General features: G+C 60.7%; 53 protein-coding genes (1 of these 53 only partly in view). 22 read left to right on the top strand and 31 right to left on the bottom strand.

Features of this window, described 5'->3' with window-relative positions; all coding sequences use genetic code 11:
- The 6 genes from OC71_RS15205 to OC71_RS15180 all read right to left on the bottom strand — a co-directional run.
- Nucleotides 1-593: the 5' portion of an ABC transporter permease gene (locus OC71_RS15205; RefSeq protein ID WP_041070638.1), read on the bottom strand. The gene continues 118 nt to the left of window position 1, outside the view; 593 of the gene's 711 nt are visible here — the first part of the coding sequence; its start codon is at nt 591-593; its stop codon lies off the left edge, out of view.
- On the bottom strand, nt 590-1318 hold the full coding sequence (locus OC71_RS15200; protein ID WP_003222319.1) for an ABC transporter permease: 729 nt from the start codon (nt 1316-1318) through the stop codon (nt 590-592). Before OC71_RS15200 ends, OC71_RS15205 begins: the two co-directional genes overlap by 4 nt.
- 57 nt (nt 1319-1375) lie before the next feature.
- A complete protein-coding gene (locus OC71_RS15195) occupies nt 1376-2158 on the bottom strand; it encodes a transporter substrate-binding domain-containing protein (RefSeq protein WP_041070636.1) in 783 nt (260 codons plus the stop codon).
- Nucleotides 2159-2546: 388 nt separating this feature from the next.
- On the bottom strand, nt 2547-4235 hold the full coding sequence (locus OC71_RS15190; protein ID WP_041070634.1) for an ATP-dependent DNA ligase: 1689 nt from the start codon (nt 4233-4235) through the stop codon (nt 2547-2549).
- Entirely contained in the window at nt 4232-5266 is a 1035-nt protein-coding gene (locus tag OC71_RS15185) for a ligase-associated DNA damage response exonuclease (RefSeq protein WP_041070633.1), read from the bottom strand. The genes OC71_RS15190 and OC71_RS15185 overlap by 4 nt, the downstream gene beginning before the upstream one ends.
- Before the next feature lie 179 nt (nt 5267-5445).
- Entirely contained in the window at nt 5446-7896 is a 2451-nt protein-coding gene (locus OC71_RS15180) for a penicillin acylase family protein (protein ID WP_041070631.1), read from the bottom strand.
- Nucleotides 7897-8338: 442 nt separating this feature from the next.
- Here OC71_RS15180 and OC71_RS15175 point away from each other — a divergent pair, with 442 nt between their 5' ends.
- The gene (locus OC71_RS15175; protein WP_041070629.1) at nt 8339-8896 is read left to right on the top strand and encodes a cysteine hydrolase family protein; all 558 of its coding nucleotides are present in this window, start codon (nt 8339-8341) and stop codon (nt 8894-8896) included.
- A 193-nt stretch (nt 8897-9089) separates the two neighbouring features.
- On the opposite strand, the gene OC71_RS15170 is transcribed toward OC71_RS15175, so the two are convergent.
- The 4 genes from OC71_RS15170 to OC71_RS15155 form a co-directional block, all read right to left on the bottom strand.
- Nucleotides 9090-9293 (bottom strand): SEC-C metal-binding domain-containing protein, encoded by a 204-nt coding sequence (locus tag OC71_RS15170; protein WP_003198420.1) that lies wholly within the window; start codon nt 9291-9293, stop codon nt 9090-9092.
- A complete protein-coding gene (locus OC71_RS15165) occupies nt 9290-9784 on the bottom strand; it encodes an LEA type 2 family protein (protein ID WP_041070625.1) in 495 nt (164 codons plus the stop codon). The genes OC71_RS15170 and OC71_RS15165 overlap by 4 nt, the downstream gene beginning before the upstream one ends.
- A gap of 111 nt (nt 9785-9895) precedes the next feature.
- Nucleotides 9896-10372, bottom strand: coding sequence for a YchJ family protein (locus OC71_RS15160; protein WP_041070623.1), 477 nt, complete (start codon nt 10370-10372; stop codon nt 9896-9898).
- Between the two features lie 4 nt (nt 10373-10376).
- The gene (locus OC71_RS15155) at nt 10377-10874 is read right to left on the bottom strand and encodes a DUF6231 family protein (RefSeq protein WP_041070621.1); all 498 of its coding nucleotides are present in this window, start codon (nt 10872-10874) and stop codon (nt 10377-10379) included.
- 197 nt (nt 10875-11071) lie between these two features.
- On the opposite strand from OC71_RS15155, the gene OC71_RS15150 reads away from it, so the two are divergent.
- The 4 genes from OC71_RS15150 (at nt 11072) to OC71_RS15135 (ending at nt 13769) form a co-directional block, all read left to right on the top strand.
- Complete coding sequence (locus OC71_RS15150; protein ID WP_041070618.1) at nt 11072-11767, top strand: OmpA family protein; 696 nt, start codon at nt 11072-11074, stop codon at nt 11765-11767.
- Between the two features lie 90 nt (nt 11768-11857).
- On the top strand, nt 11858-12580 hold the full coding sequence (locus OC71_RS15145; protein ID WP_041070617.1) for an OmpA family protein: 723 nt from the start codon (nt 11858-11860) through the stop codon (nt 12578-12580).
- A gap of 162 nt (nt 12581-12742) precedes the next feature.
- On the top strand, nt 12743-13018 hold the full coding sequence (locus OC71_RS15140; protein ID WP_041070615.1) for a DUF1145 domain-containing protein: 276 nt from the start codon (nt 12743-12745) through the stop codon (nt 13016-13018).
- Nucleotides 13011-13769 carry a collagen-like triple helix repeat-containing protein gene (locus OC71_RS15135; protein WP_041070613.1) on the top strand — a complete coding sequence of 253 codons (759 nt, stop codon included), beginning with the start codon at nt 13011-13013 and terminating at the stop codon, nt 13767-13769. Before OC71_RS15140 ends, OC71_RS15135 begins: the two co-directional genes overlap by 8 nt.
- 172 nt (nt 13770-13941) lie before the next feature.
- Here OC71_RS15135 and OC71_RS15130 read toward each other — a convergent pair whose 3' ends face one another.
- Nucleotides 13942-14406: a CopD family protein gene (locus OC71_RS15130; RefSeq protein WP_041070611.1), complete on the bottom strand. Its 465-nt coding sequence runs from the start codon at nt 14404-14406 to the stop codon at nt 13942-13944.
- A gap of 98 nt (nt 14407-14504) precedes the next feature.
- Between OC71_RS15130 and dinG the strand changes: the two genes are divergently transcribed.
- The 5 genes from dinG to pdxH all read left to right on the top strand — a co-directional run bounded on the left by dinG (nt 14505) and on the right by pdxH (nt 22336).
- A complete protein-coding gene (dinG, locus tag OC71_RS15125) occupies nt 14505-16649 on the top strand; it encodes an ATP-dependent DNA helicase DinG (protein WP_041070609.1) in 2145 nt (714 codons plus the stop codon).
- Between the two features lie 92 nt (nt 16650-16741).
- Entirely contained in the window at nt 16742-19078 is a 2337-nt protein-coding gene (locus OC71_RS15120) for a beta-galactosidase (protein ID WP_041070607.1), read from the top strand.
- A gap of 190 nt (nt 19079-19268) precedes the next feature.
- Nucleotides 19269-20414 (top strand): EstA family serine hydrolase, encoded by a 1146-nt coding sequence (locus OC71_RS15115; RefSeq protein ID WP_041070605.1) that lies wholly within the window; start codon nt 19269-19271, stop codon nt 20412-20414.
- A 113-nt stretch (nt 20415-20527) separates the two neighbouring features.
- Nucleotides 20528-21664 carry an OmpA family protein gene (locus OC71_RS15110; RefSeq protein WP_041070603.1) on the top strand — a complete coding sequence of 379 codons (1137 nt, stop codon included), beginning with the start codon at nt 20528-20530 and terminating at the stop codon, nt 21662-21664.
- Nucleotides 21665-21688: 24 nt separating this feature from the next.
- The gene (pdxH, locus tag OC71_RS15105; RefSeq protein ID WP_041070601.1) at nt 21689-22336 is read left to right on the top strand and encodes a pyridoxamine 5'-phosphate oxidase; all 648 of its coding nucleotides are present in this window, start codon (nt 21689-21691) and stop codon (nt 22334-22336) included.
- Nucleotides 22337-22341: 5 nt separating this feature from the next.
- On the opposite strand, the gene OC71_RS15100 is transcribed toward pdxH, so the two are convergent.
- Entirely contained in the window at nt 22342-22578 is a 237-nt protein-coding gene (locus OC71_RS15100; protein WP_041070599.1) for a hypothetical protein, read from the bottom strand.
- 167 nt (nt 22579-22745) lie between these two features.
- Between OC71_RS15100 and OC71_RS15095 the strand changes: the two genes are divergently transcribed.
- Nucleotides 22746-23210: a glycine zipper 2TM domain-containing protein gene (locus OC71_RS15095; RefSeq protein WP_007969461.1), complete on the top strand. Its 465-nt coding sequence runs from the start codon at nt 22746-22748 to the stop codon at nt 23208-23210.
- Nucleotides 23211-23284: 74 nt separating this feature from the next.
- Here the strand turns inward: OC71_RS15095 and OC71_RS15090 are convergent, their stop codons facing one another.
- The 3 genes from OC71_RS15090 to OC71_RS15080 are packed head-to-tail and all read right to left on the bottom strand — an operon-like array spanning nt 23285 to nt 25040.
- On the bottom strand, nt 23285-23536 hold the full coding sequence (locus OC71_RS15090; RefSeq protein ID WP_041070597.1) for a pyocin S6 family toxin immunity protein: 252 nt from the start codon (nt 23534-23536) through the stop codon (nt 23285-23287).
- A gap of 27 nt (nt 23537-23563) precedes the next feature.
- On the bottom strand, nt 23564-23809 hold the full coding sequence (locus OC71_RS15085) for a colicin E3-like toxin immunity protein (RefSeq protein WP_041070595.1): 246 nt from the start codon (nt 23807-23809) through the stop codon (nt 23564-23566).
- 7 nt (nt 23810-23816) lie between these two features.
- Nucleotides 23817-25040 (bottom strand): colicin E3/pyocin S6 family cytotoxin, encoded by a 1224-nt coding sequence (locus OC71_RS15080; protein ID WP_041070593.1) that lies wholly within the window; start codon nt 25038-25040, stop codon nt 23817-23819.
- A 336-nt stretch (nt 25041-25376) separates the two neighbouring features.
- Between OC71_RS15080 and OC71_RS15075 the strand changes: the two genes are divergently transcribed.
- A complete protein-coding gene (locus OC71_RS15075; RefSeq protein ID WP_041070591.1) occupies nt 25377-26471 on the top strand; it encodes a PLP-dependent cysteine synthase family protein in 1095 nt (364 codons plus the stop codon).
- Nucleotides 26472-26604: 133 nt separating this feature from the next.
- On the opposite strand, the gene OC71_RS15070 is transcribed toward OC71_RS15075, so the two are convergent.
- A complete protein-coding gene (locus OC71_RS15070) occupies nt 26605-28218 on the bottom strand; it encodes an NAD(P)/FAD-dependent oxidoreductase (RefSeq protein WP_041070589.1) in 1614 nt (537 codons plus the stop codon).
- Between the two features lie 97 nt (nt 28219-28315).
- On the bottom strand, nt 28316-28969 hold the full coding sequence (locus tag OC71_RS15065) for a COG3650 family protein (RefSeq protein ID WP_041070587.1): 654 nt from the start codon (nt 28967-28969) through the stop codon (nt 28316-28318).
- A 144-nt stretch (nt 28970-29113) separates the two neighbouring features.
- On the opposite strand from OC71_RS15065, the gene OC71_RS15060 reads away from it, so the two are divergent.
- Nucleotides 29114-30220 (top strand): acyltransferase, encoded by a 1107-nt coding sequence (locus OC71_RS15060; protein ID WP_041070585.1) that lies wholly within the window; start codon nt 29114-29116, stop codon nt 30218-30220.
- Nucleotides 30221-30242: 22 nt separating this feature from the next.
- Here OC71_RS15060 and OC71_RS15055 read toward each other — a convergent pair whose 3' ends face one another.
- Nucleotides 30243-30842 carry a short chain dehydrogenase gene (locus OC71_RS15055; RefSeq protein ID WP_041070583.1) on the bottom strand — a complete coding sequence of 200 codons (600 nt, stop codon included), beginning with the start codon at nt 30840-30842 and terminating at the stop codon, nt 30243-30245.
- A 104-nt stretch (nt 30843-30946) separates the two neighbouring features.
- Between OC71_RS15055 and OC71_RS15050 the strand changes: the two genes are divergently transcribed.
- Nucleotides 30947-31861, top strand: coding sequence for a LysR family transcriptional regulator (locus tag OC71_RS15050; RefSeq protein WP_041070581.1), 915 nt, complete (start codon nt 30947-30949; stop codon nt 31859-31861).
- Between the two features lie 141 nt (nt 31862-32002).
- On the opposite strand, the gene OC71_RS15045 is transcribed toward OC71_RS15050, so the two are convergent.
- Genes OC71_RS15045 through OC71_RS15030 form a run of 4 tightly spaced genes read right to left on the bottom strand, consistent with a single transcriptional unit; the run spans nt 32003 to nt 34452 of the window.
- Nucleotides 32003-32479 (bottom strand): DoxX family protein, encoded by a 477-nt coding sequence (locus OC71_RS15045; RefSeq protein WP_041070579.1) that lies wholly within the window; start codon nt 32477-32479, stop codon nt 32003-32005.
- A complete protein-coding gene (locus tag OC71_RS15040; RefSeq protein WP_041070577.1) occupies nt 32476-33234 on the bottom strand; it encodes a DUF2063 domain-containing protein in 759 nt (252 codons plus the stop codon). The genes OC71_RS15045 and OC71_RS15040 overlap by 4 nt, the downstream gene beginning before the upstream one ends.
- A complete protein-coding gene (locus OC71_RS15035) occupies nt 33231-34118 on the bottom strand; it encodes a DUF692 domain-containing protein (protein WP_041070575.1) in 888 nt (295 codons plus the stop codon). The genes OC71_RS15040 and OC71_RS15035 overlap by 4 nt, the downstream gene beginning before the upstream one ends.
- Nucleotides 34119-34143: 25 nt before the next feature.
- Nucleotides 34144-34452 (bottom strand): DUF2282 domain-containing protein, encoded by a 309-nt coding sequence (locus OC71_RS15030; RefSeq protein WP_007969475.1) that lies wholly within the window; start codon nt 34450-34452, stop codon nt 34144-34146.
- A 303-nt stretch (nt 34453-34755) separates the two neighbouring features.
- Here OC71_RS15030 and OC71_RS15025 point away from each other — a divergent pair, with 303 nt between their 5' ends.
- Complete coding sequence (locus tag OC71_RS15025; RefSeq protein WP_041070572.1) at nt 34756-36129, top strand: DUF2599 domain-containing protein; 1374 nt, start codon at nt 34756-34758, stop codon at nt 36127-36129.
- A gap of 30 nt (nt 36130-36159) precedes the next feature.
- Nucleotides 36160-37398 carry a DUF2599 domain-containing protein gene (locus OC71_RS15020; protein WP_041070570.1) on the top strand — a complete coding sequence of 413 codons (1239 nt, stop codon included), beginning with the start codon at nt 36160-36162 and terminating at the stop codon, nt 37396-37398.
- A 154-nt stretch (nt 37399-37552) separates the two neighbouring features.
- Here the strand turns inward: OC71_RS15020 and OC71_RS15015 are convergent, their stop codons facing one another.
- The 5 genes from OC71_RS15015 to OC71_RS14995 all read right to left on the bottom strand — a co-directional run bounded on the left by OC71_RS15015 (nt 37553) and on the right by OC71_RS14995 (nt 42553).
- The gene (locus OC71_RS15015) at nt 37553-38254 is read right to left on the bottom strand and encodes an ABC transporter ATP-binding protein (protein WP_003222380.1); all 702 of its coding nucleotides are present in this window, start codon (nt 38252-38254) and stop codon (nt 37553-37555) included.
- A complete protein-coding gene (gene livG / locus OC71_RS15010) occupies nt 38255-39022 on the bottom strand; it encodes a high-affinity branched-chain amino acid ABC transporter ATP-binding protein LivG (RefSeq protein ID WP_007969480.1) in 768 nt (255 codons plus the stop codon).
- Nucleotides 39019-40275 (bottom strand): high-affinity branched-chain amino acid ABC transporter permease LivM, encoded by a 1257-nt coding sequence (locus OC71_RS15005; RefSeq protein ID WP_041070567.1) that lies wholly within the window; start codon nt 40273-40275, stop codon nt 39019-39021. Before OC71_RS15005 ends, livG begins: the two co-directional genes overlap by 4 nt.
- Nucleotides 40272-41195, bottom strand: coding sequence for a high-affinity branched-chain amino acid ABC transporter permease LivH (gene livH / locus OC71_RS15000; RefSeq protein ID WP_027614381.1), 924 nt, complete (start codon nt 41193-41195; stop codon nt 40272-40274). Before livH ends, OC71_RS15005 begins: the two co-directional genes overlap by 4 nt.
- A gap of 230 nt (nt 41196-41425) precedes the next feature.
- Nucleotides 41426-42553, bottom strand: a complete 1128-nt coding sequence (locus tag OC71_RS14995) for a branched-chain amino acid ABC transporter substrate-binding protein (protein ID WP_041070565.1) — start codon at nt 42551-42553, stop codon at nt 41426-41428.
- Between the two features lie 352 nt (nt 42554-42905).
- Between OC71_RS14995 and OC71_RS14990 the strand changes: the two genes are divergently transcribed.
- Nucleotides 42906-43211: a DUF2288 domain-containing protein gene (locus tag OC71_RS14990; protein ID WP_041070563.1), complete on the top strand. Its 306-nt coding sequence runs from the start codon at nt 42906-42908 to the stop codon at nt 43209-43211.
- A gap of 319 nt (nt 43212-43530) precedes the next feature.
- Here the strand turns inward: OC71_RS14990 and OC71_RS14985 are convergent, their stop codons facing one another.
- Nucleotides 43531-45729 (bottom strand): hypothetical protein, encoded by a 2199-nt coding sequence (locus tag OC71_RS14985; RefSeq protein WP_041070561.1) that lies wholly within the window; start codon nt 45727-45729, stop codon nt 43531-43533.
- A 197-nt stretch (nt 45730-45926) separates the two neighbouring features.
- Between OC71_RS14985 and OC71_RS27075 the strand changes: the two genes are divergently transcribed.
- Nucleotides 45927-46823 (top strand): NAD(P)-dependent oxidoreductase, encoded by an 897-nt coding sequence (locus OC71_RS27075; RefSeq protein WP_161794905.1) that lies wholly within the window; start codon nt 45927-45929, stop codon nt 46821-46823.
- Here OC71_RS27075 and OC71_RS14975 read toward each other — a convergent pair.
- Both OC71_RS14975 and OC71_RS14970 read right to left on the bottom strand, forming a co-directional pair.
- Complete coding sequence (locus OC71_RS14975) at nt 46714-48996, bottom strand: bifunctional diguanylate cyclase/phosphodiesterase (protein WP_041070559.1); 2283 nt, start codon at nt 48994-48996, stop codon at nt 46714-46716. The two genes, OC71_RS27075 and OC71_RS14975, sit on opposite strands and share 110 nt — an antisense overlap.
- Before the next feature lie 147 nt (nt 48997-49143).
- Nucleotides 49144-49512 (bottom strand): YkgJ family cysteine cluster protein, encoded by a 369-nt coding sequence (locus OC71_RS14970; RefSeq protein ID WP_041070557.1) that lies wholly within the window; start codon nt 49510-49512, stop codon nt 49144-49146.
- A 302-nt stretch (nt 49513-49814) separates the two neighbouring features.
- Here OC71_RS14970 and OC71_RS14965 point away from each other — a divergent pair, with 302 nt between their 5' ends.
- Nucleotides 49815-51164 carry an MFS transporter gene (locus tag OC71_RS14965; protein WP_041070555.1) on the top strand — a complete coding sequence of 450 codons (1350 nt, stop codon included), beginning with the start codon at nt 49815-49817 and terminating at the stop codon, nt 51162-51164.
- 185 nt (nt 51165-51349) lie between these two features.
- On the opposite strand, the gene rapA is transcribed toward OC71_RS14965, so the two are convergent.
- On the bottom strand, nt 51350-54196 hold the full coding sequence (gene rapA, locus OC71_RS14960) for an RNA polymerase-associated protein RapA (RefSeq protein WP_041070553.1): 2847 nt from the start codon (nt 54194-54196) through the stop codon (nt 51350-51352).
- 253 nt (nt 54197-54449) lie between these two features.
- On the opposite strand from rapA, the gene OC71_RS14955 reads away from it, so the two are divergent.
- From OC71_RS14955 to ccoM, 3 genes are all read left to right on the top strand, one after another.
- Nucleotides 54450-54791, top strand: a complete 342-nt coding sequence (locus tag OC71_RS14955; protein WP_003222394.1) for a hypothetical protein — start codon at nt 54450-54452, stop codon at nt 54789-54791.
- A 19-nt stretch (nt 54792-54810) separates the two neighbouring features.
- Entirely contained in the window at nt 54811-55065 is a 255-nt protein-coding gene (locus OC71_RS28320) for a hypothetical protein (RefSeq protein ID WP_152620447.1), read from the top strand.
- Nucleotides 55066-55212: 147 nt separating this feature from the next.
- Complete coding sequence (gene ccoM, locus OC71_RS28625; protein WP_041070550.1) at nt 55213-55326, top strand: cytochrome c oxidase subunit CcoM; 114 nt, start codon at nt 55213-55215, stop codon at nt 55324-55326.
- The last annotated feature ends 261 nt before the right edge of the window (nt 55327-55587 follow it).

The following is a 55587-nucleotide window of genomic DNA, read 5'->3' as shown; positions in this document are numbered from 1 at the left end:
AGGTAGGTCGCCGAGTTGGCGTCCCGTGCCACTTTCAGGATGTCGGGGATGGTCGCGGTGAAGGCCACGGTGGTCGAGTGCAGCATCAGGATCACTTCGTTGCTGTAATACGGCAACGAACGGCGCAGCGCCGAGGGCATGATCACGTAGGCATACAGCTTCCAGCCGGTCAGACCGTAGGCCTTGGCCGCTTCGACTTCACCGTGGTTCATGCTGCGGATCGCCCCGGCGAAAATCTCCGTGGTGTAGGCGCAGGTGTTCAAGGCAAACGCGAGGATCGTGCAGTTCATCGCATCGCGAAAGAAACTGTCGAGCAACGGCTGCGCGCGCACGGCGGCCAGGCTGTAGATCCCGGTGTAGCAGATCAGCAACTGGATGTAGAGCGGCGTGCCACGGAACAGGTAGGTGTAGAACTGCACCGGCCAGCGCACATAGAAGTGCGAGGACACCCGGGCAATCGACAGCGGGATCGACACCAGGAACCCGATGAAGATCGAGGCGCTGAGCAGCCACATCGTCATCGCCAGTCCGGTGATGTTGGTGCCGTCGGTATAAAGGAAGGGTTTCCAGTATTCCTGCAGGAGTTCGATCATCGTACGGCCTCCCGGGCACCGGCGGCGTAACGACGCTCAAGCCAGCGCAGGATGACGTTCGAAGCACTGGTGATCAGCAGATAGATCAAGGCGGCGAGTACCAGGAAGTAGAACAGTTGATAGGTGCTTTTACCGGCGTCCTGCGCGGCTTTGACCAGATCCGCCAGACCGATTATCGACACCAGTGCGGTGGCCTTGAGCATCACCATCCAGTTGTTGCCGATGCCTGGCAGGGCGAAGCGCATCATTTGCGGGAACACCACGAAGCGAAAACGCTGGCCACGTTTGAGGCCATAAGCGGTGGCCGCTTCAACCTGACCGCGTGGTACGGCGAGGATCGCCCCACGGAAGGTTTCGGTGAAATACGCACCATAGATGAAGCCCAGCGTGATCACCCCGGCGGTGAAAGAGTCGATTTCGATGTAGTCCCACTCCATGACGTCGGTCAGGGCGGTCAGCCAGGTTTGCAGGCTGTAGAAAATCAGCAGCATCAGCACCAGATCCGGCACGCCGCGAATCAGCGTGGTGTAGAGCTGGGCAGGCAGGCGCAGCAGTTTGGATTTCGACAGTTTGGCACTGGCGCCCAAGAGACCGAGCAACACGGCCACCAGCAGCGACAACGCCGACAATTTGATGGTCATCCAGGTGCCTTCCAACAGCAACGGACCGAAGCCCTTGAGGCTGAAGGCGGAGAGCCCCAGATTTTGTAAGAGGTTTTCGAACATAAATCAGCAACCTGAGCGGATGGAAAAGGCGCCCATCGAGTGATGGGCGCCAGGGCATTATTTACCGCTGTACAGATTCAGATCGCCAAAGTGTTTCTTTTGAATCTCGGCGTATTTGCCGTCATCGTGTAACGCTTTGATACCTTTATCTAAAAGCGCCTTCAGCTCTTTGTTACCTTTCTTAATACCGACAGCGGTTTTGGCTGGCAGCAATTCGCTGTCGACCGGCTTGCTGACTTCGTAGTTGGCGCCATCCGGCGACTTCAAAAAGCCCAGTTCGGCTTGCAGCATGTCCTGGATCGAGGCGTCGAGACGGCCGTTTTTCAGGTCGGCGTAGACCTGATCCTGGTTGGCGTAAGCCTGGATTTTCACCCCTGCCTTCTCCAGTACGGCCTTGGCGTAGGCTTCCTGGATGGTGCCTTGCTCGTAACCGACGGATTTGCCCTTGAGAGAGGCGACGTCATCGCTCAGGCCGGAACCCTTCTTGAACACGTAGGAAGTCGGGCCGGAAAACAGCTCGCTGGAGAAGTCGATCGCCTTTTCACGGGCCGGGGTCACGGTCATCGACGAAATCACACCGTCGAATTTGTTGGCGTTGAGGCCCGGAATCATGCCGTCGAAGTCGCTTTCAACCCATTTGCACTTGACCTTCAGCTCGGCGCAGATCGCGTTGCCCAGGTCGATGTCGAAGCCCACCAGGCTGCCGTCGGACGCTTTCGACTCGAACGGTGCGTAGGAAGGATCAACGCCAAAACGCAGCTCTTTGTATTCCTTGGCCAGCGCGGAGCCGGCAGCCATGCACAACGCCAGTGCAGAAAGGGTCAGCAATGCTTTTTTCATTATTCAATCCCTAAGAACCAATATGAGCGCTTGTGGCGCAGAATTATTGTTACTGGAACGCGTACGACCTATAGAAAGTAGCAATTTCCGAACCAGAGTCCCGAACAAGTGTTTTAAAAGGTTGGGGGAGGGGAGAGGGAAAGGGATTGGTGCACGGAACCGGGCGTCGGTTGAAGGCTGCACCAAGTTGGGTCGAGGTATGCATTTTTAAGTGATGGGATGAGCCATTGTGGCGAGGGAGCTTGCTCCCGCTGGAGGGCGAAGCACTCCCCAGGATTTTTCAGACTGACCGTCTTTTTTGCGACTGCTACGCAGCCGAGCGGGAGCAAGCTCCCTCGCCACAGGGAGTTCATTCAGTTGGATGTGATCAGTGTCCCCGGAAACCGGGTCAGGCCAACAAATCCTGCAACGTCGCCAGGCTGTCGGCCTCATCCACCGTCTTGTCCTGCCGCCAGCGCAGCATGCGCGGAAAACGCACGGCAATGCCGCTCTTGTGCCGTCGCGACAGGGCGATCCCTTCGAACCCCAGTTCGAACACCATACTCGGTTTGACGCTGCTCACCGGGCCGAATTTTTCTACGGTGGTCTTGCGTACGATGCTGTCGACCTGACGCATCTCTTCGTCGGTCAGCCCCGAATAGGCCTTGGCAAACGGCACCAGCGCCCGTTGGCTGGATTCGGGGGGGCCGTCCCACACGGCGAAGGTGTAATCGCTGTACAGACTGGCGCGCCGGCCATGGCCGCGTTGGGCGTAGATCAATACCGCATCGACGCTGAACGGGTCGACCTTCCACTTCCACCACACGCCCATGTCCTTGGTCCGGCCCACGCCATACAGGGCGTCGCGGGCCTTGAGCATCATGCCCTCGACCCCCAGTCGCCGTGAGGCTTCACGCTGCCGGGCGAGATCCAACCAGTCACTGCCGGTGAGAATCGGCGAGGCCAGTAACACCGGGTTGTTACCGTGGGCGATGACCTGCTCCAGTTGCGCACGTCGTTCGGCCTGCGGACGGTTGCGCCAGTCTTCGCCCTGCCACTCCAGCAAGTCGTAGGCGAGCACTACCACCGGCACTTCTTCGAGGATCTTCTTGTCGAGGGTTTTGCGGCCGATGCGTTGCTGCAGCAGGGCGAAAGGTTGCACCGCTGGTGGCGCGCTCGATTGCGGATCGAAGGCGTCTTCGGTGCTCGGATGGGTACTTTTCCAGACCACGATTTCGCCGTCGATCACCGTGCCGTCGGGTAACGCGTGGATCAACGTATCGAATTCGGGAAAGCGTTCGGTCACCAGTTCTTCACCGCGCGACCAGACCCACAACCGCCCCTCACGTTTGACCACCTGCGCGCGGATCCCATCCCACTTCCATTCCACCTGCCAGTCGCTCGCCGGGCCCAGCAATGTTTCGAACTCCTCCACCGATTGCGACAAGGCATGGGCGAGGAAAAACGGGTAGGGCTGACCGCCACGCTGAGCGTGTTCGTCGGCGGATTCCGGGGCGATCAGTTTCAGGTAGCTGGCCGCATTCGGCCGGTTCGACAGGTCGGTGTAACCCACCAGTCGCTGCGCCACGCGTTTGCTGTCGAGGCCGGCCATCGATGCCAACGCGCGAGTGACCAACAGTTTCGACACGCCGACGCGGAAGCTGCCAGTGATCAATTTGATGCACAGCATCAGGCTCGGCCGGTCCAGCTGCGCCCACAGTGCGGGCAGTTGGCGGGCGAGATACTCCGGGGTCTCACCGCGCAGCGGCAGCAGCTTGTCTTCGATCCATTCGGCCAGGCCGGCCTCGGAGCTGTGCAGGTTTTCTGGCAGCACCAGCGAAATGGTTTCCGCCAGATCGCCGACGGATTGATAGCTTTCCTCGAACAGCCACGGCTGCAACCCCGAGACCTCCACCGCCAGTTCGCGCAGGATGCGCACCGGCACCAGTTGTCGCGGGCGCCCGCCCGACAGAAAGTACACCGCCCATGCCGCGTCTTGCGGTGCAGCCTGGGCGAAGTAGGCTTGCATGGCGGCCAGTTTGGCGTTGCTGGACGTGGTGGCGTCGAGTTCGGCATACAACTCGGCGAAGGCTTTCATGCTTGCACCTCGGCGATGGCAGGTTCGGCGTCAATGTTTTCCTCTTCATCGTCGCCGTATTCGGTGTTGAAGCCTTGCGCATCCAGGCCTTGTTCACGCAGATGGCGCACCAGCACGCCGATCGAGCCGTGGGTGACCATCACCCGTTCGGCGCCGGTCTGTTCGATGGCCCAGAGCAGGCCCGGCCAGTCGGCGTGATCCGACAGCACAAAACCACGATCCACGCCGCGCCGCCGGCGGGTGCCGCGCAGGCGCATCCAGCCGCTGGCGAAGGCGTCGCTGAAATCACCGAACCGGCGCATCCAGGTGCTGCCACCGGCCGAGGGCGGGGCGATGACCAGCGCCTGACGCATGATCGGGTCGGATTTTTTGATGTCGCCGGCGTAGATCGTCGGCGGTAGGTACACGCCAGCCTCGCGGTGGACCCGGTTCAGCGGCTCGACGGCACCGTGACTGAGGATCGGGCCGAGGCTGGCGTCGATGCCATGCAGGATCCGCTGAGCCTTGCCGAATGAATAACAGAACAGCACGCTGGCCTTGCCCGCCGTGATGTTTGCCTGCCACCACTGGTTGATCTCGCTGAACACCTGCGCCTGTGGCTGCCAGCGGTAGATCGGCAGGCCGAAGGTCGATTCGGTGATAAAGGTGTGGCAGCGCACCGGTTCGAACGGCGCGCAGGTGCCATCGGGTTCGATCTTGTAGTCGCCGGACGCGACCCAGACTTCACCGCCGTATTCCAGACGCACCTGGGCCGAACCGAGCACATGCCCGGCCGGATGGAAACTCAAAGTCACGCCGTGGTGGGTCAGGCGTTGGCCGTAGGCGAGGGTTTGCAGGTTGATGTCCTGACCCAGACGCGCGCGCAAAATCCCTTCGCTGGCGCTGCTGGCAAGGTAGTGCTGATTGCCGTTACGGGCGTGATCGCCGTGGGCATGGGTGATCACCGAGCGCTCGACCGGGCGCCACGGATCAATGTAGAAATCCCCGGCAGGGCAGTACAAGCCTTCGGGGCGGGCGATAACAAGGTCCATGTCGTTACCAGAATGGAGGGCTTGTTAGCTATGAGGTTGGCGCGAGTCTGGAAGTTCTATCGGGTTTTTATGTGGGGCGAAAAGCAAAAGATCGCAGCCTTCGGCAGCTCCTACAGGATGTTCACCATTCCCATGTAGGAGCTGCCGAAGGCTGCGATCTTTTGATCTTGCTCTAGCGTTTATTTGCCCGGGGTGAGGGTCAAACGCGTCTTGCCATACACCCGGTCAAAGTTCTGCGGCTGCATCGGCAGACCGATGTACTGACCCTTGAGCCACGCATCAACGCCATTGAGGTAATTCGGGCTGGCCGGGTTGCCGGACTGGCCGGTACCGTTCTGCCCCATCAAGGGTTCGGTCTGGCTGAAGTCGACAATGAAACGCATCGACGGCGCCCGCGTGGTGTTGAAGTCCTGACCCCAGGCAAATGCCGAGGTATTGAGCGTGGTGTGATCGCCGCCGGCTGCCAGTGGGCCGCGAACGGCCTGGCCGTTGGCGTTTTTCCATGTGTAGCTGTGCAGTTTGCCCCACTGCCAGGCCTTGTGATCGCCACCCAACTGACTGTCGCCGGCGTTGATCGCGGCCGCCAGACTGCGCGCCAGAATCTGCGCCTTGTCTTCTTTCTGCGGGGTGTGGATGTCATCCCAGAACGGGCTGTCTTCGCGACCGAGCAGGTGATCGGCCTGCGCCGAGTAAGACAAGTCACCGTTGGCGATAAAGGCTTTCCACGCCGGGCTCGACTCGGGGCCGAGCTCATCGAGGAAGATCTGCTTCATGCTTGCTTGCAGGAACAGTTCATAGATCGCCGCATCCGCCGAGGTCGGGCTGAGCTTGCCGTCGAACGCCATCAATCGGGTGAACGCCTCGCGCGCCTTGCTGCGATCGGCTTCCGGCAGAGCGTCGATCGCCTGTTTCAGCGGCTGCTTCATGCCTGGCGCTTCAAACATTTTCTTCAGCTTGGCGGCGAAGGTGGTGGTCTGGTCGTACTGCATGGCGATCACGCTGCGACTGTCCTGTTTGCCGCTGCCGGCCAGTTCCGCCAAACGCTCGCCGCGCTCTGGCGCCGCCCACGAGTTGGACAACTGCATGCCGTAGCCGTGAGGAATCACCCGCTGGTTGGCAGTGCCGAGCCAGCCCTGGGTCGGGTCCTGATCGTACGGGTGCAACATCGGGTCGGCGTAACCGTCCCAGTCGTAGCGACCTTCCCAGCCCGGCGATGGCAGCAGGCCTTCGCCTTCGCGACGGTTGGGGAAGCGCCCGGTGACTTGCCAGCCAATATTGCTGGCGTCGGCGAACACCATGTTCAGGGCGATGGCGCGGATTTCGCGACTGGCGTCCGAAGCGCGTTCAACGTTTTGCGCGCGGGTCAGGTCGAAAAAAGCGTCCAGCGATTTGTCGTCGGCGAAGTTCGGGGTTTGCAGGGCCAGGCCAAAACCGTTGCCCTGTGCCGCAGCCTGGGCACTGTTGAGCAGTGCACCGTGACGGGTTTCGTACACCGCTTCGCGAATCGGCCGCTGGCCTTTGACGAAATAGGTTTCGTTGCGCACGCCCAGCGGCTGCCATTTGCCGTTGACCTCGTAGGTCAGGCTGCTGCCCTGACGGCGGATTTTTTCCAGGAACAGGTCCTGGTTATCGCCGAGCACGCTGGTGGCGCTCCACGCCACTTTGCCGTTGAAGCCACCGAGGACCATTGGCAGACCGGCAACGGTGACACCGGCAGCCTGATATTTCGGCGCGCGGATCTGCACGAAGGTCCACAGCGACGGCGCGGCCAATGGCCCATGACTGTCGCTGGCAAGAATGCTCTTGCCGCTGCGGCTGCGTTGCGGGGCGATGGCCCAGTTGTTCGAGGTGCTGGCGCCCAGCAGATTCACCGCCGCCAATTGTTGGCTGGCGTTGCTCAGTTCGGTGAGGCCAGGGATCTGTCCGTTGAGCTTGAGGCCTTGCAGCTTGTCAGCCTCGGCCAGCGGCAGGTTTTCATCCGGTGCAGACGGGGTCAGCCAGGCGAGTTTGTCGGTGGTCACGGTTTGCGCCAGCACCAGCGAGGAAATTTCCTCCGGCAGGTTGGCTGACTGGCTGAAGTTCAACAGTGCGAACAGCAGCGCCGAGTCTTCCGGTTTCCAGTATTCCGGCTTGTAGCCGCTGGACGCGAGGTCGCCTGGCAGTTTGTCGGCGTAGCGGAACAGGTAGGCGTTGACGCCTCGCGCATAGACTTCAAAGAAACGCTTGAGGCGTGGCGACGAGGCCTTGTACAGCTCGTCGGCGCTTTTCTTCAGGTTGACTGCGCGCATGTAGCGGTCAGCATCGAGCATTGAGGCGCCGGACATTTCCGCCAGACGGCCCTGGGCCAGCAGGCGCAGGGTCACCATCTGGTTGATGCGGTCGCTGGCATGCACGTAACCGAGGGTGAACAGTGCGTCGTGGAAGCTGTTGCTTTCGATCAACGGCATGCCCATGGCATTGCGACGCACCGAAACGTTCTGCGCCAGCCCCTTGAGCGCTTGCACGCCGGAGGTGGGCGGGAGGGTGTCCTGCGCGTTCCAGGTCTGGCAACCGGACAGGCTCAAGACACCGGTCACTGCTGCGGCAACGCCGAACCGGGGAAGAAAATGTGTAAGGGCTGGCGAGGCCATGGCAAAGCTCCTGCGGGGGTAGAGGCTGGGGGCGCAATAAAGCCGCTACGTTAGTGAGCAGGCGGTGGCCGCGCAAGCGGGGCGAGCGGTTATTTCTGTATTTGTCTGACCAACAGCAAATCTGCAGAGATAACAGTGTTTTTGTGGCGAGGGAGCTTGCTCCCGCTCGGCTGCGCAGCAGTCGTTATCCAGACTGCGCATTTTTCTGATAGATCGCGGCAACCAGTTTGGGAGCGCTTCGCACTCCAGCGGGAGCAAGCTCCCTCGCCACAACAACGATCCATCCAGATATCAGGATTTCGGCGGGTTGATCTTCTGCACCAAGACATACGCGTTCACCGTCGCCGGGCGATCCTTGATCGGGTTGAATCAGAGCTTGCTCACCCCGTGGCGGTGATGCTGAACTGCGGAGCTCACCGACCCCGCATGAGAAAAAAACGCCATGGAGCTCAAGGCCAACGCTGCACTGATCATCATCGACCAGCAACAAGGCATTCTGCAGCCGCGCCTGGGCCGACGGAATAATCCGCAGGCCGAAGAACGCATGCTTGATTTGCTGAGGGCGTGGCGCAGCAGCGGGCGGCCGGTGATTCATGTGCAGCATCTGTCCCGTGAAGCGGATTCGGTGTTCTGGCCCGGGCAGTCCGGGGTGGAGTTTCAGCAGCAATTCCTGCCGCAGGACGGCGAATGGCTGATCCAGAAACAGGTGCCGGACGCGTTTTGCGCCACGGGGCTGGAGGCACGGCTGCGTGAGGCGGGGATCGGGCAATTGATCATTGTCGGTGTGGCGACCCACAACTCGGTGGAATCCACAGCGCGTACGGCGGGCAATCTGGGATTTGACGCCTGGGTGGCGGAGGACGCGTGTTTTACCTTCGATAAGGCCGATTATTTCGGTACACCGCGTTCAGCCGAAGAGGTGCACGGGATGTCGCTGGGGAATGTGCACGGGGAGTATGCGACGGTGGTCAGTGCGAAGCAGATTCTGGCAGTCGCCTGAGAAACCTGTGGGGGCTGGCTTGCCAGCGATAGCGGAGCGTCAGGCTGCATCGATGCTGGATGCGCCGGCCTCATCGCTGGCAAGCCAGCTCCCACAGTCGACTGCGTTCAGCCAGCGGGAACGCGGTCAACTGTGGGAGCGAGCTTGCTCGCGAAGGCAATGTGTCAGGCGAAGAGTATCTTCACCCGAAACATCAAGCGCCGTGGCACTTCTTGAATTTCTTGCCGTTGCCGCAAGGGCAAGGGTCGTTGCGACCGACGTCTTTCAGGGCGTTGCGCACCGGTTCCTGGTGAGCGTGGCCGCAGTTCGGGCCGTGGACATGGCCATGGTCGTGATCGTGATGATGGTCATGATCGTGGTTGCAGTCAGGGCCATGGACATGAGGTTGCTGAGTCATCGGTTGTGCTCCGGAATTAAATCGGCGGGGATTATCACGCCATTGCGCTCCAGGTGCACGTAGTGGGCGATGAATAAACCGGTTTCCATCTCGCCTTGCAGTCGGTAAGGCACCTGCTGGTGCGGACTTTTCAGCATTTTCACCACGTCCTTGACCCGTGGCCACAGGTTGGTGCGGATGGGGATCCGATAGAACGCGCTGCTTTTCGGCCCCACGGTGATCCAGTGTTCATGCTCGCCTTCGGCCAGCAACATATCCGCCAGATGAATGCGATATTCCATGCCGCGCACGGTCAGGTCGCTGTCGTTGGGATTGTCGATGCGAAAATGCAGGATGAATTTCTGTTCGAGCAATTTGGCCCGCACCACCTCGACTTTCACCAGGTGCACGGCGGGATCGACGCTGTCGTCGCTGAACCATGAGGCGCAACCGCCGAGGTTCAGGATCAGCAACAGGGGAAGAATGTTGAGTGTGCGCCATAGTCCGAGCATGAGTTAACTCCCTTTGCTGGCAGTCTAGACGCTAAAAGATCGCAGCCTGCGGCAGCGCCTACATGAGTCGCGTCCTCTGTAGGCGCTGCCGCAGGCTGCGATCTTTTGATCTTATGCGCCGAAATACCCCGCACAGCACTTCTTGAACTTCTGCCCGCTGGCACATGGACACGCGTCATTGCGCCCCAGCTTCAACTGCACGGTCGGGTCGATGAAGTACCAGCGCCCGGCGTTCTGCACGAATGAAGAGCGCTCGCGGTGGCTGTGTTCGCCCTGGCTGTCGTGCCAGCGCGCGGTGAAGGTGACGAAGGCGTGCTCGGGCTGGCCGCCGAACACTTCCGAGCTTTCGACCTCAAGGCCGAGCCAGGTGCTTTGCGCGCTCCAGGCACTGATCGACTGGCGATCCAGACCGGCCTGCTGGGCGGGCAGGGTAGTGGCCACCAGATAATCGATCAGCCCCAAAACGTAGGCGCTGTAGCGCGACCGCATCAGCGCTTCGGCGCACGGCGCCGGGTGGCCTTCGTGGTAGGGACCGCAGCAGGCCAGCAGCAGGTTGCCGCTGCCGCATGGGCAAATGGCTGTACTCATTGCATTACCACCAGTATTTGCCGAAGTTTTCCGGATTGGCCCAGAACCGCGAGTTGAGCCAGTCGGGGACTTGCTTGTAGTCAAGCAGATCGTAAGTGAACAGGGTCAGTACCTGCTCGTCACGCTGAAAGCGCTCACTGGCTTGCAGCGCCAGCGAGTAGAAATCGGTTTCCTGCCAGCCGCTGGCCGGCAGATCCGCCAGCACCGCAATGCGACTGGCGTTGAGGTTGCGAATCCCGCCCAGCAGGTTCAGACCGTCACGCTTGGGCAAGTGCTCCAGGCAATCGACCACCAGCGCCAGGTCGAAGCGCCGCGCCGCGAGTTCGGCGGGCAACGCACCGGGTTCGGCGTGGGCCACGCAGCAATCCGGGTGCGCCTGTTTAAAAGCGGCGAGCGCCGGAAATTCGCTGGCGCCGATCAGCAGCAAACGCGCCGGGGCATAGCGATCCAGTAAAGCAGCCAGCGCCTGTTGCGGCGTGCGCGAAGAAATGGCGACGTTCATCGAAGCTCCTCAATCAGATCGCCAAGACTAGCGCGCCAGACGGATCCGGCCTAGACCCCGATTTGTCGCGCGTGGCAAAAGTGCCGAATCCCTGTGAACACGGTCCCAAATGCCAGTGGCCTATTGCTGGCGGAGATTAAAACTCCGGTCTTTACTCCGTGAATCGGTTCTAAGCCGATCCCTCAGGAGAAAACCAGATGAGCATAGTTCGGACAGCATTACCTTTGATTCTGCTAACCAGTGTGTTGACTGGTTGCGCAGGTTTGCAGAAAACCGATTGGCCGACCTGTGCGGCGGTCGGCGGTGTGGTCGGGGCCGGTCTCGGTGCGACGGAAAGTTCGGCGTGGGCCGGCTACGGCGCACTGTTGGTCGGCGGTACGGCAGCGGCCTATTGCTGGGTGCACGGTGATGGCGACGAAGACGGCGACGGTGTGCCTGACAGCCGCGACAAGTGCCCGCACACGCCTAAAGGCGTGCAGGTCGATGCTGACGGCTGCCCTCCACCAGCCCCGGCGCCTGTGGTAGAAGAGGCGGTTGTGGTCAAGGAAGAAACCATCGTCATCCGCGATGTGCACTTCCAGTTCGACAAAGCCACCCTGACCGGCTCTGATAAACAGGTGCTGGACAAAGTTGCCACGCGCCTGAAACAAGAGTCGTCCACGGCGCAACTGACCGTGACCGGTCACACCGACAGCGTGGGCAGCGATGCCTACAACAAGAAACTGTCGGATCGTCGTGCGCACTCGGTGGTGGAATACCTGATCCAGCAAGGTGTGCCGCGTGCCAGCTTCGTTTCGGTGTCGGGCATGGGTGAAAGCCAGCCAGTGGCGGATAACAAAACCGCTGACGGTCGCGCACAGAACCGTCGTACCGAAATCAAAATCGTCCGCTAGCCCCTCACGCATCCGCGGCTTGTGCAGTCGCGGATGCGCGTCTTTACTCCTGTGTAACCGGTATGGGCCGGTGACACAGGAGCTTTCACAATGACTGTTTTCTCAAGGTCCGTCTTGCCGGTGCTGCTGCTGGGCAGCTTGCTCACCGGTTGCGCCACTCACAGCGACGGCGACGCCCCCCTCAATCAACGTACGTGGCCGATTTGCAGCCTGATCGGCGGGCTGGTCGGTGGCGGCCTTGGCGCCATTGAAAGTGGCGGCTGGGCCGGTGGCGGTGCCGCGCTGGGGATCCTTACCGGCGGGCTGATCTGTTATGCCCAGGATGGCGATGAAGATGGCGATGGCGTGTTCGATCGCCGCGACCGTTGTCCGGACACTCCGGCCAATACCCCGGTCGATCATCGTGGTTGTCCGCTGCCGCAATACCCGGTCACGGAAAAAGCGCCAGAGCCTGCACCGCAATCGGAAGTCATCACCCTCAGCGATGCCGGCAATGTGTTGTTCGATTTCGACAAGTCGGACCTGACCCCGGCCGCGAAAGCCCAGCTCGATACGCTGATGGACAAGTTGCGCAATGCTGACGTGGTCAGCATCAAAGTCATCGGCCATACCGACAGCAAGGGTTCGGACGCCTATAACCAGGCGTTGTCGGAGCGGCGTGCCAGCAGTGTGGCGGCGTATCTGCTGAGCCAGGGCCTGGAACCGGCCAAACTGACCAGCGAAGGGCGCGGCGAGAGCGAGCCGGTGGCCGATAACGCGACGGACGAAGGGCGGGCGAAAAACCGTCGGGTAGAGTTGCATATCAATCGCTAGGACTTGTCTGTAGTCCGCAGGCTAGAGCTGCCGGGCGACGATCATCGTCGAACCGGCAGCGATCCGACGACTGACAAAAGTTTTTTCTTTTGCCCCTCTGGCTTATCCCCCGCGTAAGCCGTTACTGTGCGCCCAAAGAATAATTCCGAGACGGGGGAGCGTATGAAGGTTTTCTGGGGGCTGGGGCGTTTGCTGACCCTGCTGTTCTGGTGCGTGGTGGTGGTCAATCTGCTGCTGCCGTTTGTGCATCCGCTGCATCTGCTGGTCAATCTGGCCGGCGCCTTGTTGCTGGCGCTGCATGGGCTGGAGTTGCTGTTCTCTCGCCTCAAGGGGCGTCCCAACCCATGGCGCGATCGTCTGCGCATCCTGCTGTTCGGCGTTTTTCATCTGCAAACCATCCCGGCCCCGGCCGCTCCGGAGGCTTCTTCCCATGCGTAAACTTTGCCTGCTCGCCGCATTCATCAGTCCCCTGGCCTGCGCCCAGGTGGTCAGTGTCGAAACCAATTCCCTGATGCGTTTGCCCAACACGGCCAGCACCCTGCAGCTGGAGCGGCTGGACGTCGCGGACTACGGCACCTTGCTGATTCCTGCCAACGTGACCGAGCTGACCGTCGGCGAATTGCGTCTGGGTCACGAAGCACGCATCGCGATCGTTCCGAGCGAACAGGCGCTGGACATGAAAGTCATCCGTGCCGAACTGTCCGAAGGCAGCCTGATCACCGCGCGCGGTGCGCCGGGCACGTATGAGAAAGCCGCCCGTGCCGGACGCAATCTGAATTTGCAGTTCAAGGCCCTGAGCGCGCCAAAGCTGTTTGTGGATGCTCGCGGCGGTACCGGCGCGCCGGGTTTTGTTGGCCTCGATGGCGGCAACGGTGAAGATCCGGGCTGCACCTGGGGCGCGGCCGGTCACGGTTTTGATGGCAGCAACGGCAGCGATGGCCAGCCGGGAGCGCCGGGAGCGCTGGTGCGCCTGGAAGTGCCGCGTGAGTTTCCGGCTGAGCTGATCAAGGTCAATGTCGCGGGCGGCGCCGGTGGCCCGGCGGGTGTTGGCGGCAAGGCGGGCAAGGGCGGCCAGTCCAAGGGCTGCCTGGTGTATCGCGCCGATGGCGGCAAAAACGGCAAGGCCGGGGCTGATGGCCAGCCTGGGCCGGTGGGTGCGGCAGGTGCGGTGACTGTGCAGCGCCTCTAAATACAGCGCTATTCACAATTGTGGTGAGGGAGCTTGCTCCCGCTGGGTCGCGTAGCGGCCCCTACGCCATATACCGCGTTTCGTCAGATTGAACGCGTCAGCTGATTTGGGCTGCTGCGCAGCCCAGCGGAAGCAAGCTCCCTCGCCACAAAAAGTGCTGGTTGTCAGTGGGTCAGAACATCGGCCGCGCCGCCGCAATCGCCACCAGCACCAACCCCACAATCAAATTGATCCCCACCACCCGGCGAATCCGCCCCAGCACCGCCGCACCCACCGGCCATTCCTTGGCTTCAACGGCTTTGCGCAACTCTGGCAGCATCAAACCCTGAATCCGGATAAACAGCGCCGTCATCACCACATACAGTCCGATCATCACCTGCACGTATTTCGGCGCGGTCTCGAAGCCGACCTGCTGCAAGTGCAACATGCCCACGCCGCTGATCGGCAACAGGATCACCGCGACCCAGACCCAGCGGAAAAAACCTTGAAACACTTCTACCCACAAGGTCAGGCGGGCAGGGCCGTCGAGCGCCTTCACCGCTGCCGGGCGCAGGACCATCCAGGCGAAAAACATGCCGCCGACCCAGACCAGGGCGGACAGGACATGCAGCGGATAAACAAGGCTAAAAGGTGTCATTGGGGTACTCCGTTCTGCGCGGGACTGATTAGCGGGGTATGATAGCGGCCGATCCGAACTACTGAAAATTTATCCAGCGTTTTTACGCCCGACATTCAATGATCAGCACTGAACTCAAAACCACGATCCAGGGCGCCTATTCGCGTTTTCTTGAAGCCAAGAGCCTCAAACCGCGTTACGGCCAGCGCCTGATGATCGCCGAAGTCGCCAAAGTCCTCGGGGATATCGACACCGACGACGAAGGCCGGCGCAGTGGCGACCCCGCGATTGTCGCGGTGGAAGCCGGCACCGGTACCGGCAAGACCGTGGCCTACAGCCTGGCGGCAATTCCCACGGCGAAGCTGGCGGGCAAGCGTTTGGTGATCGCCACCGCGACCGTGGCGCTGCAAGAGCAGATCGTCTACAAGGACTTGCCCGACCTGATGCGCAACAGCGGGCTGAACTTCAGCTTTGCGCTGGCCAAGGGCCGTGGCCGCTACATGTGCCTGTCCAAGCTCGACATGTTGCTGCAGGAAGGCCACGCGCAAACTGCCACCGCGCAGCTGTTCGAAGAAGAAGGCTTCAAGATCGAGGTCGATGAGGCCAGTCAGAAGCTGTTTACCAGCATGATCGAGAAGCTCGCCGGCAATAAATGGGACGGCGACCGTGACAGCTGGCCCAACGCCCTGGAAGACGCTGACTGGGCACGGCTGACCACCGATCACAGCCAGTGTACCAACCGCCATTGCCCGAATTTTGGCCAGTGCGCCTTTTACAAGGCGCGCGAAGGCATGGGCAAGGTCGATGTGATCGTCACCAACCACGACATGGTGCTGGCTGACCTGGCCCTCGGCGGCGGTGCGGTGCTGCCGGATCCGCGTGACACCATTTACGTGTTCGACGAAGGCCATCACCTGCCGGACAAGGCCATCGGCCACTTCGCTCATTACACGCGCCTGCGTTCCACCGCCGACTGGCTGGAAACCACGGCCAAGAACCTCACCAAACTGTTGGCCCAGCATCCGTTGCCGGGCGACCTCGGCAAGCTGATCGAGCAGGTGCCGGAGCTGGCGCGGGAGATCAAGACCCAGCAGCAGTTCATGTTCACCGCGTGCGAACAGATTGCCGATTTCAAACCCGGCGAAGACGTCGAAGGTCGCGAGCGGCCACGCCATCGTTTCGTCGGCGGGGTGATTCCCGAGCACATGCGCGAGATGGGCATCGAGCTGAAGAAAGGCTACTCACGTCTCAACGACCTGTTCACCCGTCTGACCGACCTGCTCAAGGAAGGCATGGACGGCGAGGTCAACATCGGCATCGCCAGCAATCAGGCCGAAGAGTGGTATCCGCTGTTCGGCAGCCTGTTGTCCCGTGCCTCGGGCAACTGGGAACTGTGGACCGCGTTCACCGCCGAAGACCCGGAAGACAGCCCGCCGATGGCCCGCTGGCTGACGCTGGCCGAAAGCGGCTCGCTGTTTGACATCGAGGTCAATGCCAGCCCGATTCTCGCCGCAGAAACCCTGCGCCGCAGCCTGTGGAACGTCGCCTACGGCTGCCTCGTAACGTCGGCAACGCTGACCGCGCTGGGCACCTTTGACCGGTTCCGCATGCGCGCCGGGCTGCCGAAGAAAGCCGTTACCGCTGTGGTGCCGAGCCCGTTTCATCATGCCGACGCCGGCGTGTTGCGCGTGCCGGACCTCAAGGCTGATCCGCGTGATGCGGCGGCCCACACGGCGGCGATCATCCGCGATCTGCCGGACCTGGTGGAAGGCTCGCGCGGCAGTCTGGTGCTGTTCTCTTCGCGCAAACAGATGCAGGACGTGTTCGACGGCCTCGACCGCGACTGGCGCAAACAAGTGTTCATTCAAGGCAACCTGTCGAAACAGGAAACCCTGAACAAGCACAAGGCGCGGGTCGATGGCGGCGATTCCAGCGTGCTGTTCGGCCTCGCCAGTTTCGCCGAAGGGGTGGACTTGCCGGGCGCCTACTGCGAGCACGTGGTGATCGCCAAGATCCCGTTCTCGGTGCCGGACGATCCGGTCGAGGCGGCGCTGTCGGAGTGGATCGAGGCCCGGGGCGGCAATCCGTTCATGGAAATTTCGGTGCCCGACGCCTCCTTGAAACTGGTTCAGGCCTGCGGCCGTCTGCTGCGCACCGAAGAAGACCGCGGCACCATCACCTTGCTCGATCGGCGCCTGGTCACCCAGCGCTATGGCAAGGCGATCCTCAATGCGTTACCGCCATTCCGTCGTGAAATATCCTGAGACAACGGTGGGCAGTTTTGCCCGCCGCGCTGTCTATCTCTCTGCCATGCTTTTCCATTGGCCTTTTGGTCGTTAGGGAGAACTCCGTTCTTATGATTCGCCGCTCGTTGCCTGCCGTTTTTGCCTTGATCTTTGCCGCTCCGTTACTGGCGGCGCCTGCCGGTCAGCAGACCCTGTTCAACTTCGTCCGTCCTGCCGACGTGGTGAAAGTCGTCACTGAAAACACTGACCTGCCACAAGCCAACGCCGAGCAAACCCCGGAAGGTGAAGTGCTGCGCCGGGTGACGTTCAACCCGGTAGCCCGCCCGACCCTGCGCCTGACCCCACAAACCGGCGCCTGGGACTGGTCGCAGTCGGGCATGATGAGCCTGCGTCTGCAGAGCGCAATGAACTGGGCCGTGACGGTCTACGTGCAAATCCAGAGCAACAACGGCCAGACCCTGACCAGCCGCGTTGACCTGCCGGCCGGCCCTGCGCAAACCCTGCTGGTGCCGCTGGTGGCAACTTCGCCGCTGAGCCAGGGCATGAAGGCCGGGCCGCCGATGCCGATGACCGTCGATGGCCAGCGCATTTTGCTGGCCAGCAGCAGCGGCGAACTGGATCGCAGCCAGGTGGTGTCGGTCAGCCTGTGGATGGATCAGCCGAAAGCCGCGCAAAGCTTGCTGCTCGAACGTTTCGGTGTGCAGGACGGCGATGCCGTGACCCGGGCCGTCTACGGCAATCTGGTGGACGCCTACGGGCAGTCGACCCGCAGCAAATGGCCGGAAAAAATCAGCAACGACGAACAACTGAAATCTGCCGCCGCCAAGGAACAGCAACAGCTGAAAACCTGGCTGGCCGAGCGCGAAAAATCTTCGCTGGACAAGTTCGGTGGCTGGAACAAAGGCCCGGCGTTCAAGGCCAGCGGCTTTTTCCGTACTGAAAAGCGTGATGGTCGCTGGTATCTCGTCACGCCGGAAGGACATCCGTTCTATTCGCTGGGGGTCAACACCGTCAGCCCGCAGGTCAACCAGACCTACGTGGCCGGGCGTGAGTGGATGTTCGAATCCCTGCCCAAGTCTGACGAACCACTTGCCAGTCATTTCGGCGAAGGTGACAACCGTGGCGGCAACGGTGCCGATCAGGGCCGAGGCTATGGCAACGGGCGCTGGTACGATTTTTACGGCGCCAACCTGCAACGCCTGTACGGCGAACCTTGCGCAGCACCGGCGCAAGCCGAACCGCCAGCCGCGCCGTGCAAAGCCACGGTCGATCAGCAGAAATGGGCCACGCACACCCTCGACCGCCTGCAGGCCTGGGGTTTCAACACCGTCGGCAACTGGAGTGCCGACTCGCTTGCCGACGCCGAACGTGTGCCGTACACCTTGCCGCTGTCGATTGTCGGCGACTACACCAGCATCAGCACCGGCAGCGACTGGTGGGGCGGCATGCCTGATCCGTTCGACCCGCGTTTCGCCATGGCCACCGAGCGTGCCGTGGCCATCGCCGCCCGCGATCATCGTGATGATCCGTGGCTGATCGGTTACTACGCCGACAACGAATTGGCCTGGGCCGGTCCGGGCGATGATCCGCAGTCGCGCTATGCCTTGGCCTATGGCACGTTGAAAATGACCACCGACGTGCCGGCCAAACGCGCGTTTCTCAAGCAGCTGCGCGACAAGTACCGCAACCAGGCGGGCCTGTCGAAAGCCTGGGGCATTGATCTGCCGGCGTGGGAGTTGATGGAGGATCCGGGGTTCGTGCCGCCAATGCCGAATCCGGAGCACCCGGAAATCGAAAACGACTTCAAATACTTCCAGAAGGTGTTCGCCGACACCTACTTCAAGACCATCTCCGATTCGCTGAAATGGCACGCGCCGAATCAGTTGCTGCTCGGTGGCCGTTTCGCCACCAGCACCCCGGAAGCGGTGGCGTCCTGCGCGCAGTATTGCGACGTGCTGAGTTTCAACCTGTATACGCTGAAACCGCAGGACGGCTATGACTTCGCCGCCCTGCGTGCCCTCGACAAACCGGTGCTGATCACCGAATTCAACTTCGGCTCCAGTGATCGTGGCCCGTTCTGGGGTGGCGTGACGCAACTGGCCAAGGAAGAAGACCGTGGCCCGGCGTATGCCAACTTCCTCAAGCAGGCGCTGAGCGAGCCGTCGATTGTCGGCGTGCACTGGTTCCAGTATCTGGATCAACCGGTGACCGGGCGTCTGCTTGATGGCGAGAACGGGCACTTCGGTCTTGTAGGGATTACCGATCTGCCGTATCAGGGCTTTGTCGAGGCGGTACGCAAGAGCAATTTGCAGGCGATCGATCAGTTGGGCAAGGAGGCTGAGAAAGCGGCCGCCGCCGGTCATGAGGCTGAAGGAGGGCGCAAGGGTGAAGCCGGCAAAGGCCCGGGGGCCGGGCATGCGGGTGGGCATTCGGGCAATGGTCACTGAGGTTTGATGCCTTAAAGATCGCAGCCTTCGGCAGCTCCTACAGGGAATGGAATTTTGTAGGAGCTGCCGCAGGCTGCGATCTTTTGATTTTGCTTTGAAATGACCACCCGGCCCGCAGCTGTTCCCAAATCCCTCAAGGGCTGGAACAATGCGGGCCACTTTGTAGAGCGTTTTCGCGGGGGAGTTGCGGGTGCAGATTCAGGGCCATTACGAGCTTCAATTCGAAGCGGTGCGCGAGGCTTTCGCGGCACTGTTCGACGATCCCCAGGAGCGCGGCGCAGCCCTGTGCATCAAGGTCGGCGGCGAAACCGTCCTCGACCTCTGGTCCGGTACCGCCGATAAGGACGGCGCCGAGGCCTGGCACAGCGACACCATCGCCAACCTGTTTTCCTGCACCAAGACGTTCACTGCGGTCACCGCGCTGCAACTGGTGGCCGAAGGCAAGCTGCAACTGGATGCACCGGTTGCCCGCTACTGGCCGGAATTTGCGGCCGCCGGCAAAGAATCGGTCACCCTGCGCCAATTGCTCTGCCATCAGGCCGGTCTGCCGGCCCTGCGCGAGTTGCTGGCGCCCGCCGCCCTCTACGAATGGCAAACCATGGTCGACGCACTCGCAGCCGAAGCGCCGTGGTGGACGCCGGGCACCGGTCACGGCTATGCCGCCATCACTTATGGCTGGCTGGTCGGCGAGTTGCTGCGCCGTGCTGACGGTCGTGGGCCGGGCGAGTCCATCGTAGCCCGCGTCGCCAGGCCGCTGGGGCTGGATTTCCACGTCGGTCTGGCGGACGAAGAATTCCACCGCGTGGCGCACATCGCTCGGGGCAAGGGCAACGTCGGCGATGCCGCGGCCCAGCGCCTGTTGCAGGTGACCATGCGCGAACCGACCGCCATGACCACCCGTGCCTTCACCAATCCGCCGTCGGTGCTCACCAGCACCAACAAACCGGAATGGCGGCGCATGCAGCAGCCTGCCGCCAATGGTCATGGCAACGCGCGCAGCTTGGCCGGTTTCTACGCTGGCTTGCTCGATGGCAGCCTGCTCGAAAGCGAAATGCTCGAAGAACTGACCCGCGAACACAGTTACGGCGAAGACAAGACCCTGCTGACCCGCACCCGTTTCGGCCTGGGCTGCATGCTCGATCAGCCGGACATGGCGAACGCCACCTATGGCCTCGGCCCGCGGGCGTTTGGTCATCCGGGGGCGGGCGGTTCGGTGGGTTTTGCTGATCCCGAGCATGATGTCGCGTTCGGTTTTGTGACAAATACCCTTGGGCCGTACGTCTTGATGGATCCGCGCGCGCAGCAACTGGCGCGGGTACTTGCCACTTGTCTGTAAAGCGTTACATGAGGTTCCAGGGTTGGAACCAGATCCGGTTTTTTGATTCAAAGCGTCTGTTTATCCGGGCAAAAGAGCTCTGATCTTTCATTACTTCACTTTGTGGATTTTCAATGTCATCCAAAAAAACTCTCGCCCTGGCCCTGTGTGTTGCGATCACCGGTTGCGCACAGACTCCTAAAAACGATGCGGACGGCGGCAGTTGGTGGCCGTTCGGCTCTTCCGACAAAGTGGCGGCTAAAGAGCCGGCCCCAGCCCCGGCCTCTGTCGCAGCCCCGGCGCCGCTCAAGCCTGCCGCGACCGCACCTGTGGCCAAGACTGAAAGCAGCAGCCACTGGTACTGGCCGTTCGGCAGCTCCGATGACGCGGCGGCCAAGGCCGACGTGAAACCCGAAGTCAAACCAGAAGCAAAACCGGCGGTAGTGGCCAAGGCCGATGCTGACACCGGCACAAAGTGGTGGTGGCCGTTCGGCGGCAAGGATCAGTCCACGGCCAAAGTGGTGCCGATGCCTGACCCGAAAGTCACCCAGGCCTGGCTGGATGACTACGAGCCACGCCTGCGTGCAGCGATCAAGGACAGCAATCTGCAACTCGAGCGCCGCGACAACGTTCTGGTGGTGATCGCGCCGGTTGAAGGCTCGTTCAACCCGAAACGTCCAGCGATGCTGTTGCCGGTGACCCTCAGCCCGTTCACCAATGTCGCGAAAATCCTCGAAGCTGACCCGAAAACCGCTGTCCTGGTGCTCGGTCACAGCGACAACACTGGCGCCGCGCCGGCCAACGTCAAACTCAGCCAGGAGCGTGCTCAGTCCGTGGCGGCAATCTTCCGCCTGAGCGGCTTGCAGCGTGATCGCCTGATGCTGCGCGGCATGGGTGGCGATGCCCCGCGTGCGGCCAACGACAGCGCCGAAGGCCGTGCCCTGAACCGTCGCGTCGAACTGCTGGTGACCCCGCAGAACACCATGGTGGCCTTGCTGAGCAAATACAACATGCCAGCGCCCGCACCGACCACGATGCTTGCCGCACAGGACGTCAAGCCTGCAGCCAAACCGGTAACCCCGGCGCCGGCCGCTTCGAAGGCCGCCGTACCTGCAACCAAAAAGGCTCCGGCGAAGAAAGCCGCTGCCAAGGCACCAGCGAAGAAGGCGGCGACCAAGGCTCCGGCGAAAACCCCAGCCAAGAAAACCGCTCCGGCCAAAGCCGCGACGACTGACAAGAAAGTTGCCGCCAGCGATACTTCCAAGCAGTGATCCGCTAACGAAAAGGAATGCGCCATGACCCAGGCTCTGGCAGATATGCGTCGTGATTACACCCGGGATGGTCTGACCGAGGCGCAAGCCCCGGCTGAACCCTTTGCGTTGTTCCACCAGTGGTTTGCCGATGCGGTGAAAACCGAACAGGCGCCGGTGGAGGCCAACGCCATGACCCTGGCCACGGTCGATGCGGACGGTCGCCCGCACTGCCGCATTCTGCTGCTCAAGGGCCTGGACGAGCAGGGCTTCACCTTTTTCACCAATTACGACAGCGCCAAGGGCCAGCATCTGGCGGCCAACCCGTTGGCTGCCATGACGTTTTTCTGGCCGACCCTGGAGCGCCAGGTGCGCATCGAAGGGCGTGTGGTGAAAGTCACGCCTGCGGAGTCCGATGCTTATTATCAGGTGCGTCCGCTGGGCAGTCGGCTCGGGGCCTGGGCTTCACCGCAGAGCCGGGTGATCAACGGGCGCGGCGAACTGGAAGAGCTGCTCAAGGCCACCGAGCAGCGTTTCAGCGATACGCAACCGCACTGTCCGGAACACTGGGGCGGTTATCGCCTGCTGCCTGAGCGCATCGAGTTCTGGCAGGGCCGTCCAAGTCGTCTGCACGATCGCCTGAACTACCGTCAGCAGGGTGCCGACTGGATTCTTGAACGTCTGGCGCCTTAAGCAGTCTACCGAGCGGGATAGCTTGCCGCAGCGGCCTCAAGCCACTTCGGCAGCTCCCGACGCTTGATCTTCTGCACGCGGGCATCGGCCAGTCGTTGCAGCATGAAGGCGCGTTTGTCTTCATCCTTGCCCGCCAGCGACAGGGCCAGATCACGATCCATCCAGCGTTTGATCCGCACGTACAGCCACCCATGGAAGTACAGACCGGCGACGGTGGTGACGAAAATGATCAGGTAATCCATGAAAATCCTTGGGTTGGCAGGGCGGATTGGGCGATTTGGCGCTACTGTTGGGTGGGTCTGCAGGTGCCTGTACCGGGCCTGAATAAAATCAAGTTTATCCGGGCTGCGTCGTGACAGGCGTCAAGCAGCGGGGTTTAATGAACACCTGTTCTTTTGGAGTTGATGCTATGCGTAAGTCTGTTCTGCTGGTTGCTTCTTTTTCCACGATGGCGATGTTGCTGACCGGCTGCCAGTCGAGCCTGACCGGTGACTCCTACTCCCGTGACGAAGCGCGTCGTGTGCAGACGATTCGCATGGGCACCATCGAATCCCTGCGTCCGGTGAAAATCGAAGGCACCAAGACCCCGATCGGCGGCGCTGCAGGCGCAGTGGTCGGCGGTGTCGGCGGCAGCGCCATCGGTGGCGGCAAGGGCAGCATCGTTGCGGCGGTCATCGGCGCCGTGGCCGGCGGCCTGATCGGTTCGGCCACCGAAGAAGGCCTGACCCGCACCCAAGGCGTGGAAATCACCGTGCGCGAAGACGACGGCAGCATGCGCGCCTACGTGCAACAGGTTCAGGAAAACGAAGTATTCCGTGTCGGTGAGCGCGTACGCATCTCCACCGTCGGTGGCACCAGCCGCGTTTCGCACTAAGCGGCAACGAGCGGTAAAACAAAACCCCGATCAGGTGACTGGTCGGGGTTTTTTGTTTGTTTCAATTCGCTCGCTCAATGCTGGGCACAGGTGCCCATGAAATATTCCAGACCCTTCGGGAATCTGACATTCAGAAGGTTCTCTAGCGCGGGTATCTGATCTTGATTCAACAGCAACTCGCCGGGTTCAACCTCACCAAGAGGCTTGGACTCTATGAGCAGGGCGATTTTTTCATTCATCTCGCTGCTCGTGATCTCCAGCTCGAACTGCAAAGAGTCGTCCTGAACTACATCGGGAAAAAAACCGGTGATCGAAAGGTAGCGCATTGAGGTCAAACAACCTGTTTATCGATATCAACTGTAGTCAAACGAAATTTGATAGTCGTTAGTATTCAGAGCGATGCGATGTTGAAAGTACGGCTGAATGGTAGCAACCCAATTTTCGACGACGTTGAAGCTGCCATTGTTGATGTTGCCATCCACTGGAATACCTAAGGCATTCAATACTGATTCATCATCTCCCAGATCTTTTGACGTCTCCTCGCCCTGAAATTGCAGGGTTGTCGTGTCGTACCACTCAAGTCTTAGTTCCAGTCCCATTTCTTCCTCACAGATACCTTTTTTTAATGCTTCTTTCTTTTAAAGGGCCTTCGCGTCGTTCACCTGTTTGGGGATCGAAGGCTCCCAGGTGTGCTCCATCGCTTCGATACATTTCTAACTCCCCATGCCTTGAATCCCATTCGTAAATTTTCTTTCCTTTGGCATCTGTCCAGCGCTTACGAAGTCCACCTCCACCCTGAACCGGATTTTTGTCTTTAACTTTTTTCAAGTCTGGAAATGCGGTGATTTGCTCCGTAGTCGGCGGTTTATGGTAGCTATGACCAGCAGGTGCCAAGCCTTTGCGTTCTGTACTCAGTACAACGTATAACGGTTTTACCCCCGAATCCGCCGGAAATACCAGAATGAAATCCCGATACTCCGGCGGATAAACCGGATTCACCAGAATCCCGTCCGCCGCTTTCGTCGGCGGATAAACCCAGATGTGCGGTGCTTGCGGTGCAGCCTCCAGCGCCGGAATACCGAGAACGTCCGAGCCATCCACCGCCGGCGTCCAGATCAGTTCGACGCCTTCACCCAGGTCGGCGACGAACCGGTCGCCGCGCGTGCTGAACTGCACGATATCGACCATTTCCCAATCGCGATTCCTGCCGGTGTAGAAGCCGTAGCCCCGCAGACTGCCGTCGACCTGTTGTTCGACGCGCAGGCGCACGCGGGTACGGGCCTGTTTGAGGCTGCGCAGTTGCTCGTCGCTATAGAGTGCGCTGTCGCCGAGGCTGGAAGGCATGAGCAGCGCCACCAGTCCTGCCAGGGTGGCGGTGGCCGTTCCGGCGGCGATGGCGGGTAGCGCCTCAAAGGCGGCGCCGGCCAGGGCGAAACTGCCGAGCCCGGCGGGAATGGCTGCGGCGCCGATTTTCTTCAGGGCAATGCCGCCGGTTTCATCGCTTTCGCGTGCACCCAGCAGGATCAGCTCGCCGTAATCCTTGAGGCTGTCGGTCGGCACCATCCCCGAAGGATTCGCGTAGTCGATGATCGCGTCCGGCAATTTGCAGGACTTGGCGAACACGCATCCGGCACGCACCGGATCCGGCTTTTTCGCCGCTACCTCGCGGCTGCGCTCAAAGGCCTCCTGCCGAGCCAGCATGGCGTCGTAAGCGTTCTGCCGGGCTTCGCGCTCGGCCAGTTCGGTGGCCGTCATGTAGCGCCAGGTGACGTGATGACCGTCGCCCGCCGGTGGGTTGGGGACCCGGGGAATGTCCTTGTTGCGAGCCACTGAGCGTCCTTTCGTTCATCCATCGACAGGCCCTTGAAAGGGCTGCACGACGTTAACGAAGCGGACAAAGGCTGGCTGTAGGACGGATCTTTGATTAAGTGCGGATTGTTCGCTATTGCTCAGGCAGGGATTCGAGCAGGCCGCTTCAGCGCAGAGAACGGGAGGAAAGGTTCTGCGCCGTTACTGAAAAAGCCTGATACCCATTTGCACAGAACCTGGCAGTTGGTGGATGAATTGAGCCTCAGCTGTATCTGTGAGGCCTGCAGGTTTTTTCCTATGCTTGAGAGCTGAGCCTGTGACGAGGCAATTCCTGCCCGAATCAACGAGAACATGACCATGAGCGACAACCGCCAGTGGGCCCGCGAAGCGATCCGCATCATCGAAGCGGACTTCCAGCGCAGCGCCGACACCCATCTGATCCCCTTGCCGCTGCCGGGGTTTGCAGGCATCGAGTTGTATTTCAAGGACGAGTCGAGCCATCCCACCGGCAGCCTCAAGCACCGTCTGGCGCGCTCGTTGTTCCTGTACGCGTTGTGTAACGGCTGGCTCAAGCCCGGCGCGCCGGTGATCGAGGCGTCCAGCGGTTCGACGGCGATTTCCGAAGCGTATTTCGCGCGCATGCTTGGCTTGCCGTTCATTGCGGTGATGCCGGCGACCACTTCGAAAGAAAAGATCGCGCAGATCGCCTTCTACGGTGGCCAGAGCCATCTGGTTCAGGATCCGACGCAGATTTACGCCGAGTCCGAACGTCTGGCCCGCGAGCATGGCGGTCACTTCATCGATCAGTTCACCTACGCCGAGCGGGCCACCGACTGGCGGGCGAACAACAACATCGCCGAGTCGATCTTCCAGCAGATGCGTTTCGAGAAACATCCGGAACCGAGCTGGCTGATTTCCAGCCCCGGCACCGGCGGCACCACCGCGACTCTCGGCCGCTACGTGCGTTATCGCCAGCATTGCACCCGGGTGTTGTGCGCCGATGCCGAGCGTTCGGTGTTCTTCGATTACTACCAGACGGGCGACGCGAGCCTGCGCCTGGACTGCGGTTCGCGGATCGAAGGCATCGGTCGGCCCCGGGTCGAGGCGTCGTTCCTGCCGCAGGTGATCGATGCGATGGTCAAGGTGCCGGACGCCTTGTCGCTGGCGGCCATGCATTATCTGGCGCAGCGTCTGGGACGGCATGTCGGCGGGTCGAGCGGCACCAACCTGATCGGCGCGCTGATGGCGGCGCAGCAGATGAAAGCGGCGGGGGAGTCGGGGTCGATCGTGGCGATTCTGTGCGATGGCGGCGAGCGTTATGCCGACACGTATTACGATCAGGCGTGGCTCAAGGCGCAGGGCTATGAGCTGGAGGGATTGATTGCAGCGGTGGCGGCGAGTGCCGAGAAAGGTGAGCCGTTGCCGACCTCGGTGTTGCGCGCGAATATCTGATACACCGAAAACCACTGTGGGAGCTGGCTTGCCAGCGATAGCGGATTGTCAGTCAACATCAATGTCGAATCTGAGTCCGTCATCGCTGGCAAGCCAGCTCCCACAGGATTGCGCGTTTTGCAGATTTGGCTGATCAGGCTTCCAGACCGAGGATATCCCGCGCCACGGCCTCGGCAATCCGAATCCCGTCCACACCCGCCGACAGAATCCCGCCCGCATAACCCGCGCCTTCACCGGCCGGGAACAGACCTTTGACGTTCATGCTCTGCAGCGATTCGTTACGCGTGATGCGCAGCGGCGACGAGGTGCGGGTTTCGATGCCGGTCAGTACGGCATCGTGCAGCGAGTAGCCACGAATCTGCTTCTCGAACGCCGGCAACGCTTCACGAATCGCTTCGATGGCAAAGTCCGGCAGCGCCAGGGCCAGGTCGCCCAGGGCCACGCCCGGTTTGTACGACGGCTCGACTTCGCCCAACTCGGTGGACGGGGTGCCGTTGATGAAGTCGCCGACCAGTTGCGCCGGGGCCTTGTAATCACTGCCGCCGAGGATGAACGCGTGGGACTCCAGACGCTCCTGCAACTCGATACCGGCCAGCGGGCCGCCCGGGTAATCGACCTCCGGGGTGATGCCGACGACGATCCCGGAGTTGGCGTTGCGCTCGTTACGCGAGTACTGGCTCATGCCGTTGGTGACCACGCGGTTCGGCTCGGACGTCGCCGCGACCACGGTGCCGCCCGGGCACATGCAGAAGCTGTAGACCGAACGACCGTTCTTGGCGTGGTGCACCAGTTTGTAGTCAGCGGCACCGAGTTTCGGGTGGCCGGCGTACTTGCCCAGCCGCGCGCGGTCGATCAGCGACTGCGGGTGTTCGATGCGGAAGCCCACCGAGAACGGCTTGGCTTCCATGAACACTCCACGGCTGTGGAGCATGCGGAAGGTGTCGCGGGCACTGTGGCCGAGGGCCAGGATTACGTGTTTCGAATGCAGGGTTTCACCGCTCGCCAGCTCGACGCCGACCAGTTGGCCGTCTTCGATCAGCACATCGGTGACGCGCTCCTGAAAACGTACTTCGCCGCCCAGGGCGCGGATCTCTTCACGCATGGTCTCGACCATGCCGGTCAGACGGAAGGTACCGATGTGCGGTTTGCTGACATAGAGAATTTCTTCCGGCGCGCCGGCCTTGACGAATTCGTGCAGGACTTTGCGGCCGAGGAACTTCGGATCCTTGATCTGGCTGTACAGCTTGCCGTCGGAGAACGTGCCCGCGCCGCCTTCGCCGAACTGCACGTTGGACTCGGGGTTGAGCACACTTTTACGCCACAGACCCCAGGTATCCTTGGTGCGCTGACGGACTTCGGTGCCACGTTCGAGGATGATCGGCTTGAAGCCCATCTGTGCCAGCAACAGGCCGGCGAAAATCCCGCACGGGCCGAAACCGACCACGATCGGGCGCTGGTTCAGGTCGCTCGGCGCCTGACCGACGAATTTGTAGCTGACATCCGGCGCCACGTTGACGTTACGGTCGTCGGCGAACTTGCCGAGCACCTTGGCCTCGTCGCGCACGGTGAGGTCGATGGTGTAGATGAAGCACAGTTCGGAGGACTTTTTACGTGCGTCGTAGCTGCGCTTGAACAAGGTGAAATCGAGCAGGTCATCGCTGGCGATGCCCAGACGCTGCACGATGGCGGCACGCAGGTCTTCTTCGGGATGGTCGATTGGCAGCTTGAGTTCGGTGATTCGTAACATGGCGAGGATCCGGATTCGCGGGGCGCACAACTGCGCCAGGGCGTTTGAAGGCCGCGATTATAAGCCGCAAAGGCCGGATCCGGTGAGGCTAAAACGCTCAGTCGTTGCGCGATCCGCCGAAATACCCGCAACCACGCTCGACCTTGCCGTCGATGCGCAACTCGGCGCTCATGTGCTGCACGCTGCCGGTGCTGCTGTCGATGCAGCGTTGCGGCGCGACCCATAACTCGATGCGCTGGTTGTTGGCTTCGCTGCTGAGGTTGAAGCGGCCGTCGCCCAGTTGTTCTTCGACATACGGCACGGCCAGCGCCGGTTGGCCTTCACTGTCGATGACCATGCCCTTGCCGCTGACTTTGACGTTCCACTCGGGACCGTGGCCGGCGGCGCGCAGGATCAACAGTTTGAAATTCGGGTCATCGCACGCGGTGCCGGAACGCTCGACGCGATACAACTGACCGAGGTCGAGGCGGTCGCCGGCGATCTTCCCGCGTACATCGGCAAACAGCTTGCCCTGCTGATCGGCGAGGGTCGCGGCCTCTTGCAGCACGCTGGTGCCGCCGATGTCATTGACCACGTACTGACGTTGTTCGCCACACGGCTGGAACACCAGCTTGCCGTCGGCTGCGGTCAACTGCCCCTGCATCCGGGATTGCCCGACATGGGACGCACTTTCGCGCGGGCCATCGAGCAATTGGCAGGCGGCGAACAATGGCAGCAGGGCAACAACGATCAACGAACGGGCAACACGCATCTTCGGCTCTCCAGACAAGTGCCGCCACGTTACGCAGGCTGACCGTCGATCACAAGACTTGAGTGGCCGGTTCAGGCTGGCTATTGAGTTGCCCGTTACCCGCCAGCATAGTGGCGTACCTGTGCGGGCATGGATTGATGGTGCATGAAGCAAAACCCTTCGGTATTCCCTGAGCGGCTGTACGCGCTGGACGCCCTGCGCGGCATCGCGGCATTGGCGGTAGTGTTCTGGCATTGGCAGCACTTCTTTTTTCAAGGCGCAGTACCCGGTCCGTTACAACGTGAAGACCAGCCGTTGTACAGCCTGTTTTCATTGTTCTACCGGCATGGCGGTGATGCCGTATCGCTGTTCTTCAGTCTTTCCGGATTCATTTTTTTCTGGTTGTTCGCCCGAGCGCTGGCGCAACGCGAAATCAGCGGAAAACAGTTCTTCAGCGAACGTTTCAGCCGGATCTATCCCTTGCACCTGGCGACTTTTTTGGCGGTAGCCATGCTGCAGAAAATCTACAGCGCGCACACCGGCAACGCGTTTGTTTACCCGTTCAACGATGCCTGGCACGCGCTCCTCAATGTGTTTCTGGCGCCGGCCTGGGGGCTTGAGCAGGGCTGGTCATTTAACGGCCCGGCCTGGTCGATATCGGTGGAAGTGTTGCTTTACGCAGGGTTTTTCCTGCTGTGGCGTTACTCACCGGCGCCGCTGCTGATCAGCGCGTTGCTGATTGCCGTGAGCCTGTGGGTGTTTCCGGCGCAGTACAAAATCAGCCTCGGAGTGTTTGGTTTTTTCTGTGGTGGATTGGGTTACATCGCCGTGGAGTGGTTGTTGCGGCGTTTTGATCTGCGTTGGGTCGCTGTCGGCCTGGTGTTGGCTTGTGTGGCGGGCTGGTGGTGGATCGGCAGCGCTGAGGCGCAATCACAGCGCATCAGGTTTGCCGTGCTGTTCCCGCTGACCATCGTTGCCGTCGCGGCTTGCCACCCATGGTTGCAGCCGCTGGCGCGCCGTTTGTCTTGGCTTGGCGACATCAGCTATGCCTCCTACCTGCTGCACTTTCCGCTACAGATTGTCGCGGCCCTGCTGGCTGATAAATTCCTGCCCGGACGCGCCGTGTTTTATCAGCCGTGGAGCCTGCTGCTGTTCTTTGCCGTGCTGATCGGCAGCAGCCTGCTATGTCATTACTGGTTCGAACGGCCGGTGCAGCGCTGGTTGCGCGAACGTGCGGGCGGGCGCACCGCAGGAGCCGAAGTGGCCCGCTGATGCACCCCTGCCTGCGCGGTCTTCAGTTGACGTGAAAGGTCTGACCGGTTTGCAGGCCTTCGACACTTTTCGCGTAGGCCAACGCCACATCGGCTGCCGGAACCGGCTTATAGCCACGGAAGTACGGGGCGTAGCTGCCCATCGCTTCCAGCAGCACGGTCGGGCTGATCGAGTTGACGCGCAAGCCACGCGGCAATTCGATGGCGGCGGCTTTGACGAAACTGTCCAGGGCGCCGTTGACCAGTGCTGCCGAGGCGCCGGAGCGGATCGGGTCGTGGCTGAGCACGCCGGTGGTGAAGGTGAACGAGGCGCCGTCGTTGGCATATTCGCGGCCGATCAGCAGCAGGTTGACCTGGCCCATCAGTTTGTCTTTCAGGCCGAGGGCGAAGCTGTCAGCGTTCATCTCGCCGAGTGGGGCGAAGGTAACGTTGCCGGCGGCGCAGATCAGCGCGTCGAACTTGCCGGTTTGCTCGAACAGTTTGCGAATCGATGCGCTGTCGCTGATGTCCACCTGGAAGTCGCCGCTGCTGCGACCGATACGAATCACTTCGTGACGCTGGCTCAGCTCTTTATCCACGGCCGAACCGATGGTGCCGGCGGCACCGATCAACAGAATCTTCATGGGACTGTTCCTCAATGGGTTGAACGAGGTTTCAGTCTAGAGTGGTTTTTTCCGCGGATAAGCGCACTAATAGGCAACCTTTGGTTTTCAAATGGAAACAATCCATGAGCGAAATGGATGATCTGGCGGCGTTCGCGGTGTTGATCGAGGCCGGCAGTTTTACCTTGGCGGCACAGCAACTGGGTTGCAGCAAGGGCCAGTTGTCCAAACGCATCAGTCAGCTGGAAGCACAGTTTTCCGTGGTGTTGCTGCAACGCACCACGCGCCGCTTGACCCTGACAGCGGCGGGCGCCGCATTGTTGCCGCAAGCCCAGGCGCTGGTGGTGCAAGTGGAGCGGGCACGTCAGGCGTTGGCGCGTTTGAAAGACGACATGGCCGGTCCGGTGCGGATGACGGTGCCAGTATCGCTGGGGGAAACGTTTTTTGACGGCTTGCTGCTGGAGTTCTCGCAGAAGTATCCCGAGGTGCAGATCGAGCTGGAGCTGAACAACCACTATCGCGACCTGTCCCGGGACGGCTTCGATCTGGCGATTCGCTCCGAGGTGGCCAATGACGAGCGGTTGGTGGCCAAACCCCTGCTGGCGTGGCAGGAGTTGACCTGCGCCAGCCCGATATACCTTGAACAATTCGGCGAACCGCTGACCCCGCAGGAGCTGGCCGAACACCGCTGCCTGCTCAACAGTCATTACAGTGGCCGTGAAGAATGGCTGTATCACCAACAGCACGAATTGCTCCGGGTGCGGGTGTCGGGGCCGTTCGCCAGCAACCATTACAACCTGCTGAAGAAAGCCGCCCTGGCCGGCGCCGGTATCGCACGGTTGCCGTCGTATCTGCTGCAAACGGAACTGGCTGACGGCCGGTTGCGCTGGCTGTTGCGCGATTTTCAGACGCGCCGGATGCCGATGTATCTGGTGCACCCATACCAGGGCGGCTTGCCCAAACGCACGCAGGTGCTGGCGGATTATCTGATTGGCTGGTTCAAACGCAGCGGCGAGGCGCTGGATCGCCTGGCGCATTGACCACGATGCCCGTGATACCCGTGATACCTCTGTAGGAGCTGCCGAAGGCTGCGATCTTTTGACCTTAAAAATCAAAAGATCGCAGCCTTCGGCAGCTCCTACAGAGACATCAGAGACATCAGACATCAGAGACATCAGACATCAGCGTTTGTAGTAACTGGCGATCAGGTGATCAATCGACAATCTGCCCGGCCCGGTCGCCATCAGGTACAGCAACACCGCCGCCCAGGTGCCATGGGTCGGGTAGGCATCGGGATAGACGAACACCTCGATGACCAGCGTCATGCCCAGCAGCGCCAGCGCCGAAAATCTCGTGGCGAAGCCGATCAATATCAGCACCGGAAAAAAGTGTTCGGCGAACGCTGCCATGTGCGCGGCGATTTCCGGTGACAGCAGCGGCACAGTGTATTCGCTCTGGAACAACGGAATCGTCGAGTCCGCCAAGCGTGGCCAGCCGAGTTGAAAGGTGCCGTCGACCAAGTCGATGGCCAGTCCCTCGACCTTGGTCTGCCCGGACTTCCAGAACACCGCGGCAATCGAGAACCGTGCGATGCAGGCGATCAGGCTGTGGGGAATCTTTTCCATTAGCCCGATGGCGCGAGTGATGAGGTTGTTCATGGCGATACCTTGTTGTTCAGGTCGGTGATGGCATGGTGGCCGATCAGCAGGGCGAGGGTCTGCGGCAGATCGAAGGGCGGGCTGTCTTGCGCCGCTTGCAGCAGCGGTCGGTGATGGAGCAGATGGCGGATGAATACGCTGGCGCCGTAATCGAGGGCAAAGACCTCGACCTCCAGACCGTTGCGCAGCACCAGTGCGTGTTGCCCTTGATGAATATCGATACCCGCCAGTGTGGTGTCTTGCTGGTGCGCGGCCCAGATCGAAACCACTGCGTAGGCGGAGTCGAGCAGGTGCAGCGAGGGGTGCAGGGCGATGTGCAGTTCGGCCAGTGTTTGCGGATCGGCCAGTGCAGCGCTGATCTGTTGCGCACTGACTGTTGCCGCATCGGCGGCGTGATAGGCGAGTGTGCGCAAGCGTTCGAGCCGTGCGACATCGGCGAGATACGGCACCCCGGCCGCCGGTTCGAATGCATCAATGAAGTCCGCCAGTCCGTCACCATAACGGCTCATCAACGGACTGTGCGGCGGCTGCTGCTGGATGAAAATGCCGGCCATACCACGGAAAAATTCCTCGCCGACCAACTGCTGCACCACCGGATAACTGTCGGCCAGCGCGTTGATCAACGAGCCTTGCACGTTATTGCGATACACCGCAAAACGGCTGGCAGGATCTGCGCCGTTGGCGCTGCACAGGCCAGCGGGGCAGGGCAGGCGAGTGTCGAGCAGGGCGGCGCTGAAGTCGGCTTGAGTGCTCATGGCTGACTCCTTGAGCGCCGCAGCAACGCTTCGGCCTGCTGCGCCTCGGCCAGCAGCACGTTGAACGTCGGGAGGTGATTGTCCCGTTCGATCAAGGTTGCCACCGGGCCAACGCGTTCGAGCGCCTGTCGGTATAGCGCCCAGACTGCGTCATCAATCGGCGCGCCGTGATCATCGATCAGCAAGCGGTCGCCGAGGCTGTCGGCATCTTCGGCGAACCCGGCCAAGTGAATCTCGCCGACGGCGTGCAAAGGCAGTGCGTCGAGGTAGGTCAGTGGATCGCGTCGATGGTTTATGCACGAGACGTAGACGTTGTTGACGTCAAGCAGCAGACCGCAGCCGCTGCGACGGATCACCTCGGCGATGAACTGCGGCTCATCGATGGTCGAGCGCTCGAAGCCGAGATAGGTCGCTGGATTCTCCAGCAGCATCGGCCGCTTGAGGCTGTTCTGCACTTGATCGATGTGTTCACAGACGCGGTTCAGTGTCGGCGTGTCATACGCCAGCGGCAGCAGGTCATTGAGGAACACCGGGCCGTGGCTCGACCAGGCCAGGTGTTCGGAAAAGGCTTGCGGTTGATAACGCTCGATCAGTGTTTGCAGGCGTTGCAGGTGTTGCAGATCCAGTGGCCCTTCGGCCCCGATCGACAGCCCGACGCCGTGCAGCGACAGCGGATACTGCTCGCGGATCAACCCGAGAAAATGATGAAACGGACCGCCGTCGACCATGTAGTTTTCGGCGTGGACTTCAAAGAAACCGATGTCCGGTTGGGTGCCGAGCACTTCACGAAAGTGCCCGGTCTTGAGTCCCAGCCCCGCGCGGGGCGGGAGCCCGCAGAGGGCTGCCCGAGTGCGCAGTGGGACAGGTTCGTTGAGGGTGAACATGAGCGTCACTCGGGCAGGTCGTGGATCAGGACTTGGCTTTGAAGGCTTCCATCTGACCGAAGCCGGTCGGCGAGGTTTTGCTCTCGGTGGTGGTGCAGGTGCCTTTTGGCACGAACTTCCAGGAGTTGGCCTGGTAATCCATTTTCGCGGTGCCGGCACATGTGGTGCCTGCGCCCGCGGCGCAATCGTTGTGACCCTTCATGGCCACACCGAAGCATTTTTCCATGTTGCTGTTGTCGGCGGCATTGGCGCTGGAAACGGCAGTCATGCTCAGGGCGGAACCAAGAGCCAGAACCAGTGCAGCGGCGGACAGGGTACGAGTGGTAGCAGTCATGATGTTTCTCCAGATTTGAGCTTGGGTTTTACAAGCGAAGTGCGCTTGCTTACCCCACTAGAGAACGCCCATGGCGATGCGTTACAGCGCCACCGAAATTTTTCAGAAAAAAATGCAAAACCCTGTAGGAGCTGCCGCAGGCTCGGGCCGCGATCGGACGATCTTTTGACTTTGATTTTAAAACCAGAAGCCAGATCAAAAGATCGCAGCCTGCGGCAGCTCCTACAGGGGATTTCTGTGGTTGCGCGTCTATAGTCATTGCAACGGCCCCTGTCACAGGCCGATTTACCAGGACGGTATCTCATGACGAAGGATCGCTCAGCCCGCGCTGTGCTATTGCGCACGGCTTCATCTTTTACGCTCGCCTGCACGCTGCACCTGCTGTCTGGCACGGTTTGCGCGCAGACGCAGATTGATCCGCTGGACACGCTCAAGCGCATCAACCACAACTACAACACCCTCAAGGACAGCTGTCAGGAACCGGATACCGGCGCCGCGCGCGGGCTGTATTACTGCAGCGGCGTGACCCTGCGCATGGTCAATGACGGGCCGTTCAATCCGTGGGATTACAGCCCTTATGCAATCAAGATCGGCGCGACGTCCTACTCGTGGATTCGCAAGGATCTGAGCACGCGCATTCTCATTCACCCGGCCGGTTTCATCCTGCGCACACCCACTGATGCAGCGGCGCTGAAGCTGCCGGTCAAGGAGCAAGGCTTCACTTGCATCTATGCGTTTGATGGCGGTACCGGGCCGGAGCGCAAGTGGTATGGCTGCGGCTTCTTCGACAGCCGCGAACCGCCGCGTGCGGCGCAAGGCACGCTGAACAACCGCAATGCCGCACTGGCCTACGGCACTTGTGCCGAGGCGGGTGTCACCACCGCCGAGCAGTGGACGCAGAAATACACCGGGCTGATGAAGGGGCCGATCCAGTACAGCCAATGTTCGTGGAACGCGGAAAAACCCAGCGACTGGCACGCGATGATCCGCGTGCATGAGTCGCGCCCGAACACCACCAACAAGGACCCCTTTGCCTTCAGTGCCCAGGTCAACGAGTTCATGTTGAAGAACGCCACCGCGAGCAACGACGGCAGCGAAAACATGAAGTACATCGATGCCTTTATCTACAACGTCAACAGCACGCAGAACTTCGCCACTCGCGGAGATCAGGCGCCACCGAAACCGGAGAACGGCTTGAACAGCGCGCGCAATTTCCAGAAAAAACTTCAGGCCCAGGGCTACAGCGTGCCGATCCTGCGCCTGGATTTCACCCAGCCTGCGGAGCGGCGTTTCAGCTATGTCGCCGCCGATCAGGCGATCGACGAAATGGTGGTGGGTGGCGCCCCGGTGCCGCAATACATCGCCTCCGCCAACTGGGTCAAACGTTACGACCCCGGCACCCGCAAGGATGAATGGAGCCTGAGCGTTGTGCCCACGGCAGCGGGGCGCGCCTTGCCCGGTGAGCAGGTCGACGCTCTTTACGATCAGTTGTTCGCCCTCAAGGGGCCGGACAGCAACTGGCGCGACAACGAAAAGTCCGCTGGCAGCATGCGTCAGCAACTGCGCTGCGTGCTGGTCAATTACCGCAACAAGACGCCATGGAACCTGGAGCCGTTTCGGCCGGCGTTGTCGGACAGCGAGACTCGCGCCTCGGGTTGCAACCCGGTCCCGCGTTGAGTGTGTTGGCTAATCAAGGAGATGCAAGCCATGAAGAAACGTTTGAACAGGATCGCCCCGTTGCTCGTATTGCCGCTGTTGGTGCATGCGGCATGGGCCAGTGCCGAGTCATGCGACGAGACGCTGAGGAAGGTGGAAAAGCTCTATAACAATACCGTCGACAGTTGCGGGCAGGACCCCGCATCGGACTGCTCGGGGCTGCTGGTGCGCGGCACGCACCGCGCCGATCCGGCCAAGGGGCAAAAGTGGGACGTCTGGAACCCCAGCCCGAAAGCCGTGGAGCTGGGCACGTTTGCCGCCTCGTTCATGCGCGCCGACGGCATCAGTTATGAAGACCCCGGCATGAGCACGCAGAACGGCTACCTGATTACGCCACGGGATCTGGTGAAAGACCCCGAGACGCCGGTGCATGTCTATTGCGCGTTTCCCAACGATGCCTGGACCGACTTTCGCAACGACCGTGGCTGTGGCGACAACAAGAACACCGCCCCGACCGAAGCAGTCTGTCAGGCCATGAAACCACCGATCACCACGCCGAATGCCTGGGTCGCGCACTTCACCCAGTACAACAACAATCGCCAGCAGGATCAGTTGCAGTGCGGTTTCAACATGCGCAATCCGATGAGCAGCAAAGAGCGGGTCGATGCCTTTCGCAATTTCATGGGCGCGCGCAAAGTCATCAACAGCCGCGAGTTTCAGACTCAGACCGAGCTGCGTCTGGGTAACCCGAAAACCGATGAGCTGCCGATTCTGGCGTTCTTCTACAGCGATCAGCGCGGTCTGAACGATGCGTTGGCCAATCAAAAGGACTACAAGGCCAAGACCGGCAAGGATCGCAATATCATCAAGATCGACTTCCCGAAAACGCCGGTCGCCAAGGCTTCTTTCTCGTGCATCCAGACCTCGACGCCGGCCGCACCAAAATTTTGCGACAAGTACATCGAGTCCAGCACCTGGGTGCAGCGTCCCGATCCGAAACTGGGGCCGAACACCTGGTCGCTCTCGGTAGTGCCGACCGCGTGCGGGCGGGCAATCAAGGACGACCAGACCGACCGGATGTTTGCCGAGCTGTACAACAAGCACAAGGACGATGCGCAATGGCGCGAGTACAGCGTCAATGGCGGGTCGTTGCGGCGGCAGATGGTTTGTCATCTGGCGGCAACCTACGAGGGCAAGCCAGTGCGCAACAAGCCTGAGTGGAACCTTGAACCGGCGCGTCCGTATGTCGATCAGGCCACCGCTGTAGCCCAACACTGCAACCCGTACTGACGGCGCTTCCCTGTAGGAGCTGCCGCAGGCTGCGATCTTTTGATCTTGCAAAAGGCAAAGTCAAAAGATCGCAGCCTGCGGCAGCTCCTACACGGGGGATGTGTGAGGTATAAAAAAACGGCCCGAAGGCCGTTTTTTTGTTCAGCGAAAAGCCTCAACCGCCGAGGTACGCCTCGCGCACTTTCGGGTCGGTCAGCAGCGCTTCACCAGTACCTTGCATGACCACGCGGCCGTTCTCCAGAACGTACGCACGGTCAGCGATTTTCAGCGCCTGGTTGGCGTTCTGCTCGACCAGGAACACCGTTACACCGTCCTTGCGCAGTTGTTCGATGATGTCGAAGATCTGCTGGATGATGATCGGTGCCAGGCCCAGCGATGGCTCGTCGAGCAGCAGCAGTTTCGGCTTGCTCATCAGCGCGCGGCCGATGGCGAGCATTTGCTGTTCGCCGCCGGACATGGTGCCGCCGCGCTGGTTGAAGCGTTCTTTCAGGCGCGGGAACAGGCCGAGGACCTTGTCCATCTGCTCCTGATAGTCGCCCTTGTCGGTGAAGAAACCGCCCATCGACAGGTTCTCTTCGACGGTCAGCCGGGCGAATACCCGACGACCTTCCGGTACCACGGCGATGCTCTTGCGCATGATCTGCGACGAGTCCTGGCCGACCAGTTCCTCACCCATGTAGCGGATGCTGCCGCTGTGCGCCTGCGGCGAACCGCAGAGCGTCATCAGCAGCGTGGACTTGCCGGCACCGTTGGCGCCGATCAGGGTCACGATCTCGCCCTGACGGACTTCGACGTTGACGCTGTGCAGGGCCTGGATCTTGCCGTAGAAGGTGGAAACGTTTTCGAACTGCAGCATTTACGCTTCCCCCAGGTAGGCTTTGATCACTTCAGGATTGTCGCGGATCTGTTCCGGCGTGCCATCGGCCAGCGGTGTGCCCTGGTTGATCACGACGATGTGGTCGGAAATGCTCATGACCAGTTTCATGTCGTGTTCGATCAGCAGCACGGTCACGTTGTGCTCTTCACGCAGCACGCTGATCAGCGCCTTGAGGTCTTCGGTTTCCTTCGGGTTCAGGCCGGCGGCCGGTTCGTCGAGCATGAGGATCCGCGGACGGGTCATCATGCAGCGGGCGATTTCCAGGCGCCGTTGCTGACCGTAGGCCAGGGTGCCGGCGGTACGGTTGGCGAACTCTTTCAGGTTGACCTTTTCCAGCCAGTATTCGGCGTACTCCATGGCCTCGCGCTCGCTCTTGCGGAACGCCGGGGTCTTGAACAGACCGGACAGGAAGTTGGTGTTCAGGTGACGGTGCTGCGCGATCAACAGGTTCTCGACCGCCGTCATGTCCTTGAACAGCCGCACGTTCTGGAAGGTGCGCACCACGCCCTTGAGGGCGATTTTGTGCCCCGGCAGGCCCTGGATGGGCTCGCCGTCGAGCAGGATGCTGCCGCCCGATGGCTGGTAGAAACCGGTCAGGCAGTTGAACACGGTGGTTTTGCCCGCGCCGTTCGGCCCGATCAGCGCCACCACTTGTTTTTCCTTGACGGTCAGGGCCACGCCATTGACCGCCAGCAAGCCGCCGAAGCGCATGCTCAGGTTTTCGACTTTCAGGATCTCGCGGCTCATTTTCGCAACTCCATGTGTGGGCGTTGCATCGGCAGCAGACCTTGTGGACGCCAGATCATCATCAACACCATCAGCGCACCGAACATCAACATCCGGTATTCGCTGAATTCACGCATCATTTCCGGCAACAGGATCATCACCACGGCCGCGAGAATCACGCCCAGCTGCGAGCCCATGCCACCCAGCACAACGATGGCGAGAATGATCGCCGACTCGATGAAGGTGAACGACTCCGGTGTCACCAGCCCCTGACGGGCGGCGAAGAAGCTGCCGGCGAAGCCGGCGAAGCTCGCGCCCAGGGTGAACGCCGACAGCTTGATCACGGTCGGGTTGAGGCCAAGTGCGCGGCAGGCGATTTCGTCTTCACGCAGCGCTTCCCACGCACGGCCGATCGGCATGCGCAGCAGACGGTTGATGATGAACAGCGCCGCCAGTGCCAGCAACAGAGCAACCAGGTACAGGAAAATCACCTTGTTGATCGAGTTGTATTCGAGGCCGAAATACTCGTGGAAGGTTTGCAGGCCTTCCGCCGCTTTGCGTTCGAAGGTCAGGCCGAAGAACGTCGGTTTCTCGATGTTGCTGATACCGTTCGGACCGCCGGTGATGTCCGTCAGGTTACGCAGGAACAGCCGGATGATCTCGCCGAAGCCCAGGGTCACGATCGCCAGATAGTCACCGCGCAGACGCAACACCGGGAAGCCCAGCAGGAAGCCGAACGTCGCCGCCATCAGGCCGGCAATCGGCAGGCAGATCCAGAAGCTCAGGCCGTAGTAGTGCGACAGCAGCGCGTAGCTGTAGGCGCCGACGGCGTAGAAGCCGACGTAACCCAGATCGAGCAGACCGGCCAGACCGACGACGATGTTCAGGCCGAGGCCGAGCATCACGTAGATCAGGATCAGCGTGGCAATGTCCACCGCGCCACGCGAGCCGAAGAACGGCCACACCAGTGCACCGAGGATCAGCGCAATGATGATGTAGCGTTGCGTGGTCGGCAGGGTCAGGAAGTTGCTGGCTTTGGCCGGGATCAACGGCAGGCCCGGCGAGGATTTCCACGCCTTGCTGATCTGCTGGTTGAACAGCACCCGCAGGAACATCAGCACCGAGCACACGGCGATGGTCGCCAGAATGGCCGGGCTGGTGCCGTGCACTTCGAGGTTGATGCCGACAATGGTCAGTTTCAGACCGAGTACCGGGTAGGCCACGGCCCACACCAGCAAGGCACTGAACAGTGCCTGTTTAAGATTCCTAGTCATACTTTCTCAACCTCCGGACGGCCCAGAATGCCGGTCGGACGGAACAACAGCACCAGAACCAACAAGCCGAAAGCCACGACGTCCTTGTACTGGTCGCCGAAGATATCGGCGCCAAAGGCTTCCGCCACCCCGAGCACCAGCCCGCCGAGCATGGCGCCGGGGATGCTGCCGATCCCGCCGAGTACCGCAGCGGTGAAGGCCTTGAGGCCGACGAGGAAACCGGCGTTCGGGTTGATCACGCCGTACTGCATGCTCAGCAGCACAGCCGCAACGGCTGCCAGCGCGGCACCGATGACGAAGGTCAGGGCGATGATGTTGTTGGTGTTGATGCCCAGCAGGTTGGCCATCTTGATGTCTTCGGCGCAGGCGCGGCAGGCGCGACCCAGGCGAGAGCGGGAGATGAACAGCGTGAGGCCGAGCATGGCGACCAGGGTCACCACGAACACCACGATTTGCATGTAGGAAATCAGCACTTCATGTGCGCCACCTGGCCCGATGGAGAAGTTGCCGGGGATCAGGTTGGGGATGGATTTGTCCTTGGAGTCTTGCGCGAGCAGAACCGTGTTCTGCAGGAAGATCGACATACCGATCGCGGAAATCAGCGGAATCAGACGGTTGCTGCCGCGCAGGGGGCGGTAGGCGATCCGTTCGATGCTGTAACCGTAGGAACTGGTGACGACGATGCTCGCGATGAACGCGGCGGTCATCAACAGCGGGACGTTGTCGATTCCCATCATGGCCAGCCCAGCGATGGCGATGAACGCCACGTAGGAACCGATCATGTACACCTCGCCGTGGGCGAAGTTGATCATTCCAATGATGCCGTAGACCATCGTATAGCCGATGGCGATCAGGGCATACGTGCTGCCAATGGTCAGGCCATTAACCAGCTGTTGGAAGAAGTGATAGATGTCAGGCATTACAACGCTCCTAAAAACCTGATACGCATTTCACTGGTGGAGTCATTTTCCCGCCCGGCCCCGTGGATCTTTATCCACTTCGAATCCGGGTTTTGCCAGCGAACCGCTGATGACGGTTTTGAGATTTTCAGGTGGGGAGACTGGCGGATCACGCCAGCGCGGCCCATACATTCGTAAAACAAAGCCCACGGCACGCCGTGGGCTTTATTGGCAGTCAGTCAGGGCGCGCCTTACTGAGGCGAAACTTCAGTTTTCGGTTTGCCGAAGTGCCACTCGTAAACCACAAATTTGAAGTCCTTCAGGTCGCCCTTGGCGTCGAAGCTCAGGTCGCCGGTAGGGGTCTTGAAGGTGCCGGCGTGAATGGCTGCGGCCACTTTGGCTGCGTCTTCGGACTTGGCTGCCTTGATGCCTTCGGCAATCACTTCAACCGCCGAGTAGGAAGGGAACACGAACGGGCCGCTCGGGTCTTCTTTCTTCGCCTTGAACGCATCTGCCAGGGCAACGTTGGCCGGATCCTGGTCGAAGGATTTCGGCAGGGTCACCAGCAGGCCTTCGGAGGACTCTTTGGCGATCTGCGAAATGGAGTCGTTACCCACGCCTTCCGGGCCCATGAACTTGGCTTTCAGGCCTTTTTCCTGGGATTGACGCAGGATCAGGCCCAGCTCCGGGTGGTAGCCGCCGTAGTAAACGAAGTCGACGTTGGCTTGTTTGAGCTTGGCGATCATCGAGGAGAAGTCTTTGTCGCCGGCGTTGACGCCTTCGAACACGGCGACTTTCACGCCTTTCTTCTCAAGAGTCGCCTTGACGGCGGTGGCGATGCCTTCACCGTATTGCTGTTTGTCGTGCAGTACGGCAACGATTTTCGGCTTCACGTGATCGGCAATGTAGTTACCGGCGGCAGGGCCCTGGGCGCTGTCCAGACCGATGGTGCGGAAGACCATTTTGTAACCACGGGCGGTGATGTCCGGGCTGGTGGCAGCCGGGGTGATCATCACCACGCCTTCGTCTTCGTAGATGTCCGAAGCAGGCTGAGTGGAGCTGGAGCACAGGTGACCAACCACGAACTTGACGCCGTCGTTGACGACCTTGTTCGCGACCGCTACGGCTTGTTTCGGATCGCACGCGTCATCGTATTCAACGGCTTCGAGTTTCTTGCCGTCGACGCCGCCCTTGGCGTTGATCTGCTCGATGGCCATTTTCGCGCCACTGAACTGCATGTCGCCGTATTGGGCTACAGGACCGGTTTTAGGGCCGGCGATACCGATCTTGATGGTGTCAGCGGCGAACGAATGGCTGGCAACCCCGGCCAGAACCATAGCGGCAAACAGTTTGGAAATCTGCTTAGTAGCCTTAGTCATAGTGCTCCACTCTTACTGTTGTAATTTTTTTGAGTTCTGGCGCCGTAGCAGCAGAACCGGGTCAGATATCTTGGCGATACCCTCCGGAAATGCCCCCGGCAACTGTACCGGTACAGTGTAGAGCGCCGGTTGTTGGCCTGGGAAGCTGGCGCCAGGGGGCAAAACTTGTGGGTGTCGCATTTTTGAATGAAAAAGACAGAATTGCGGCGGGGCTTTCGGGGGGCTTATGCCCCAAACAGCAGCATTCCTTGGCGTTCCTGCTCTTTTCGTTCGGTGAAGCCATTTGCAACCGGGTTTTTCTGCCGAACCACCGACGTTATCATTCGCGTCGATTTCTTTTCCGGACAAACCCATGAATCAAGAACCTAGCACCCTCTATGCCAAGCTGCTTGGTGAAACCGCATCTATTACCTGGAAAGAGCTGGAGCCGTTCTTCGCCAAGGGTGCCCTATTGTGGGTCGACCCGGCCCTGGATTTGATCGCCGCTGCCGAGGCCGTGGCCTCGGATGATGGCGAGAAAGTCGCCGCCTGGCTGGCCGAAGACAAGGTCGCCAAGCTGTCTGAAACGCGGGCGCTGGATATTTTCGAGCGTGATCCGCAGATGTGGGCGGTGGTGGTAAGGCCGTGGATTCTGGTCCAGGAAAGGGCGCAGGCCTGAGTGTGTGCACCTTGATGGTGCGCTCGTTGTGCGCCGGAAAGTGTGTAGCCGAGTAGCGTGATGGCACGTTGCCGTAGAGAAAGGCCACAAGCGTGCGTGGCCTCACGGTGACGTAAACGTAACGGGAACAGTTTATTGAGCAGCCTGAGGGCTGCTTAATTGTTTCTGGATGTTGGAAGGGCTGAGATTTTCAGGGAATTTGCGGGCCCCATCGCTGGCAAGCCAGCTCCCACAGGTTGTGTGGTGTTCACAAATGGTTGTGTTCACATGGACCCGGTGGGAGCTGGCTTGCCAGCGATTGGGGCGACTCGGTCGTCAATCAGACCGAGTAAGTCTTCCCGGTATGGTTATTCAGGGAAATAACCTTGGTCTTGCCGATGCGGTGACGGTAGATCTCGCGCAGGTACTTGATCGACTTCTTCACGCAGTCGCGCGACAGGCGAATGTCGTTGATCGAAACAAACTTGTCCTTGTCGTTGATCAGTTCGCGGTATTTCTTCTCGTACATCGGCTTGATCGCGTACCAGTTGGTGTCGAGGATCTTCGCCGGGTTTTCGAACTCGTTGAGCAGGTCGTCGATGCGGTCTTCGTCAAAGTCTTCATTAATGATGAAGTCGAGGATCGAGTTGTCCAGGGTCTCGTCGAAACGGTACGGGGTCTTGGCGAAGCAACGCTTGATGAACGCCACGATCAGGGTCAGGAAGTCGTCCGACAGGCACGGACTCTTGGCGATCAGGGTGGTCAGCGACAGGTTGGCCGACGCACCGATCACCAGCGCATAACGCTTGAGCGTGGTGTTGGGGAACAGGCTGTTGAGGTGGGTCTTCAACCGGTTCAGATCCATGTAGGACAGCTTGTAGTCTTTCGGCAACGAAACGATCGACACCACCGACGAGCAGTTCTTGAAGAAGTGCAGGTCGTGCAGTGCGGCGGCGTCGTAGCCGGAATTCTTGTACTGCTCCAGCGACGCGCGATAGCGCTTGGATTCGATGGGCAGCAGGCTGATGCCTTCGATGGCCTGGGTGACCTTGTTGAAGTGCGGCAGGTCGATCGAGCGGAAGAACAGGTCGTCGATGTTCAGGCGCTGCGGCTCTTTGTCGAAGACCTTGAACTTGTCGCTACTCGGCGGCGGGGTTTCCGGCACCACCGATTCGGCGTAGGCAATCGCCACCGGGCCGGCCAGGCTCATGAACAGGTCGTTGGCGTCGAGGCGAATGGTTTCGCCGATGTCGATGCCGGCGCGACGGAAGTAGTTCTGGTCGTAGTCGGTGGTCACCGCCTGCGCCGTCAGAATGTTGAAGATCTGCTGCGAGATGTACTGGTTGGCGTGCTTTTCCATCGCATTGACATCAATGTTCTGGATGTTGCCGTCATCGCTCTCTTCGGCGTAACGCATGATGTCGTTGGAGATCAGCATCATCGCGTTCCAAGGGCGAATACGGCCCATGACGCTGGCTTCGCTGCTGTCTTCATTGGCGAAGTTGTAGGAGAAATCCCATTCTTCCGACAGGTATTTGCACAACAGGCGTCCGGCGTTGATGTGTAGCGCCTCGGACATTTCGCTGCGGTGATCGGAAATGTTCGGCAGCACGCAGATGCCGCTGGTGAAGATCGGCTCGAACACGAACGAATGCCCGCTCTTGCCGTCGTGCTCGTCCATCGGCTTGGTGTCGAACGTCTTGTTCATGTACGAGTGCTGCTGGGCCAGGCCGAATTCCGAAGCCATGCCCGAGCCGGTACCGCCGCCGGCACTGAAGATCGAGAAGTAAAGGCGCGACTGGTTGGCCTTGATGCCGCAGCTGTCGATCAGGTACGAGTGGATCATTTTCCAGTCAGGGCTGGAGAAGCGCTGGGTGTCCTTGTTGAGGATGATCTTGGCCAGGTACTGGCCGAGGATCGGCGCGTTACCGGCGCCACCGGCATGGACTTCGGACAAATCCATGATCTTCATTTTGCTGTAGTCACGCAGAAAGCCGCTTTTCTCGCCCTTGCGCGAGAACCGGATGCGCCCGGCGATGTCCTTGTCGAGGTCGCCGAGCATCACCAGCGGTTCGACCAGGAACACCGGTTTGCTCGACTTGTTCGGGCCGATCCGCAGATTCTGCTTGATCCACTGGGCCGGGCTGTAGCCCTTGTCGGCCAGACGCCGGTCAGCGGCGCGGTCTTCGTTGTTGAATTCGTTGAGGTAGAACTTGCGCGCGTTGTACACCAGCTCCGCGACGTCGAGGGCGATGTTCGAGCCGCAGCGACCGAGGCCGATCAGGCATACCGACGGGAATTCCTGGTCGTTGTGCTGTTCGTTGTCGCCTTCCAGGTGCGGCGGGCGCGGGAACACCAGATCGCGCAGCCCGTCCAGGTTGTCTAGGATGCGGTCGGTGTTGGTTTCGGTGTAATACAGATATTGCTGAGTGCCCAGCGGGCGCGAAGGAGGCAATGGCTTCATCGGAGCCGGGCTGTTCGCCGCAGGGCTCAGGGGCAGATCGGATACCGCAGTGGCCGGATTGTTTTTAGAAGTCATTGTGCGCCATATACCTGGACAGGGTTGGCTCGGCGACCGTTGTCATCGAGCCTCACGGAAAGAGGATCTCGCGTCTTTGACTGCGCGTATTTGGCCCGGGCGTCAGGGGCTTGGCCTGATCGTCGCGCGGGGGAATCCTTTCCTGATCGTTCATGAATCGGCCATTATTCGGTGATCTTTAATCGAAAAGAGGCAAAATGATGTCAACGCTACCTTCGTTGGGCTTTGCCGGAATCGGCCTGATGGGCTTGCCGATGTGCCACCGTTTGCTGGCGGCGGGCTACCCGTTGACCGTGTGGAACCGCAACCCGGCCAAGTGCGCGCCCCTGGTTGAAGCTGGCGCCCGGCAGGTGGCGACTCCAGCCGAGCTGTGCGAACACGCGGACGTGGTGATGCTGTGTCTGGCCGATACGGCGGTGGTGCGCGAGGTGGTGTTTGGCACTGGCGGCGTTGTTGAAGGTGCGAAAAACGGCCAGTTGCTGGTGGACTTCTCCAGCCTCGAACCGACGGCTACTCGCGAGATGGCCGCCGACCTGGCAGGCAGAACCGGCATGGCCTGGCTTGATTCACCGGTGTCCGGCGGCGTGGTCGGTGCCGAGGCGGGCAGCCTGGCGATCATGGTCGGTGGTGCGGTGACGGATCTGGATCGGGTGCGCCCGGTGCTGCTCAGCCTCGGTCAGCGTGTCACGCACATGGGAGGCATCGGCGCCGGGCAGGTGACCAAGGCCTGCAACCAGATGATTGTTGCCTGCAACGCGTTGGTGATTGCCGAAGTGGTGGCGCTGGCCGAGCAGGCCGGAGTCGATGCGCGTCTGATTGCCGAGGCGCTGGCCGGTGGTTTTGCCGATTCGAAACCGTTGCAGATCCTCGCCCCGCAAATGGCCGAGAGCCGTTTTGAACCGGTGAAATGGCACGTGCGCACGCTGCTCAAGGATCTCGATACGGCGGTGAAATTCTCCCGCGAACAAGGCTCGGCCACGCCAATCAGCGGATTGGCCGCACAACTGATGCGCCTGCATGGGGCGCAGGGTTTTTTGCAGAAGGATCCAGCGACTCTGGTACACATGTACCGCGCGCCAGACTCAGTGGATTGACCACATGCGCGTGTTTGCGCTGGTTGATTTCCTCCAGCACCGGACGGAGTTCATCCAGTGGCACCGGGCGGCTGAGCAGATAACCCTGAATGAAGTCGCAGCCCGAACGTTCGAGAAACTCGTATTGCTCCAGGCTTTCCACGCCTTCGGTCACCACCTGCAAGTGCAGGGTGTGGGCCATGACGATGATCGCCTGGACGATCTCCATGTCGGCTGTCGCCGCAGGAATGTCGAGGATGAACGAGCGGTCGATTTTCAGCGTATTGAGCGGCAGACGTTTGAGGTAGGCCAACGATGAGTATCCGGTGCCGAAGTCGTCGATCGACAGCGATACGCCGAGGGCCCGGATCTGCCGTAACAGCACCAGCGTGTTGGCGATGTTGCCCATCAGGGCGTTTTCGGTGACTTCCAACTCCAGCCGTTCCGGCGCGACGCCAGCGCTGCGCAGTGCACTTTCGATTTCGTTGGCCAGTTCTTCCCGGGCGAGGTTGAGCGGTGAGCAGTTCCAGGCGATTTTCAGTTCGTTGCAGCCGTGGCGCGTCAGTTCGCCGAGGTCGGTGCAGGCCCGGCGCAACACCCAGTTGTCCAGTTCGGCGATCAGGCCGTTGGTTTCGGCAATCGCGATGAAACGGTCCGGGGCCAGCAGGCCATGCACCGGATGCTGCCAGCGAATCAACGCTTCGAGTTTGGTCACCCGGCCGGTCTTCAGTTCGAAGATGGGTTGGTAATACAGCGTCAGCCCGTGGTCTTCACGCAAAGCCTGGCGCAGTTCCTCTTCCAGTTGCAGTTCGAGGCTGGCGCGGGTCTTCATGTTCGAACTGAAAAAATGCAGGCCGTTACGCCCGGCACCCTTGGACTGATACAACGCCAGATCGGCGTGCTTGAGCAGTTCTTCGCAGCTGGTGCCGTCGTCGGGGAACAGGCTGATACCGATGCTGGTGGTCATCACCATACGACGTCCGGCCAATTCGATCGGCTCCTTCATTTTCTGCATGATCCGTTGCGCCATGCTGCGCGCTTCCTCGCGGTCGTGCAGGCCGATCAGGATGCAGAACTCGTCACCGCCAAAGCGTGCGACCACGTCTTCATGGCTGCGCACCGAGCCTTTGATGTGGTTGGCGATGACTTTGAGCAGGGCGTCGCCGGCGTCATGGCCGAGGCTGTCGTTGATTCGCTTGAAGTGGTCGATGTCGAGAAACATCACCGCGAGCATGCCGCCTTCGCTGGTTTTCTGGCTGAGTTTCTCGGCGAAGATCTGGTTGAAACCGCGACGGTTGATCAGGTTGGTCAGGGCGTCGTAATTGGCCACTTGTTGCAGCGACATCCGAGCCTGATCGAGCTGGCTGAGCAGGGCATTGACTCGGCGCAGATCCTGCTCCTTGCTTTGCAGTTTCTTGTCGGCCAGTGCCGCGCTGATCGCGCTGCCGAGAATCAACAGTGTGATCAGCGCGATGGTCAGGCCCAGTTGCAGGTGATTGGTTTCGGCACTCAAGGTCGGCGTGGCGCCTTCGGGCAACACCAGATGCAACGCGGCCATCCCGGTAAAATGCATGCTGATGATGCCGGCGCCGAGGATGATCGCGGCGGTGTATTTGAACAGTTGATGAAAACGCCCACTGCCTTCACGCAAGTAACCGGCGACCCACAGCGCGGCGAAACTGGCGCTGATCGCAATCACGATCGACAGGCAGAACAACAGCGGCTCGTAATAGGCGGTGGCCACCGAGTGCATCGCCGCCATGCCGACGTAATGCATGCCGGCGATGCCCAAGCCAATGACGATGGCGGTTTTCAGGTAATGCACCCGTGAGGGATGGGGCACGCTCAGGGTGTGCATCGCCAGCCACGAAGCGAGCAGGGCGATCACCAGGGAAAACAGGGTGGTGGCCAGTTCGTAATGGATTTCGATCGGTGTCTGGAACGCCAGCATGGCAATGAAGTGCATCGCCCAGATACCGCCGGCCAGGCAAGTGGCGCCGATCCAGCGCCAGACCCGTTGCGAGCCCGGGTCTTCGGCATGGCCGACCCGCTCGGCCATGTCGAGGGTGGCAAAACTCGCGGCGCAGGCGACCAGATAAGCCACCAGCACCAGCAAGGGATTGTGTGTGCAATCGAGAATGACCTGCCCGCCGTCCGGCAGCTCGGTAACAAACTGCAAACCAAGCCACTCCATAGCATCCCCGTCTCTGAAGTCGTCCCTTCTGCGTCAGAAACGCAGGCGAATGAGAGGAGTATAGAGGCGGTTTTTATCGTGCAAGCGATAGTGGCATATTGGCGCCAACCATTTCGGCATGAGCCTCATAGCGATTGGCGCTAAGCGTCAGGCGCTCTGGTCGTAGGGGATCTGATTCCAGTCCTTCTCGAGGGGCGGCAAGCCGAAGCGGGCGCGGGCCTTGTCGCAATCGACATTCTGTTCGCCGTTCTCCCAGGACGATTCGAATTCGCGGCAGGGGCTGGAGCGCTGCTCATAAATCGAGCACTGCACCTGACTGCCCACCTCGCCGACCAACGCCGTACAACGCGGTGATTTGCAGTCGGTGCCGTTCATCGCCACCCGGCTGGGGCTGATCTGCGTCACCAGCTCATCGGGCACTGTGCCGCCGGAGGAGGCGCATTCACCCCAGAAAAAAGACACGCGAAAATGGGAACAGCAGGCACCGCAATTCAGACACGGACTGACTTCGGACATTAGGAGGGCATCAAAGGGGTTGATCGGCGAATCCGGACGGATCCGGCGGCTATTCTAGGCTTCGCCATGAACTTGGGAAGGGGGGGCGTGAAAGTATTTTTTTGTAGCCGGGTTTTGCCGCTAAACCCCCGGTTTACGGGGGATTGCCGCGTTATCAAGGGCTTACGTTTCTTTACAGTGCCATGGCTCATTATCAGCTTGACGAATGATCACAGACAGCTACGCACCGCCTGTCTAGATTGCAGGTTCCGGGCTCGGATGCGTCGGCAGTGAAGCCCTCATAACAATAAAGAGACGGACCCATGCAGAACTCGACCCAAGCGGCGAATGCCTGGCGCATTCTGTTCCTGTTGTTCCTTGCCAACCTGTTCAACTTCTTCGACCGCACCATTCCGGCGATCATCATCGAGCCGATCCGCATGGAGTGGCACCTCAGTGACTTTCAACTGGGGATCGTCGGTACCGCGTTTACCCTGGTTTATGCGATTGCCGGTCTGCCTTTAGGCCGCATGGCCGACACTGGCTCGCGCAGCAAACTGATGGGCTGGGGCCTGGCGACCTGGAGCGCACTGACGGCGGTCAACGGCCTGGTTGGCAGTTTCTGGAGCTTTCTGTTGGTGCGCATGGGGATCGGCATTGGCGAAGCCAGTTATGCACCGGCCGCCAACTCGCTGATCGGCGACCTGTTCCCGGCGCACCGCCGGGCGCGGGCCATGGGCATTTTCATGCTCGGGCTGCCCTTGGGATTGTTGCTGGCGTTCTTCACCATCGGTGCGATGGTCAAGGCGTTCGACAGCTGGCGTGCGCCGTTCTTTATCGCGGCGGTGCCGGGGCTGATCCTCGCGGTGTTCATGTTCTTCATCAAGGAACCCAAGCGCGGCGCGGCGGAAACCGTGCAGGTGTCCCAGGATAAAGTCGACAGGCCGATCCGCCGTGTCCTCGCCGTGCCGACATTCCTGTGGCTGGTGATGGCAGGCTTGTGTTTCAACTTCGCCACCTATGCCTGCAACTCGTTTCTGGTGCCGATGCTGCAGCGGTATTTCCTGATGCCGTTGCAGGACGCGGCGGTGGCAACCGGGGTGATTGTGGGGATCACCGGGTTGATCGGCCTGACACTCGGCGGCTGGCTCGCTGACAAGATTCATCAGCGAGTCGCCAACGGCCGGCTGCTGTTTGCCGGCTTCAGTCTGATCATCTCGACCCTGTGCACGGCCTGGGCGTTGCACGCCGGACGGGTCGAGATTGGCGTGTTCGTCGCGGTGTTCAGCGTCGGCTGGCTGTTTGCCTACAACTTCTACACCTGCGTGTACACGGCAATTCAGGACGTGGTCGAGCCGCGCCTGCGAGCGACGGCAATGGCGTTGTTCTTCGCCGGGCTGTACTTGCTCGGCGGCGGATTGGGGCCGGTGGTGGTGGGGGCCTTGTCCGATCACTTCGCCAAGTCGGCGATGCTTTCGTCGGGGGCTGAGCAGATGACCGAGGCGTTCAAGGCTGTCGGGCTGCATGACGCGATGTATCTGATTCCGGTGGCGCTGTTCTTGACCATGGTGTTTCTGTTTCTGGCCGCGCGGTGTTTTGTGCGGGATGCGCAGCGGATGAAGGAGGGGTTGGTGGCAGTGGTTGAGCCTGATGTTTCTGTGGCGACTGCATGATTGCTATCGCTGGCAAGCCAGCTCCCACAGTGACCGAGTCACACGCATAATTTGTAAACACTCCAAACCCTGTGGGAGCTGGCTTGCCAGCGATGGGGCCATCAGCATCAGCTGATAAATACCATGCAAACAAAAAGGCCCGCATCACTGCGGGCCTCTTCATTTATAGCGGTAGAGCAAGGGGCTTAACCCGCCACCAGTACCCGAATCGCTTCCAGACGCAGCGCCGCTTTATCCAGCATCGCCAGACCCTGTTCACGCTGCTGGCGCAACGCATCGAGTTCGCTGTCGCGCACGGTCGGGTTGACCGCTTGCAACGCGGTCAGGCGCGCCAGTTCTTCTTCGGTGTCGGCTGCCAGACGGCGCCGGGCCTCGGCCACGCGCTCGGCGTGACGCGGAGTGACCTTGTCTTCACCCGCGTTGATCCGAGGCGTCAGCTGATCGCGCTGGGCCTGGATGAACTTGTTGGCGCTGGCGCGAGGTACGCTTTCCAGTTGATCGTTGAGGGTTGCGAACGAGACCCGTGGCGACAGGTCGTTACCGTTGGCATCGAGCAGGCAGCGCAAGGCGGCCGGTGGCAGGTAGCGGCCCAGTTGCAGCGAACGCGGGGCAACCACTTCGCTGACATAGAGCAGTTCCAGCAGCACGGTGCCCGGTTTCAGTGCCTTGTTCTTGATCAGCGCGACGGCGGTGTTGCCCATCGAACCGGACAGCACCAGGTCCATGCCGCCCTGCACCATCGGGTGTTCCCAGGTGATGAACTGCATGTCTTCGCGCGACAGCGCCTGGTTGCGGTCGTAGGTGATGGTCACACCTTCGTCGTCGCCCAGCGGGAAGCTGGCGTCGAGCATCTTCTCGCTCGGCTTGAGGATCAGGGCGTTTTCCGAGTGGTCTTCGCTGTCGATGCCGAACGCATCGAACAGGGTTTCCATGTAAATCGGCAGGGCGAACTGGTCGTCCTGTTCAAGGATCGCCTCGACCAGCGCATCCCCTTCGCCAGCACCGCCGGAGTTGAGTTCCAGCAGACGGTCGCGACCGGTGTGCAGCTCTTGTTCCAGACGCTCGCGCTCGGTGCGGGCCTCGTCGATCAGTGCTTGCCACTCGCCGTCATCGGCTTCTTCGAGCAGCGGCAGCAGGCGCGGGCCGAACTGATGCTGCAAGGCGTTGCCGGTCGGGCAGGTGTTGAGGAACGCGTTCAATGCTTCGTGGTACCACTGGAACAGGCGCTCTTGCGGGCTGGTTTCCAGGTACGGCACGTGCAGTTCGATGATGTGCTTCTGGCCGATCCGGTCGAGACGACCGATGCGCTGCTCGAGCAGGTCCGGGTGCGATGGCAGATCGAACAGCACCAGATGATGGGCGAACTGGAAGTTGCGACCCTCACTGCCGATTTCCGAGCAGATCAGCACTTGCGCGCCGAACTCTTCGTCGGCGAAGTAGGCGGCGGCGCGGTCACGCTCAAGGATGTTCATGCCTTCATGGAACACCGTGGCCGGAATGCCGGAACGCACGCGCAGGGCATCTTCCAGGTCCATCGCGGTTTCGGCGTGGGCGCAGATCACCAGCACTTTGGTGCGCTTGAGCATTTTCAGCTGATCGATCAGCCACTCGACGCGCGGGTCGAATTTCCACCAGCGCTCTTCTTCGCTGGCGTCCGGCTGGGCCTGGAAGCTGACTTCCGGGTACAGCTCGGCGTGATCGCCCAGCGGCAGTTCGAGGTATTCGTCCGGGCATGGCAGCGGGTAAGGGTGCAGTTTACGCTCGGGGAAACCCTGCACGGCGGCGCGGGTGTTACGGAACAGTACGCGGCCGGTGCCGTGGCGGTCGAGCAGCTCACGCACCAGACGGGCGCTGGCTTCGCTGTCGCCATCGTTGACCGCGGTCAGCAAGGCTTCGCCTTCGTTGCCGAGGAAACCGTGGATGGTCTTGTGCGCTTCGGGCGACAGGCGTCCCTTGTCGAGCAGCTCCTGCACGGCTTCGGCCACCGGGCGATAGTTCTCGCTCTCGGCGCGGAACGCGGCCAGGTCATGGAAACGGTTCGGGTCGAGCAGGCGCAGACGGGCGAAGTGGCTGTCCTGACCGAGTTGTTCCGGGGTCGCGGTGAGCAGCAGTACACCGGGAATCACTTCCGCCAGTTGCTCGACCAGCGCGTACTCCGGGCTGACCTTGTCTTCATGCCACACCAGGTGATGGGCTTCGTCGACCACCATCAGGTCCCAGCCGGCGGCGAACAGTGCATCCTGCGCCTTCTCGTCTTCGACCAGCCATTCCAGGGCAACCAATGCCAGCTGGGTGTCTTCGAACGGGTTGGTGGCATCGCTTTCAATGAAGCGTTCTTCGTCGAACAGCGCGACCTGCAGGTTGAAGCGGCGGCGCATTTCCACCAGCCACTGGTGCTGCAGGTTTTCCGGCACCAGAATCAGCACGCGATTGGCGCGGCCCGAGAGCAGTTGGCGATGGATCACCAGACCGGCTTCGATGGTTTTCCCCAGACCCACTTCGTCTGCCAGCAGAACCCGTGGCGCGATGCGGTCGGCGACTTCACGGGCGATGTGCAACTGGTGCGCGATCGGTTGCGCACGCACGCCGCCCAGGCCCCAGAGCGAGGACTGCAATTGGCGGCTGGTGTGTTCCAGGGTGTTGTAGCGCAGGGAGAACCATGGCAGCGGGTCGATCTGTCCGGCGAACAGACGGTCGCTGGCCAGACGGAACTGAATGAAGTTCGACAGCTGGGTTTCCGGCAGGGTGACGGCTTCGTTCTGCCCGTTGAGACCGTGATAGACCATCAGCCCGTCGACATCGTCGACTTCGCGCACGGTCATCTTCCAGCCTTCGAAGTGAGTAATGGTGTCACCCGGCGAGAACCGAACGCGGGTGAGGGGCGCATTCCGTAGCGCGTACTGGCGGGTTTCGCCAGTGGCCGGGTAAAGCACGGTCAACAAGCGGCCGTCCTGTGCCAGAACGGTGCCTAAACCAAGCTCTGCTTCGCTGTCACTGATCCAGCGTTGCCCCGGTTGATACTGCTGCGCCATGCTGCCTGACTCCCACCTTGAAAAAGCGGGCTATCTTAACGGAATGCAGGCCTCCAGACCAAAGGTTTACGAGTGTAGGAGCTGCCGAAGGCTGCGATCTTTTGATCTTCGGGAACGCTTGCGTTCTACGGTGTTCCATTAAAGATCGCAGCCTGCGGCAGCTCCTGCAGTGCCAACCCGATCACAGATTTGCGACGGATGGCTCAAGGCGCCTTTGCCGCAGCCGATAGCCTGCTGACAGGAGACCCTTTATATGCTGCCACCGATGCTCCCCCTGAGCGCTGTGCCGATCACTTCCCAGCAGGATCCGATTCGCCAGCGGCCGGACATTCCTCCGGTGGTGCCGGTGCAGGAAAGCTCCAACGAAAGCACGATCGACCTGCAAAAGCGCGACCCGGAAGAGGACCGTCTGCTGGCGCGCGAAGAACAGCGCCGTCAACAGGAACGCGATCGGCGCCGTCGCGAAGCCGACGAAGACCCGGAGGAGCATCTGGCCGTGCCGGGGACCGAGCTCAATGCCGACAACACTGTGCCGGTGGTGCCGCTGATGGAAGATCAGCCGCGCCAGGGCTTGTGGGTCGATATCGAGATCTGAGTCCGCCGATTTACACGAATTGTTGTCGGGTGCTGGTGTCAGGCTGCATGATTGGCGCAGCCCTGCCGCTGATGCGGCAGTTGTGTTTTCTTCAAATGATGCGCTGAACGCCATGAGCCAAGATGAAAAACTGATCGACCTCGGCACTGAACGCGCCAAGCGTGTGCATGATCTCAACGAAAAGCGCCTGAACGAAGTGCGCAAGGCCTTCGAGCAGGCCATGCCGTTGGGAAAAAACCAGAAAAAGCCGAAAAAGAAACCGAAAAAGCGTTGATCTTCCCCTGCATCCTTTGATGCAGGTCAGTTATTTCCCGCCTTTATCCTCTGTGTTGACCGGACTTGATCCTGGTCAATTTCTGCGCCTGCGCGATTGGTTAACTTAGCTCCATCGCAGCAAAGCAGGGGCCAGGAGGCCACAGTCATGTTTTTCGATAACGTGGTGTTTGCCGGGGTTCTGACCGTAGGTCTCATGGTTCTGTTTTTTGCAGGGTTTGGATTTTTTATCTGGAAGGACGCGCATAAGCGCAAGAAGTAGTCCTTTCTGGATTGAATGAGCACGCAAGGCATTTTGGGCGACTTCGGTTGCCCTTTTTTTTTGTCTTGGCGGCCTCTGGGCCGACCATGTTCTTGGGGTTCTGGGTGTAGATCCGTTTCTGCGGGTGTTGCTTATTACGGTTCCGCCCTTACGGCGGGTCACCTTTTCCAAACGCCGAAAAGGTAACCCAAAAGGCTTTACCCTGACGTTCGGCCCTCGCTTAGGCTCGGGTTCCTTCGCTACGGGATTCATCCGGGGGCA

Source organism: Pseudomonas sp. W15Feb9B (assembly GCF_000828175.1).
GTDB lineage: Bacteria > Pseudomonadota > Gammaproteobacteria > Pseudomonadales > Pseudomonadaceae > Aquipseudomonas > Aquipseudomonas parakoreensis.
Note: the sequence above shows the minus strand (reverse complement) of the source record. Positions and strands in the feature narration are given on the sequence as shown.

What these genes read in the sequence shown, in the direction of transcription:
- OC71_RS15160 (WP_041070623.1), bottom strand. Translation starts at nt 10,372, where the DNA reads ATGAGTACAGCCATTTGCCCATGCGGCAGCGGCAACCTGCTGCTGGCC.
- OC71_RS14985 (WP_041070561.1), bottom strand. Translation starts at nt 45,729, where the DNA reads ATGACTTCTAAAAACAATCCGGCCACTGCGGTATCCGATCTGCCCCTG.
- OC71_RS14965 (WP_041070555.1), top strand. Translation starts at nt 49,815, where the DNA reads ATGCAGAACTCGACCCAAGCGGCGAATGCCTGGCGCATTCTGTTCCTG.
- OC71_RS15135 (WP_041070613.1), top strand. Translation starts at nt 13,011, where the DNA reads ATGCGTAAACTTTGCCTGCTCGCCGCATTCATCAGTCCCCTGGCCTGC.
- OC71_RS15190 (WP_041070634.1), bottom strand. Translation starts at nt 4,235, where the DNA reads ATGAAAGCCTTCGCCGAGTTGTATGCCGAACTCGACGCCACCACGTCC.
- OC71_RS15015 (WP_003222380.1), bottom strand. Translation starts at nt 38,254, where the DNA reads ATGCTGCAGTTCGAAAACGTTTCCACCTTCTACGGCAAGATCCAGGCC.
- OC71_RS15050 (WP_041070581.1), top strand. Translation starts at nt 30,947, where the DNA reads ATGAGCGAAATGGATGATCTGGCGGCGTTCGCGGTGTTGATCGAGGCC.
- dinG (WP_041070609.1), top strand. Translation starts at nt 14,505, where the DNA reads ATGATCAGCACTGAACTCAAAACCACGATCCAGGGCGCCTATTCGCGT.
- OC71_RS15075 (WP_041070591.1), top strand. Translation starts at nt 25,377, where the DNA reads ATGAGCGACAACCGCCAGTGGGCCCGCGAAGCGATCCGCATCATCGAA.
- OC71_RS14990 (WP_041070563.1), top strand. Translation starts at nt 42,906, where the DNA reads ATGAATCAAGAACCTAGCACCCTCTATGCCAAGCTGCTTGGTGAAACC.
- OC71_RS15030 (WP_007969475.1), bottom strand. Translation starts at nt 34,452, where the DNA reads ATGACTGCTACCACTCGTACCCTGTCCGCCGCTGCACTGGTTCTGGCT.
- OC71_RS14955 (WP_003222394.1), top strand. Translation starts at nt 54,450, where the DNA reads ATGCTGCCACCGATGCTCCCCCTGAGCGCTGTGCCGATCACTTCCCAG.
- OC71_RS15095 (WP_007969461.1), top strand. Translation starts at nt 22,746, where the DNA reads ATGCGTAAGTCTGTTCTGCTGGTTGCTTCTTTTTCCACGATGGCGATG.
- OC71_RS15005 (WP_041070567.1), bottom strand. Translation starts at nt 40,275, where the DNA reads ATGACTAGGAATCTTAAACAGGCACTGTTCAGTGCCTTGCTGGTGTGG.
- OC71_RS15055 (WP_041070583.1), bottom strand. Translation starts at nt 30,842, where the DNA reads ATGAAGATTCTGTTGATCGGTGCCGCCGGCACCATCGGTTCGGCCGTG.
- rapA (WP_041070553.1), bottom strand. Translation starts at nt 54,196, where the DNA reads ATGGCGCAGCAGTATCAACCGGGGCAACGCTGGATCAGTGACAGCGAA.
- pdxH (WP_041070601.1), top strand. Translation starts at nt 21,689, where the DNA reads ATGACCCAGGCTCTGGCAGATATGCGTCGTGATTACACCCGGGATGGT.
- OC71_RS15025 (WP_041070572.1), top strand. Translation starts at nt 34,756, where the DNA reads ATGACGAAGGATCGCTCAGCCCGCGCTGTGCTATTGCGCACGGCTTCA.
- OC71_RS14975 (WP_041070559.1), bottom strand. Translation starts at nt 48,996, where the DNA reads ATGGAGTGGCTTGGTTTGCAGTTTGTTACCGAGCTGCCGGACGGCGGG.
- OC71_RS15130 (WP_041070611.1), bottom strand. Translation starts at nt 14,406, where the DNA reads ATGACACCTTTTAGCCTTGTTTATCCGCTGCATGTCCTGTCCGCCCTG.
- OC71_RS15175 (WP_041070629.1), top strand. Translation starts at nt 8,339, where the DNA reads ATGGAGCTCAAGGCCAACGCTGCACTGATCATCATCGACCAGCAACAA.
- ccoM (WP_041070550.1), top strand. Translation starts at nt 55,213, where the DNA reads ATGTTTTTCGATAACGTGGTGTTTGCCGGGGTTCTGACCGTAGGTCTC.
- livG (WP_007969480.1), bottom strand. Translation starts at nt 39,022, where the DNA reads ATGAGCCGCGAGATCCTGAAAGTCGAAAACCTGAGCATGCGCTTCGGC.
- OC71_RS15170 (WP_003198420.1), bottom strand. Translation starts at nt 9,293, where the DNA reads ATGACTCAGCAACCTCATGTCCATGGCCCTGACTGCAACCACGATCAT.
- OC71_RS14970 (WP_041070557.1), bottom strand. Translation starts at nt 49,512, where the DNA reads ATGTCCGAAGTCAGTCCGTGTCTGAATTGCGGTGCCTGCTGTTCCCAT.
- OC71_RS15140 (WP_041070615.1), top strand. Translation starts at nt 12,743, where the DNA reads ATGAAGGTTTTCTGGGGGCTGGGGCGTTTGCTGACCCTGCTGTTCTGG.
- OC71_RS15045 (WP_041070579.1), bottom strand. Translation starts at nt 32,479, where the DNA reads ATGAACAACCTCATCACTCGCGCCATCGGGCTAATGGAAAAGATTCCC.
- OC71_RS15200 (WP_003222319.1), bottom strand. Translation starts at nt 1,318, where the DNA reads ATGTTCGAAAACCTCTTACAAAATCTGGGGCTCTCCGCCTTCAGCCTC.
- OC71_RS15100 (WP_041070599.1), bottom strand. Translation starts at nt 22,578, where the DNA reads ATGGATTACCTGATCATTTTCGTCACCACCGTCGCCGGTCTGTACTTC.
- OC71_RS15155 (WP_041070621.1), bottom strand. Translation starts at nt 10,874, where the DNA reads ATGAACGTCGCCATTTCTTCGCGCACGCCGCAACAGGCGCTGGCTGCT.
- OC71_RS15120 (WP_041070607.1), top strand. Translation starts at nt 16,742, where the DNA reads ATGATTCGCCGCTCGTTGCCTGCCGTTTTTGCCTTGATCTTTGCCGCT.
- OC71_RS15040 (WP_041070577.1), bottom strand. Translation starts at nt 33,234, where the DNA reads ATGAGCACTCAAGCCGACTTCAGCGCCGCCCTGCTCGACACTCGCCTG.
- OC71_RS15060 (WP_041070585.1), top strand. Translation starts at nt 29,114, where the DNA reads ATGAAGCAAAACCCTTCGGTATTCCCTGAGCGGCTGTACGCGCTGGAC.
- OC71_RS15195 (WP_041070636.1), bottom strand. Translation starts at nt 2,158, where the DNA reads ATGAAAAAAGCATTGCTGACCCTTTCTGCACTGGCGTTGTGCATGGCT.
- OC71_RS15110 (WP_041070603.1), top strand. Translation starts at nt 20,528, where the DNA reads ATGTCATCCAAAAAAACTCTCGCCCTGGCCCTGTGTGTTGCGATCACC.
- OC71_RS15165 (WP_041070625.1), bottom strand. Translation starts at nt 9,784, where the DNA reads ATGCTCGGACTATGGCGCACACTCAACATTCTTCCCCTGTTGCTGATC.
- OC71_RS15145 (WP_041070617.1), top strand. Translation starts at nt 11,858, where the DNA reads ATGACTGTTTTCTCAAGGTCCGTCTTGCCGGTGCTGCTGCTGGGCAGC.
- OC71_RS15065 (WP_041070587.1), bottom strand. Translation starts at nt 28,969, where the DNA reads ATGCGTGTTGCCCGTTCGTTGATCGTTGTTGCCCTGCTGCCATTGTTC.
- OC71_RS14995 (WP_041070565.1), bottom strand. Translation starts at nt 42,553, where the DNA reads ATGACTAAGGCTACTAAGCAGATTTCCAAACTGTTTGCCGCTATGGTT.
- OC71_RS15185 (WP_041070633.1), bottom strand. Translation starts at nt 5,266, where the DNA reads ATGGACCTTGTTATCGCCCGCCCCGAAGGCTTGTACTGCCCTGCCGGG.
- OC71_RS15020 (WP_041070570.1), top strand. Translation starts at nt 36,160, where the DNA reads ATGAAGAAACGTTTGAACAGGATCGCCCCGTTGCTCGTATTGCCGCTG.
- OC71_RS15180 (WP_041070631.1), bottom strand. Translation starts at nt 7,896, where the DNA reads ATGGCCTCGCCAGCCCTTACACATTTTCTTCCCCGGTTCGGCGTTGCC.
- OC71_RS15035 (WP_041070575.1), bottom strand. Translation starts at nt 34,118, where the DNA reads ATGTTCACCCTCAACGAACCTGTCCCACTGCGCACTCGGGCAGCCCTC.
- OC71_RS15085 (WP_041070595.1), bottom strand. Translation starts at nt 23,809, where the DNA reads ATGGGACTGGAACTAAGACTTGAGTGGTACGACACGACAACCCTGCAA.
- OC71_RS15150 (WP_041070618.1), top strand. Translation starts at nt 11,072, where the DNA reads ATGAGCATAGTTCGGACAGCATTACCTTTGATTCTGCTAACCAGTGTG.
- OC71_RS15090 (WP_041070597.1), bottom strand. Translation starts at nt 23,536, where the DNA reads ATGCGCTACCTTTCGATCACCGGTTTTTTTCCCGATGTAGTTCAGGAC.
- livH (WP_027614381.1), bottom strand. Translation starts at nt 41,195, where the DNA reads ATGCCTGACATCTATCACTTCTTCCAACAGCTGGTTAATGGCCTGACC.
- OC71_RS27075 (WP_161794905.1), top strand. Translation starts at nt 45,927, where the DNA reads ATGATGTCAACGCTACCTTCGTTGGGCTTTGCCGGAATCGGCCTGATG.
- OC71_RS15070 (WP_041070589.1), bottom strand. Translation starts at nt 28,218, where the DNA reads ATGTTACGAATCACCGAACTCAAGCTGCCAATCGACCATCCCGAAGAA.